This is a genomic window from Alistipes intestinihominis (assembly GCF_040095975.1).
GTDB classification, from domain to species: domain Bacteria; phylum Bacteroidota; class Bacteroidia; order Bacteroidales; family Rikenellaceae; genus Alistipes; species Alistipes senegalensis.
Window position 1 is genome coordinate 230,244 of sequence record NZ_JBBMFL010000004.1, and the last position, 45,050, is coordinate 275,293.

At 58.1% G+C, this 45,050-nt stretch carries 35 protein-coding genes, 1 tRNA gene and 1 pseudogene (1 of these 37 only partly in view); 15 read left to right on the plus strand and 22 right to left on the minus strand.

Annotation, left to right across the window (positions count from 1 at the left end):
* The 9 genes from WMO46_RS05485 to WMO46_RS05525 form a co-directional block, all read right to left on the minus strand.
* Positions 1-227 carry the 5' end (the start) of an energy transducer TonB gene (locus tag WMO46_RS05485; RefSeq protein WP_278965157.1) on the minus strand. It extends 514 nt beyond the left edge of the window, so 227 of the gene's 741 nt are visible here — the first part of the coding sequence; it begins with the start codon at positions 225-227; its stop codon lies beyond the left edge, outside the window.
* Positions 224-964, minus strand: a complete 741-nt coding sequence (locus tag WMO46_RS05490) for a shikimate dehydrogenase family protein (protein ID WP_278965155.1) — start codon at positions 962-964, stop codon at positions 224-226. Before WMO46_RS05490 ends, WMO46_RS05485 begins: the two co-directional genes overlap by 4 nt.
* Positions 965-967: 3 nt before the next feature.
* Positions 968-1,909: a polyprenyl-phosphate transporter gene (locus WMO46_RS05495; RefSeq protein WP_196016610.1), complete on the minus strand. Its 942-nt coding sequence runs from the start codon at positions 1,907-1,909 to the stop codon at positions 968-970.
* Between the two features lie 231 nt (positions 1,910-2,140).
* Positions 2,141-2,437, minus strand: a complete 297-nt coding sequence (locus tag WMO46_RS05500; RefSeq protein ID WP_019150350.1) for a DUF3276 family protein — start codon at positions 2,435-2,437, stop codon at positions 2,141-2,143.
* A 105-nt stretch (positions 2,438-2,542) separates the two neighbouring features.
* On the minus strand, positions 2,543-4,114 hold the full coding sequence (locus WMO46_RS05505; RefSeq protein ID WP_129649786.1) for a S41 family peptidase: 1,572 nt from the start codon (positions 4,112-4,114) through the stop codon (positions 2,543-2,545).
* Between the two features lie 37 nt (positions 4,115-4,151).
* A complete protein-coding gene (gene hisS / locus WMO46_RS05510; RefSeq protein ID WP_129649788.1) occupies positions 4,152-5,492 on the minus strand; it encodes a histidine--tRNA ligase in 1,341 nt (446 codons plus the stop codon).
* A 39-nt stretch (positions 5,493-5,531) separates the two neighbouring features.
* Positions 5,532-7,208, minus strand: a complete 1,677-nt coding sequence (gene ettA, locus WMO46_RS05515) for an energy-dependent translational throttle protein EttA (protein ID WP_129649790.1) — start codon at positions 7,206-7,208, stop codon at positions 5,532-5,534.
* Positions 7,209-7,373: 165 nt separating this feature from the next.
* Positions 7,374-7,952, minus strand: a complete 579-nt coding sequence (gene rbr / locus WMO46_RS05520; RefSeq protein WP_019150345.1) for a rubrerythrin — start codon at positions 7,950-7,952, stop codon at positions 7,374-7,376.
* Positions 7,953-8,063: 111 nt separating this feature from the next.
* Entirely contained in the window at positions 8,064-9,146 is a 1,083-nt protein-coding gene (locus tag WMO46_RS05525) for a CapA family protein (RefSeq protein ID WP_207209320.1), read from the minus strand.
* Between the two features lie 221 nt (positions 9,147-9,367).
* Here WMO46_RS05525 and WMO46_RS05530 point away from each other — a divergent pair.
* Positions 9,368-10,037: pseudogene (locus tag WMO46_RS05530) on the plus strand (NAD(P)-dependent oxidoreductase).
* Between the two features lie 103 nt (positions 10,038-10,140).
* Here WMO46_RS05530 and WMO46_RS05535 read toward each other — a convergent pair.
* Positions 10,141-10,443, minus strand: coding sequence for a DUF4491 family protein (locus WMO46_RS05535; RefSeq protein ID WP_026076437.1), 303 nt, complete (start codon positions 10,441-10,443; stop codon positions 10,141-10,143).
* A 204-nt stretch (positions 10,444-10,647) separates the two neighbouring features.
* On the minus strand, positions 10,648-12,003 hold the full coding sequence (locus tag WMO46_RS05540; RefSeq protein ID WP_195496788.1) for a DcaP family trimeric outer membrane transporter: 1,356 nt from the start codon (positions 12,001-12,003) through the stop codon (positions 10,648-10,650).
* A 260-nt stretch (positions 12,004-12,263) separates the two neighbouring features.
* Between WMO46_RS05540 and WMO46_RS05545 the strand changes: the two genes are divergently transcribed.
* The 7 genes from WMO46_RS05545 to WMO46_RS05575 all read left to right on the plus strand — a co-directional run bounded on the left by WMO46_RS05545 (position 12,264) and on the right by WMO46_RS05575 (position 21,154).
* Positions 12,264-13,421 (plus strand): metallophosphoesterase, encoded by a 1,158-nt coding sequence (locus tag WMO46_RS05545; protein WP_278817160.1) that lies wholly within the window; start codon positions 12,264-12,266, stop codon positions 13,419-13,421.
* Positions 13,412-14,488, plus strand: coding sequence for a dihydrofolate reductase family protein (locus tag WMO46_RS05550; protein WP_349093964.1), 1,077 nt, complete (start codon positions 13,412-13,414; stop codon positions 14,486-14,488). The genes WMO46_RS05545 and WMO46_RS05550 overlap by 10 nt, the downstream gene beginning before the upstream one ends.
* Before the next feature lie 209 nt (positions 14,489-14,697).
* On the plus strand, positions 14,698-15,951 hold the full coding sequence (locus WMO46_RS05555; RefSeq protein WP_278965777.1) for a carcinine hydrolase/isopenicillin-N N-acyltransferase family protein: 1,254 nt from the start codon (positions 14,698-14,700) through the stop codon (positions 15,949-15,951).
* A 354-nt stretch (positions 15,952-16,305) separates the two neighbouring features.
* Positions 16,306-17,757, plus strand: a complete 1,452-nt coding sequence (locus WMO46_RS05560; protein WP_278817163.1) for a TolC family protein — start codon at positions 16,306-16,308, stop codon at positions 17,755-17,757.
* A gap of 12 nt (positions 17,758-17,769) precedes the next feature.
* Entirely contained in the window at positions 17,770-18,759 is a 990-nt protein-coding gene (locus WMO46_RS05565) for an HlyD family secretion protein (RefSeq protein WP_019150337.1), read from the plus strand.
* Between the two features lie 3 nt (positions 18,760-18,762).
* Entirely contained in the window at positions 18,763-19,941 is a 1,179-nt protein-coding gene (locus WMO46_RS05570) for an ABC transporter permease (protein WP_278817164.1), read from the plus strand.
* 1 nt (position 19,942) lies between these two features.
* Positions 19,943-21,154, plus strand: coding sequence for an ABC transporter permease (locus tag WMO46_RS05575; protein WP_276714621.1), 1,212 nt, complete (start codon positions 19,943-19,945; stop codon positions 21,152-21,154).
* 143 nt (positions 21,155-21,297) lie between these two features.
* Here the strand turns inward: WMO46_RS05575 and WMO46_RS05580 are convergent, their stop codons facing one another.
* From WMO46_RS05580 to mazG, 6 genes are all read right to left on the minus strand, one after another.
* Positions 21,298-24,300: an outer membrane beta-barrel protein gene (locus tag WMO46_RS05580; RefSeq protein WP_349093965.1), complete on the minus strand. Its 3,003-nt coding sequence runs from the start codon at positions 24,298-24,300 to the stop codon at positions 21,298-21,300.
* A 231-nt stretch (positions 24,301-24,531) separates the two neighbouring features.
* Positions 24,532-24,999 (minus strand): DUF4890 domain-containing protein, encoded by a 468-nt coding sequence (locus WMO46_RS05585; RefSeq protein WP_196016619.1) that lies wholly within the window; start codon positions 24,997-24,999, stop codon positions 24,532-24,534.
* A gap of 148 nt (positions 25,000-25,147) precedes the next feature.
* On the minus strand, positions 25,148-25,909 hold the full coding sequence (locus WMO46_RS05590) for a LytR/AlgR family response regulator transcription factor (RefSeq protein ID WP_019150332.1): 762 nt from the start codon (positions 25,907-25,909) through the stop codon (positions 25,148-25,150).
* Positions 25,906-27,213: a histidine kinase gene (locus WMO46_RS05595; RefSeq protein WP_019150331.1), complete on the minus strand. Its 1,308-nt coding sequence runs from the start codon at positions 27,211-27,213 to the stop codon at positions 25,906-25,908. Before WMO46_RS05595 ends, WMO46_RS05590 begins: the two co-directional genes overlap by 4 nt.
* Before the next feature lie 10 nt (positions 27,214-27,223).
* Positions 27,224-27,757, minus strand: a complete 534-nt coding sequence (locus tag WMO46_RS05600; protein ID WP_196016621.1) for a gamma carbonic anhydrase family protein — start codon at positions 27,755-27,757, stop codon at positions 27,224-27,226.
* A 78-nt stretch (positions 27,758-27,835) separates the two neighbouring features.
* Entirely contained in the window at positions 27,836-28,612 is a 777-nt protein-coding gene (gene mazG / locus WMO46_RS05605) for a nucleoside triphosphate pyrophosphohydrolase (RefSeq protein WP_349093966.1), read from the minus strand.
* Between the two features lie 73 nt (positions 28,613-28,685).
* Between mazG and WMO46_RS05610 the strand changes: the two genes are divergently transcribed.
* Positions 28,686-30,845 (plus strand): beta-N-acetylhexosaminidase, encoded by a 2,160-nt coding sequence (locus WMO46_RS05610; RefSeq protein ID WP_349093967.1) that lies wholly within the window; start codon positions 28,686-28,688, stop codon positions 30,843-30,845.
* 141 nt (positions 30,846-30,986) lie between these two features.
* On the opposite strand, the gene WMO46_RS05615 is transcribed toward WMO46_RS05610, so the two are convergent.
* Together WMO46_RS05615 and pheT are read right to left on the minus strand one after the other, a co-directional pair.
* A complete protein-coding gene (locus WMO46_RS05615) occupies positions 30,987-31,589 on the minus strand; it encodes a hypothetical protein (RefSeq protein WP_349093968.1) in 603 nt (200 codons plus the stop codon).
* 218 nt (positions 31,590-31,807) lie between these two features.
* Entirely contained in the window at positions 31,808-34,273 is a 2,466-nt protein-coding gene (gene pheT / locus WMO46_RS05620) for a phenylalanine--tRNA ligase subunit beta (RefSeq protein ID WP_349093969.1), read from the minus strand.
* A 336-nt stretch (positions 34,274-34,609) separates the two neighbouring features.
* Here pheT and WMO46_RS05625 point away from each other — a divergent pair, with 336 nt between their 5' ends.
* A complete protein-coding gene (locus WMO46_RS05625) occupies positions 34,610-35,971 on the plus strand; it encodes a TrpB-like pyridoxal phosphate-dependent enzyme (protein ID WP_278817171.1) in 1,362 nt (453 codons plus the stop codon).
* A 47-nt stretch (positions 35,972-36,018) separates the two neighbouring features.
* Here the strand turns inward: WMO46_RS05625 and WMO46_RS05630 are convergent, their stop codons facing one another.
* From WMO46_RS05630 to lysA, 3 genes are all read right to left on the minus strand, one after another.
* A complete protein-coding gene (locus WMO46_RS05630; RefSeq protein ID WP_349093970.1) occupies positions 36,019-36,594 on the minus strand; it encodes a YdeI/OmpD-associated family protein in 576 nt (191 codons plus the stop codon).
* A 22-nt stretch (positions 36,595-36,616) separates the two neighbouring features.
* The gene (locus WMO46_RS05635; protein ID WP_195496779.1) at positions 36,617-37,519 is read right to left on the minus strand and encodes a DMT family transporter; all 903 of its coding nucleotides are present in this window, start codon (positions 37,517-37,519) and stop codon (positions 36,617-36,619) included.
* Between the two features lie 120 nt (positions 37,520-37,639).
* Positions 37,640-38,803, minus strand: a complete 1,164-nt coding sequence (lysA, locus tag WMO46_RS05640; RefSeq protein ID WP_019150322.1) for a diaminopimelate decarboxylase — start codon at positions 38,801-38,803, stop codon at positions 37,640-37,642.
* Positions 38,804-38,920: 117 nt separating this feature from the next.
* Between lysA and lepA the strand changes: the two genes are divergently transcribed.
* The 5 genes from lepA to WMO46_RS05665 all read left to right on the plus strand — a co-directional run bounded on the left by lepA (position 38,921) and on the right by WMO46_RS05665 (position 44,666).
* Entirely contained in the window at positions 38,921-40,711 is a 1,791-nt protein-coding gene (lepA, locus tag WMO46_RS05645; protein WP_129649818.1) for a translation elongation factor 4, read from the plus strand.
* A 5-nt stretch (positions 40,712-40,716) separates the two neighbouring features.
* A complete protein-coding gene (locus WMO46_RS05650; protein WP_129649820.1) occupies positions 40,717-42,624 on the plus strand; it encodes an AMP-dependent synthetase/ligase in 1,908 nt (635 codons plus the stop codon).
* A gap of 65 nt (positions 42,625-42,689) precedes the next feature.
* Positions 42,690-42,762 (plus strand) — tRNA-Gly (locus tag WMO46_RS05655).
* A 281-nt stretch (positions 42,763-43,043) separates the two neighbouring features.
* The gene (locus tag WMO46_RS05660; protein ID WP_129649822.1) at positions 43,044-44,285 is read left to right on the plus strand and encodes a site-specific integrase; all 1,242 of its coding nucleotides are present in this window, start codon (positions 43,044-43,046) and stop codon (positions 44,283-44,285) included.
* A 12-nt stretch (positions 44,286-44,297) separates the two neighbouring features.
* Positions 44,298-44,666 (plus strand): hypothetical protein, encoded by a 369-nt coding sequence (locus WMO46_RS05665; protein ID WP_129649824.1) that lies wholly within the window; start codon positions 44,298-44,300, stop codon positions 44,664-44,666.
* Positions 44,667-45,050 lie beyond the last annotated feature (384 nt).

The following is a 45,050-nucleotide window of genomic DNA, read 5'->3' on the forward strand; positions in this document are numbered from 1 at the left end:
CTGATGCCGCCCGTGCTGTCCACTTTGAACGCCACCGCTACTCGCATCGAGATCTCGGCGGCGGGAATCCGCCGCTCCACGGCGACCTTTTCGAACTCGCCCACGAGGCGGCGCATGAAATACTCCACGTCCGCACCGTTGAATTTGGGCGGCGTCAGCTCCTGCTGGGCGAAAGCCCCGGTCCAGAGAGCCGCAAACAGAGCGGCAAGCAACAATTTCATTTTCATCGTTCGTTCCAGATTCGCCATGCCGCTTCGGCCTGCCCGACGAACATCGTCCGGCCGTTCAGCACATGGGCCCCGCGCTGCTGCCCGTAGGCGAGGAACTGCGTCAGGGGCGGATTGTACACCAGGTCCAGCATATAGTGCTCCGGTGTGACGTAGCCGTAGGGGATGCGCGGGGCGTCATCGATGCGGGGATAGGTGCCGACGGGCGAGGCGTTGACGATCAACCGACTCTCCTCCACGACTTCGCACGGCAGGTTGTCATAGGTGTAATTGCCTTTCGATGCGTCGCGCGAAACCAGCGCGAAGGGAATGTCGCGTTCGGCGAGGGCGTACTGCACGGCCTGCGAAGCGCCTCCCGTGCCGAGAATCAGCGCCGACGAAGGCTGTTCGCCGCCCAGCAGTTCGTCCAGTGCGGCCCGCAGGCCGACGATGTCAGTATTGTAGCCCGTGAGGCTTCCGTCCGCCGCACGGCGGATGCAGTTGACGGCCCCGATGGCCTGCGCCTCGGGCGACACGGCATCCAGAAAGGCCATCACCTCGCGTTTGTAGGGAATCGTGACGTTCAGTCCGCAAAGCTCGGGCAGACGCTCCAACAGAGCGGGCAGCTCCCCGATCGAGGGCAGTTCGTAGAGGGCGTATTCGCAATCGCCCAATCCCTCCCGGGAAAATTTTTCCGTGAAGTAGGCCGCCGAGGCCGAATGGCCCAACGGACGACCGATCAATCCGAAACGCCGCATGGTCTATTCCTCCTGTTTTTTGACGATCATGCGGGCGACGAGCTCGATGCCGTAAATAACCAGAAATCCCACGATGCCGAGCAGAATGGCCTGCACAAGCAGCGAGGGTTGCCCCGTGAGCTGTTCGAAAGTTCCGGGGGCGATGTTGTTCTGCACGAGCGGCTGCGCGACACCGTGGCTGTCGAGATAGGTCTCCACGGTCTCCTTCCACGGCCACACCTTGTTGAGCGACCCGACCATGAAACCCATCAGCACGGCCACCGTAACGTCGTGCCAATGTTTGAGCAGCCACGACAGCAGATGCGAAAACGAGATGATGCCCGCAGCGGCTCCGATCACGAAAACCGCGATGACGGGAATATCGAACTCCCCGACGGCGTGCATGATATACTGGTATTTGCCCAGCAGCAGCAGGATGAAAGCTCCCGAGATGCCGGGGAGAATCATGGCGCAGATAGCAATGGCGCCCGAGAGCATCACGAACCACCAGTCGTCAGGCGTTTCGGCGGGCGTTGCGACGGTGATCCACCACGCCGCGGCGGCCCCGACGGCGAAAGCCAGCACGGTCCGCCAGTCCCAGCGGCCGATCTGTCTGGCGACGAGCAGCGCCGAAGCCACGATCAGTCCGAAGAAAAACGACCAGATGGCAATGGGGTGGTTCGTAAGCAAATAGGTCATCAGCCGCGCCAGCGAGAAGATCGCAACGGCGATGCCCAGCAGCACGGGCAGCAGGAAGCGGCCGTTGATATGGCGCCAGAACTCGGCCAGACGGAAGCGGAGCAGCAGCCTGAGAGCCGTGGCATCGACGCTGCGGATCGAATCGAGCAGCTCCTCGTAAATACCTGATATAAAAGCGATCGTGCCGCCCGAAACGCCGGGAACGACATCGGCCATACCCATGGCGCACCCTTTGAGCGCAAGTACGATGTACCGGGAAAATTTCATAAATCTGTCTGCGTGTTTTTGATTTAAGCGCAAAGATAGTGCAAGCCGAGCGCAAAAGCAAGTTTACGTGCATTTTGCCGAGGCGCAACCTGTCTAATAACAAAAAGCAGAACGGATGCAAAAACGAATCGCACCCGGTCTTTCCGACGAATAAAAATATTAAGGATATGAAAAATCTCCGGACGCCGATACGCGTCCGGGAATTTCATCATTCAGCAATCCGGTGCGGGATCATTTCTCCGGCTCGGGAATCCCTTTGGTGCGGCGGATGAATTCGACGACCTCGTTGAATCCCTCGGCGAATTTCGTGAAGTCCTCCTTGTACAGGAATATCTTGTGGCGGTCGTAGGTCGCCGAGCCGTCGGGCCCCGTGATCTTGCGGCTCTCGGTGATGGTCAGGAAATAATCGTCGCCGCGCGTGGCTCTGACATCGAAGAAATAGGTGCGACGGCCCGCTTTCACGGCCTTGGACAGAATCTGATCGGCGTAGTCCTCGCCTTCGCGGCGGACCTGAACTTGGGGTAGCATGGAGTCGGTTTTTGAGGGTTAGTCTTACACTTGATGCGAATTCGTCGGTTGTATAACGAATTTACACAAAAAATCGCAAACCTCCAAATACTTACAGTACTATTTTCAGGGTTCCAGCACGGGAGCTCCCAGTTCGTCCCACGCTTCGAGAATGGACAACGCCCGGGCGTAGGCCGGACTCAGGGCGGGATTGACGACCCGGAAATAGGCTCCGGTCCCGAACAGACGCTGTGCGGCGAGGGCTTTGAGCTGGGCCCGCATGACGGGTTCCGAAACGGCGAATCCCGCAGCGTCGAACTTCACGCCGCGCTCGCTGCCGAGCCGTGCGAGACCGTCGAGAACGGCGTCCGAGGGGGTGTATCCGGCGTCGAAGGCTTCGAAAGCGGGGTAGAGACGCGACAGACTGTCGCGCGAACGGTCGAGCCAGTCGCCGACGAAATCGGCCACGATGCCCCGGCGGATCAGCTCGGCGTAGTAATCCGAAAATCCCGTCGTGTCGGCCTCGACGAGCACATCCGGACGGATGCCGCCGCCCCCGTAAACCGTGCGACCCGTGCGCAGCGTGCGGTAGGCCGGAGCCCCGGCGTCAAGCGAGTCGCGCGTGGCATCGTCGTAGCGGCGCAGGTGGTCGAGGTAATATTCACGGCGTTTGCCCTGCTCGTAAGGACGCTGGATGACGCGCCCCGACGGGGTGTGATAACGGGCCACGGTGATGCGCACGGCCGAACCGTCGGGCAGCCCGATCTGCCGCTGCACCAGCCCCTTGCCGAAGCTCGGACGGCCCACGACGACACCCCGGTCCCAATCCTGCACGGCCCCTGCGACGATCTCCGACGCCGACGCCGAGGCTTCGTCGATCAGCACCGCGAGGCGTCCTTTGAGGTCCGTGCCGTCGCTTTGGGCGCGGAACGTCATCGCCGGCACGGCGCGTCCCTCGGTGGAGACGATCGCGGCGCCGCGCGGCAGGAAGAATCCCGCCATCTCTACGGCCTGTTCCAGCAGTCCGCCGCCGTTGCCCCGCAGGTCGAGAATCAGACTCCGCGGCTCGCCCAGCTTGCGGTAGGCGTCCGTGAATTCGTTCATCGTGGTGCGGCCGAAGCGGTTGACCTTGATATATCCGATGCCGTCGCCGGCCATGTAGGCGGCATCGACGGTATTCAGCGGAATTTTGTCGCGCACGATCACGAAATGCAGCCGTCCGGGGGTGCCGTGGCGGACAACGTCGATTTCGACCTTCGTGCCGCTCTTCCCGCGCAGGTATTTCGGCACGTCGGCGCGCCCCATGCCCACGGCATCGAGCGTGTCGATGCGCACGATGCGGTCGTTGGCGCGCACGCCGACCCGCTCGGCAGGTCCTCCGGCGATGGTGTTCACGACGATGACCGAGTCACGCAACACGTTGAACTCGACGCCTATGCCGCTGAACTCCCCGTCGAAACTCTCCTGCACGCCCTTCATCTCCTCGGCGCCGATGTAGGCCGAGTGGGGGTCCAGCTCTTCGAGCATGCCCGCAATGGCCCCCTCGACGACGGGTTTCATATCCACTTCATCGACATAAAGTCCCGAAAGGTAGCGGAAAACCTGTGCGAGTTTCTGAAACTGCTGCGCGTCATCCGCATTCTGCGCCGCGAGAGGCAGAACGCAGAGAACGGCGAGTATGACGAGTAATCGGCGCATGCTGCGATTCATTTGTCGGCCCGCGGAGGGGCCGGGATTATTTTACAAAATCGGCGACCCGGTCGAAAGGCACCTGCTGCTGTTCGCCCGTGCGCATATCCTTGACGGTCGCGGCCCGGGCTTCGAGCTCCTGCGATCCCACGATCACCACGTAGGGGATGCCGCGGCGGTTGGCATACTCCATCTGTTTCTTCATCTTGCCCGCCTCGGGGTAGATCTCCGATGCGATCCCCTCTCCGCGCAGCGTGCGCAGAATGGGCAGCACAGCGGCTTCCTCCTCGGCACCAAGATTCACGAACAGCACGCGGGTCGAACAGTTGACCTCTTCGGGGAAGAGGTTCAGCCCCGTCATCACGTCGTAGATGCGGTCCGCGCCGAACGAGATGCCCACGCCCGAGGTGTTGGGCATGCCGAAGATACCCGTCAGGTCATCGTAACGGCCTCCGCCGCAGATCGAACCGATGGCGAAATCGAGCGCCTTGACCTCGAAGATCGCGCCGGTGTAGTAGTTCAAACCGCGTGCCAGCGAAAGGTCCAGTTCGACCGTCAGGTCGATGCCCAGCCGCTCCACATAGCCCAGAACGGTTTCCATCTCCGCAATACCTTTCATGCCCGTTTCCGACACGGAAAGCACATCTTTCAGCTGATTGAGCTTTTGCGTATTATCGCCGCTAAGTTCGAGTATCGGTTGAAGTTTTCCGACGGCTTCCTGCCCCAATCCGCGCTCCATCAGTTCGGCCTTCACATTGTCCAGTCCGATCTTTTCCAGCTTGTCGATGGCGATGGTGATGTCCATCATCTTGTCGGCGTGGCCGATGGCCTCGGCGATACCGAAAAGAATCTTGCGGTTGTTCATCTTCAGCGCCACGCGGATGCCCAGCGCCTTGAAGACCCGCTCGACGATCTCCACCAGCTCGACTTCGCACAGCAGCGAGCGCGTGCCGATCACATCGACGTCGCACTGGTAGAATTCGCGGTAACGGCCCTTCTGGGGGCGGTCGGCGCGCCACACGGGCTGAATCTGATAGCGTTTGAAAGGGAACGTCAGTTCGCCCTGATGCTGCACGACGTAACGGGCGAAAGGCACCGTAAGGTCGTAGCGCAGCCCCTTTTCGCAGATTTTCGACGCGGAGCGAACCTCCTCGTCCGACAGTCCGGCGGCGTAGTCGCCCGAATTGAGGATCTTGAACAGGAGCTTGTCGCCCTCGTCGCCGTACTTGCCCAGCAGGGTCGAGAGGTTCTCCATCGAGGGGGTTTCGAGCGGTGCGAATCCGTAGGCGCGGAAGACGCGGCGGATCGTATCGAAAATATACTGGCGGCGCATCATCTCCGCCGGGGAGAAATCGCGCGTGCCCTTGGGAATAGACGGTTTTTGCATGCAAAAACAATTTTTAATATTTCATTCTTAATTTTTCAACTAATCGGCGATCAGTTTTTTATATTTCACCCGGTGGGGCTGCGTGTCGCCGCCCTGAGCCTTCTTCCACGCCTCATACTCCGAGTAGGAGCCCTCGTAGAAGACCACCTTCGAATCGCCCTCGAACGAAAGGATGTGCGTGGCGATACGGTCGAGGAACCAGCGGTCGTGCGAAATGACGACGGCGCATCCGGCGAAATTCTCAAGACCTTCCTCCAGCGCCCGCAGCGTGTTCACGTCGATGTCGTTGGTCGGCTCGTCCAGCAGCAGCACGTTGCCCTCCTCTTTCAGGGCGAGGGCCAGGTGGAGACGGTTGCGCTCGCCGCCCGACAGCATGCCGCACTTCTTCTCCTGATCGGCGCCCGAGAAGTTGAAACGGGCCACATAGGCGCGGGCGTTGACCTGCCGGTTGCCCAGCGTCATCAGATCCAGACCGCCCGAAATCACCTCGAAGACCGTCTTTTCAGGGTCGATCGACTTGTGCTGCTGGTCCACATAGGCCAGTTTCACCGTGGGACCCACGCGGAACGAACCGCTCGTGGGCTCTTCGAGGCCCATGATCATCCGGAAGAGGGTGGTTTTGCCCGTACCGTTGGGGCCGATGACGCCCACGATGCCGGCCGGGGGCAGCGAAAATTCCAACCCCTCGTACAGCACGCGGTCGCCGAAGGCTTTCGAAACGTCGTGCGCCTCGATCACCACGTCGCCCAGACGCGGACCGTTCGGGATGAATATTTCGAGTTTTTCCTCTTTCTGCTTCGTGTCCTCGTTCATCAGCTTGTCATAGGCCGACAGACGGGCCTTCGACTTGGCGTGGCGGCCCGAGGGCGACATGCGCACCCACTCCAGCTCGCGTTCGAGGGTCTTGCGGCGCTTCGACTCCTGCTTTTCCTCCATAGCCATGCGGGTGGTCTTCTGATCGAGCCAGCCCGAATAGTTGCCCTTCCAGGGAATGCCCTCGCCGCGGTCGAGTTCGAGAATCCATCCGGCGACGTTGTCGAGGAAATAGCGGTCGTGGGTCACGGCGATCACCGTACCCTTGTACTGTTGCAGGTGCTGTTCCAGCCAGTCGATCGACTCGGCGTCGAGGTGGTTGGTGGGCTCGTCGAGCAACAGTACGTCGGGCTGCTGCAACAGCAGGCGGCAAAGAGCCACGCGGCGGCGCTCACCGCCCGACAAGTGCGTCACCGGCTCATCGGGATCGGGACACCGCAGGGCGTCCATCGCACGCTCCAGCACGCTGTCCAGCTCCCAGCCGTTGCACTGGTCGATCTTCTCGTACAGCTCGCCCTGACGCTCGATCAACTTGGCCATCGCATCGTCGTCCATCGGCTCGCACAGCTTCATATTGATCTCCTCGTACTCCTTCAATAGAGCCACCGTCGCCGCGCAGCCCTCTTCGACGACCTCGCGGACCGTCTTGGCATCGTCGAGTTTGGGCTCCTGTTCGAGATAGCCCACCGTGTAGCCGGGCGAAAAGACCACTTCGCCCTCGAAATTCTTGTCGATGCCGGCGATGATCTTCATCAGGGTCGATTTACCCGAACCGTTCAGACCGATGATGCCGATCTTGGCGCCGTAGAAAAATGAAAGATAGATGTTGTTGAGCACCCGTTTCTGGTTGGTGAAGGTCTTGCTTACGCCGACCATCGAAAAGATGATTTTTTCGTCTGCCATATTTATCGTTATCGTCGTGTTTTTGCTTAATCGTACAAAGATACAACAATAAGCGTTAAAAATTAAGGTTCGGAACTAAAAATTGCCTCCGACCGTGCGGGCCGGGCGTAAAAAAGCCGCACTCCTCAGCGGAATGCGGCCGTTCGCCGGTATCGTATCTCCGGCCTAATAGTTCTCTTTCTTGGGCTCGAAATAAGCCTGCGGGTGCTTGCAAGCGGGGCAGAGTTTCGGAGCCTCCTCGGCCTCGATGACGAAACCGCAGTTGCGGCACTGCCACCAGATTTTGCCGTCGCGCTTGAAGAAATTGCCGTCCGTCAGGCGGCTCAGCAGTTTCAGGTAGCGGCGCTCGTGCTCGGCCTCCACCGTCGAAATCATCTTGAATGCGGTGGCTATTTCAGTGAATCCCTCCTCCTCGGCTACGCGGCCGAATTCGCGGTAGAGGACATCCCATTCTTCGTTCTCGCCCTTGGCGGCAGCCAGCAGATTTTCGGCCGTCGTGCCGATGGGGCCGGTGGGGTAGCTGGCCGTGATCTCCACGTCGCCGCCCTCGAGGAACTTGAAGAAACGCTCGGCGTGCTCCTTCTCCTGCTCGGCAGTCTCGGCGAAGACACCTGCGATCTGCTCGTAACCCTCTTTCTTGGCCTTGCTGGCGAAAAAGACGTAACGGCTGCGGGCCTGGCTCTCGCCGGCGAAGGCTTTCAGCAGATTCTGTTCGGTACGGGTACCTTTGATGCTCTTTTCCATAATCTATAATGTTTTAAGTGTGTGCGTTTTTACTGTTACAAAGATAACAATTTCCCGAAACAATCTCCAAGAAATAGCCATCGTTTCTTTCGATAGGACTATTCGGTTTACTTATAGGTCGTTTCCCGCCAGTGCGTCCACGTCGGCACGGAAGACGCCGTAGGCTGCGGGCAGCGACATCGTGTCGGCGGCCTCGGGCGGCAGGATGCGGTAGCCGGGCAGCGCGACCCACACGGGAGCGGTCTCAAGCCGGTAGTCCATGCGTCCGTCGGCATGGCGGACAGCTTCGACGGCAGCCACCAGTCCTCCGTCGGTGTAACGCCGCCGCTGGTTCGAAACCAGATTGCCCAGCGAGTAAAGCACCACATGCGACGAATCGGCCCTCCAGGGCTGCACGACGTGCGGATGGCTTCCGACCACCACGCCGACGCCGTTGCGACGCAAAAATGCAGCCAGACTCCGTTGTCCGGCGTTCTCCCGACGCTCGTACTCATTGCCCCAATGAAGGCAGGCGACGATGAAATCGACCCCGGAGGCCCGGGCTTCGGCCAGGTCCGCGGCCATGCGCACGGTGTCGATGAGATTGACGATCGTGCCCGCGGGAACGGGCATGCCGTTGGTGCCGTAGGTATAGTTGACGATCGCCAACCGCATGCCGCAACGGTTCAAGTAAAGCGGATTATTCTTCTTGTAGTCAGCGCTGTCCGCGAATACGCCCGTATGGAGTATTCCGCAGCGGTCCAGTTCGGCCACCGTCGTGCGGATGCCTTCGGCGCCTCCGTCGCAGCAATGGTTGTTGGCCAGCACGGCGACATCCACACCCGCATCGCGCAGGGCGTCGGCCAACGCCACCGGCGACCGGAACAGCGGGTAACCCGTGTAACGGCCGCGGCGGGTGAGGGTGGTTTCGAGATTCACGACCGTGAGGTCGGCCGCCCGCATCCGGGGCGCGAGAGCCGCGAAGACGGGCCGATAGTCGAACCGTTCTCCGCACCGCGCCGCCTCGACCTGCGGCATGTGCTGCATCACGTCTCCTCCGAACCACAGCTTCATCCGCTGGGGCGGCGGAACCTGCCCCGGCCCCGTCCAGCCCGCAGGCTGCGGCCAATCGCGCCGCGCGGGACCTCCCGCAGGCGTGCAGCAGACCGCGACGAAGACCACGGCGGCCAGAATATGTATCCGACGGACTCGCATGATAATTGCGGTGCAAAGTTACGCAATTTTTTTTGCTATTGTAACTTCTTGTTATTCACCAAAAGTGAGTTTTAGGTAACTTGGTAATTAACTTGTAACTTCTTGTATAACATAAAAATAGTTCACACCTTTGTGCTATCGAAAAGAAAGCAATAATTCGATGCGAAGTTAGTGAATAACCGAATAAAACAAGAATATCAACAACTAAAGATGTAAGACGTATGAAAAATGTAATTTTAATCGGAGCGAGCGGATTCGTAGGTTCCGCCATCTTGAACGAGGCACTGTATCGTGGTCACAAGGTTACAGCCATTTCACCCAACCCGGAAAAGATTACGGTGAGCAATCCCAATCTTACCGTTGTCAAAGGGGACGCCACCGACCCCCGACACGCTGGCTGAACTGGCAAAGGGCAAGGATGCCGTTATCAGCGCATACAATCCCGGATGGGGCAATCCCCGCCAGTATGAGGAGACGCTGGAGAACTATCCGAAAATCGTCGAGGGTACGAGACGTGCGGGTGTGAAGCGTCTGCTCATCGTGGGCGGTGCCGGAACGCTGTTCGTCGCTCCCGGTCTGCGCCTGGTGGACACGGGCAACCTGCCTGCCGAATGGCTGCCGGGCGTGAAATCGATGGGCGAGTTCTACCTCGATTACTTGATGAAAGAGAAGGATGTTGACTGGATTTTCTTCTCTCCCGCCGGGAATCTCGGCAACATGGGACAGAACGGTCCGGGCAAGCGGACGGGCAAGTTCCGTCTGGGCAAGGACGACATGCTTTTCGACGAAAAAGGCGAGAGCTTCATTTCCGTGGAGGACTATGCCTACGCCATGATTGACGAACTGGAGCAGGAGAACCACCACTACGAGAGATTCACCGCCGCTTATTAAAACAGCGGATTAACAACATGCAGACACGGAGGTGCAAGGCGAAGGAGTACGTTCCCGCCTTGCACCTCCGGCTGACATCCCGACGCAGCCGCAGGAGTGACCCCTATTTCCGGTTGGGATTTTTGGGGAACCAGCCTTTGGCCACGCGCTTGCGCTGTTCGAACAACTCGCCGATAGACCAAAGCGACGAGGCGCCCCACACGGCCAGCAATGTGGACCAGAGGAGATGCCGCACGGCGATCGAACCGATGACGGCGGCGACGCCCATCACAAGGAACAGCCACCAGATCTTCACACCGAACCAATATTCGCCTTTGATGACCAGCGGATGAAAAATGCCGATTATCAGGAAAGTGGCAACGCCGATGACGATGCCGGTGAGATTGTATTGCGCTAAAAATTCCATATTGCACCATTGTTTTGAATCGGGTCCGACACTCGGATCGCAGTCGGAGGAACGCCGGTAACTGTGCAGCCCGAAAGCGGGAAGGGCAGCCAGCCGGCGAAACACGTCCCAGTCGGTCCGGGAACAAAGATAGTAAAATAGGCGGTCAAAAAAAAGCGGCTCCCGAAAAGGAACCGCCTGTACGCAACGCCGTCAGGCCGGTGTTCAGAAATTATACTGCAACATCACGTTCACACGGTTGGCGTGTCCCTTGTCGTTGTTCATGTCCTTGCGCGAACCGTAGAGGTATTCGCCGGCCACCTTGCAGCGCGGGGTGAGCGAGTAGAAGACGTTGCCGAAGATATACTGTCCCTGCTTGTACTGATCGTCGGTGTAGTAGCCGTGGCTGCGCTGCACGCGGACCGTCGAGTAACCGCCCGAGATGAACAGCCGGCGGGTCAGGTTGATCTGCGCGGCGGCCTGCCAGCCCCACATCGGCATCATGCGCACGAGCGAGGGGTCCTCGGGATTGGGCGTGAAGTCGAGTCCCGAACCCGTCAGATCCTGAATATAAGGCGTGATGCCTTCGCCGTAGACGCCGTTCATGAAGAGGCGCAGGGGCTTGCAGACCTTGATCGTGCCGCTGAACTGCACGCCCCAGCCCAGCAGCGAGGTGTTGGAGTCCTTCGACACTTTATACATATAGGGATTGCGCAGCACGCCCGAAGCGCGGATGTGGCTGCTGCGGTCGGCGCCCCACGCATACTGGAAATACATCGGAACGTCGGGCACGCGCTGGTGCATGGGCTTGAAATTGTCGCCGTAGGTGGCGCTCACCTCGGGGAGCTCGGCGGCGATTCCGAACTTGAGGTGATTGTCCGCAAAGGCGTATTCGTAGCGAATCAGCGTGGCGAAGTTGAAGTTATAGGCGTTGGGGCCTTGGAAGTCGATGGTCGTGGGGGCCGCCGAGAGGTCGCAGAAGGTCGTCACGTCGCGTCCCAGCGTGAGGCCCAGGAACGACACGTAAGCCGAACGCACACGGGGCGTATAGCTGCCCTCGGCGCCTCCGCGGAAGTCGGCGTCCATGAAGATCACCACGCGGCCCAGCGCCCGGGTGTTGGTGATGGCCTTCATGAAGATCCGCGAGGTCGAAGCGTCCATCATCAATTTCTGTTTCGTGTTGTAATTGCCGTGGACGGGGATGTCGTAGGTCACGAAGTCGATGTTATCGACGATGCCGTCGAAATCGTATCCCGCACGGAGGCTGACGAAGCCGCCCAGCGAGAACGAGAAGCGGTTGTTCTTCGTGGCGAAGACGAACTGCGGTTTCTCGACCTGCTGGAAGCCGGGGCGGTGGGTGTCGATATAGTCCTGCGTGGCATTGTCCATGGACATCCGGTTGAGCGCCGCAGCCTGCCGCAATGCGGCGGGATCGTAGTTGTAGAGGGTGTCCACCTCGCGCACGGAGATCAGGTAGACCGTCGGCGAATATTCGCCGCGCATGGCCCTGCGTTCGAACCGCTGAGCCGACGCCGTACCCGCAAGCAGCAGAGCTACAATCAAAAGTCGAAAAGTTTTCATAAGCTGAATGAATTTGGTTTTTAATGTTTTTGCTCCTGTTCGGAGTGTCAATACCCAGCCGCCGTTTCCGCAACTTACATGCCAACCCGCCGGCGTAAGACGCCGGATTTAGGGGCGAACGGTTCGTCCGGCCGCTTTCTATCCGCTTCTGCGCCTCTTTGGCTCCGCCTCAGACACTTCCGCGCGCTAAAAATGCAAACACGTTTGCTCTTACCCTCGCTTATGCGTATCTTTGTCCCCGAATAAATATATTAAGGTATATGCTTTTTCTGTCGATGTTTCTCCTCGCCCTGACAGCCATTGTTGCGGATTTCATCCATTTCCGGCGCAACCGGCACCGGCATGTTCCGCGGCGCAAGGCCCTGATCGCATGGGCCGCCGCGACGGATGCCCTGCCGCTCGTTTCGTCGGTCATCAACGTCCTCAGCCCCGACAACGGCACGGGACTGATGTATCTTTATATGTGGCTGTTCTGGGGATGGATCGTCACCGTACTGCCGCGCCTGGCGTTTTACGTCTTCAATTTCCTGCACCTGCGCCGCACGGGTTATGCCGTCGCCGCGGGCCTCACGCTTTTCTTCCTCTGGGGTGCGACATGGGGCCGCACGTCGATCCGCGTGAGCGAAGTCGAAATCCGCTCCGACCGCATTCCCGAGGCGTTCGACGACTACCGGTTCGTGCAGATCAGCGACATCCACGTGGGCACGATCGTCCGGCCCGAACACGACCTCGCACGCCTCGCGGAGTGTATCAACTCCCTGCATCCCGACGCGGTGTTTTTCACGGGCGACCTCGTGAACATCCGCGCCGAGGAGCTCGACGAATGCACGCGAAGGCTTCTGCGGCAGATCGAAGGTCCCGTCTGGTCGGTGACGGGCAACCATGACGTAGGCACCTATATCAAGGATTCGGTGCGCTTTCCGGCCGCCGTTCAGGCCCGCGAGGTGGTCGCCCGCCAGCGTTCGATGGGGTGGCGCGTGCTGGAAGACACGACCGTCTACCTGCGGCGCGGCGCAGACAGCATCTCGCTCACGGGGATTTCGTTCGACCCCGCGCTGCGTGACCGCCGCCACGACCGCAATCTTCCGGCTCCGGCGCTCGGACGGGCTTATGCGGGCGTTCCCGATTCGCTCTTCAACATCACGCTGGTCCACCTGCCGCAGCTCTGGGGGCAGATTCTCGAAACGGGTCACGGCGATCTGACCCTCTCGGGACACGTCCATTCGATGCAGTTCAAAATCCGCCCGTGGGGGCGCGGATGGTCGCCCGCATCCTGGATCTACGAACATTGGAGCGGACGCTACGATTCGGACGGACGCACACTTTATGTCAACGACGGCACGGGATATGTTGCATACCCCATGCGACTGGGCGCATGGCCCGAAGTCACCCTCTTTACCTTGAAGCGATGCGAGTAACATTATCCTTTGCCACGACAGCCGACGGTTATCTGGACGACAACACGCCGGAACGGCTCATTCTGTCCACTCCCGGGGACTGGAAGGCGGTGCTGCAACTGCGGGCCGCGCACGACGCCATCCTCGTCGGGGCCGAAACGCTGCGGCGCGACAATCCGGCGCTGCTCCTGCGCGACCCCGCGGCCCGCGCACGCCGGGCAGCTTCGGGGCTGCGGCCCGACCTGACGAAAGTGACCGTCACGCGCTCGGGACGAATCTCCCCGAAGCTGCGGTTCTTCACCGAAGGGGACGCCGACCGTTACGTATTTTCGCCGATGGAAATTCCGGAACTGAACGGAGTTGCGGAGGTTATCTCGACCGACGGTTCAATTACGGCCGCCGGAATCGTCACCGAGCTGGAGAAACGCGGCGTCGGCAATTTGCTGGTCGAAGGCGGCGCGCAGATGCTCGGCATGTTCCTCGCCGAAGGGATGGCCGACGAAGTGCGCCGGGCAGTCAATCCGCGGCTGACGCTCGGACCCGAAAGGGGAGGAGCGCGGTTCGTGTTCACGCCTCCGCCGGGCGCCGAATGCCGGCACGAGGAGGTGGACGGCATGGAGGTCACGACCTGCGTGCTGCGGCCCGACACCTCGGCCGAAGACCTCGGCTATCTGGCTCAGGCGGTCGCCGCAGGGCGTCTGTGTACGCCGAGCGCCACTTCCTACTGTGTGGGAGCCGTGGTCGTACTGCCCGACGGACGCACGTTCACGGGGCACACCCACGAAACTTCGCCCACGCACCACGCCGAGCAGGAGGCCGTCCGCAAGGCCCTCGACGCCGGCGCCGAGCTACGCGGCGCCACGATCTACTCCTCGATGGAACCGTGCTCCCGGCGCAGCAGCGAGCCCGAAAGCTGTACGCAGCTGATCCTGCGCCACGGCTTCGCCCGCGTGGTCTTCGCGCTGTACGAACCCGACCGTTTCGTCTGCTGCCGCGGGGCGCAGACCCTGCGCGAAGCGGGCATCGAGGTGCGGGCGTATCCCTCGCTGGCGGGCGGAGTCCGCGAGGCCAACGCCCACCTGCAATGACAATTCGGCTCATTTTGTGTCCATAAAGGCCTATAAATGTCCTAAATGACATATGGACTGTCGAATATATCGGAAGAACATCTATATTTGCTCGAAAAAACAGACACGGATATTTGGCATTGGGACGAATTTGTTAAATTTGTCAGTTGTTGTCCGTTATTGGGTTTTCCGTATGTGTCAATTTTAACTTATTTAACTTATGTAAAATTATGAAACGCAACTTTAAACCATCTGTATCGTCATTTCTTGCAATGGCTGCCGTTTTGTTTTTTGTCGCCTGCTCCAAGGAGACTGACATTCCATCAGACAGGAATATGGAGCCTAAAAAGGCTGTCCACATCACCGATGAGGCCAAACTGGCCATGATTAATTCCGTAAAGAATCTGGACGGACAGGGCCGTCTGTACATGGTTGACTATACTGTGGACTACAAATTGGATGAGATCATTGCAGCAGATTGCAAGGGTCTCAATGGGCTTTTCAGAACTATACCACAACTTCTTTTCGACGAGATTCAAACAACGCCTTCGAATGTGAAATTCGGGGCAGGGTGTAGTGCTTTCGCTGTTACAGAGAAAGATGGGATTGATTTCTATATGGGTCGTAATTATGATTTCCGTCATGCAGACGATAAAGGTTACTATCCTATAGCCGCCATTCTTGTCCGCACTTCGCCTGAAGGTGGCAAAAAATCCATTTCTATGGTGGACGGTTATAATCTGGGATTTGGCCAGGGTTTTTATGAGGATCCGGATATGGATATGTCTATGCTTATGGGATTGCCTTATGCGGTTTTGGACGGAATCAATGAAGACGGCTTTGCAATCGGCGTTCTTGCTCTCAGGGAGGCTCCTACCATTCAGTCAGAGGCTGGCAAGCACAGAATCGGCACCACTGTAGCAATGAGACTATTGCTTGACAGGGTTTCTACAGTGAGGGAGGCCATCGATACATTGAAAAAATACAATCTGGATACGAGTATTGACGGTACAGTCCATCCGGAATATGGCGAAGATCCTATAGGAAACAAGTGTGCCACTTATCATTATTATATGGCTGATGCAACCGGGGATTTTGCCATTGTTGAATACACTTACGGCCAAAATCCTTCTACTTTTGAAAATCCTGTAAATATGGAATCTCTCAGGAGCGAGAATGATTTCCGTTATGTCACTAATTTCTATTACTCAGACAATATGGCAAGACGCCCTGAAGGCAAGATGTATTCAACGCACGGATTGGACCGTTACAATACTTTGAAAAACACTATAGTCAATGCCTCTCCTGCGTATAGATTAAGTAGAGATAACGCTATGAAACTGCTTGAATACGTCTCTCAGCCGCCAACAGAGGATTTCACTTCGCAGACACAGTGGTCTTCCCTCTACAACTGCAGCCAGCGTACACTTGATCTGGCCATTCTCCGGGAATATGGCAACGAATACCATTTCTCGGTTGAATAGAACAAGGAACACATCCATTTTATTGGATTGAAAAAAAGAAGAACCTCCTGCAACCTGTTGTATATCGGAATCAGAGGGACAGTTAGATATATTCACTCCTGTTGTTCCTGAGCTGCTGTCCGAAAGGCGTAGGGACATAGCCTGCAAGCCCGGGATAGGTATAGTAACTTGTGGATCAGCTGCCATTGAAGGACAGGTACGGGCTGAATTTCTATTTCACGGTCCTTAGATTCAGTCCGGCATTGTCCATCTTGCCTTTGGCGATGAGCACTGACGGATCGCATCCGAATGCTCAACTATATGCAAATCACAGTATTACCCCCCCCCAAAAAAAACATAAAAACGAACAAAGCTATGAGAAAAGCAGTCAAGATCGCCTTCGTGGCGGCGGCGATGGTTCCGGCGCTCGCACTGGCGCAGGGAGAGCGCCGGATGCTCTCGCTCGACGAAGCGATCTCCGTCACCCTCACGGAGAATCCCGCGATGAAGGCCGCCGCCTACGAGGAGCGCGCAGCCCAGCAGGAACGCCGCGCGGCCATCGGCCTCCGCATGCCGCAGATAAACGTCACGGGCGCCTATGCCTACATGGCCAAGGACATCGGGTTCGATTTCAACGACATGAAAGGTCCGGTCAAGGACCTGACGGGCAAAATCCTCGGGCTGATCATCGACCCGACATTGCTATACAATGACATCCAGGGATTGCTGAACCCGATGATGAACGCCGACTGGTTCCTCAAAGTGCAGGACCGGAGTCTGGGCTTCGTGGGCGGCGAGGTGACGCTCCCGATCTGGATGGGCGGCAAAATCAACGCCGCGAACCGGGCCGCGAAGATCAACGAGAAGAGCGCCGCGGAACAGGGCAACCAAACCCGCAACGCATTGATCTCGGAACTGGTGGAGCGCTACTTCGGACTGGCTCTCGCCACGCAGGTCGTGGAGGTGCGCCGTCAGGTGGTCGAAGGCGTGCGCAAACACCTGGAGGATGCCGTTGCGCTCGAAAAGAACGGCATGATCGCCCAAAGCGAACGGCTCTACGTCGCTTTCAAGATGGCCGAAGCCGAACGCGAGCTGGCCAATGCCGAATTGCAGGCCGCGACCATCGCCAGCGCCCTTTCGAACACGCTGGGACGCGAAAACGAGTGGCAGCCCGTAACGTCGATGTTCATCCTTTCGAAAGTCGAGGAACTGGACTATTATCAGGACCTCGCGCAGATCCGCAACCCGCTGCTGAGCCAAGTATCGCTCAAACGCCAGTTGGCCGAGGAGGGCGTGCGCGTCCAGCGCGCCGACTTCCTGCCGCAGGTGGCGGCCATCGGCGGCGGCTCGTTCTACAACTATCAGGTCGCAGGGCTCGTGCCCCGCTGGGCCGTGGGCGTGGGGGTCAACATCAAGATCTTCGACGGTCTGAACCGCGAATACAAATATTCGGCGGCCAAACAGACGGCGCGCCGCGTGAGCGAGTTGCAGAACAAGGCCGGCAAGGATATTTCGGTGCTGGTGGAGAAGCTCTACAACCAGATGATGAACTACCGCAACCAGATGACCTCGATCGACGCCTCGCTGGCATTCGCCGAAGAGTACCTGCGGATGAAGAACGCCGCGTTCCTCGAAGGCATGAGCTCCTCGTCGGACCTGATCGACGCCGAGCTGAATCTTGCGGGAGTCCGCACCGAACGCCTGCAAGCGGCCTACAACTACGATCTGCTGCTGGCTCAGCTGCTCGAAGCCGCGGGCATCAGCGACGAATTTCCGGCCTACGCGCGCCGCAATGACGCGCAGCCCGTTTTCTTTGACAAAAAATAAAAAACATACGCTATGAAACGAAGCAACGTAATCGGAATTCTGGCTGCCGCGGCGGTCATCGTTCTCTCGGTCGTACTGATCAGCTGGTACCTCACCAAACGTACCCCGACGCTGATTCAGGGAACGGTGGAGTGCACCACCTACAAAGCCTCGTCGAAGGTCCCGGGACGCATCGACGACATGAAGGTCGAGGAGGGCGACCGCGTGGAGAAAGGGCAGCTGCTCTACACGCTCTCGACGCCCGAACTGGATGCCAAACTCCAACAGGCCGAGGCCGTGAAGAGCGCCGCAGCGGCGCTGGACGCCGCCGCCGTAGCCGGTGCGCGCATCCAGCAGATCGAAGCCGCGCTGAACATGTGGGAGAAGGCTCAGGCAGGGCTGGAACTGGCACGCAAGACCTTCGAGCGTGTGCAGAACCTCTACAACGACGGAGTGGTGCCCGCTCAGAAGCTCGACGAAGCCTCGGCCAACTACAAGGCCATGGAGGCGACGGCGCAGGCCGCCAAAGCGCAGTATGACCTGGCCTCGGACGGAGCCCGCAAGGAGGACAAGGAGGCCGCAGCGGCGCGTGTCCGTCAGGCCGAAGGCGCCGTCAGCGAGGTCGAGTCGTACCTCAGCGACGCGATGGTCTACTCGCCCGTCACGGGAGAGATCTCGACGATCATCGCCGAACAGGGCGAGCTGGTCGGCAGCGGCTATCCCGTGGTGGCGATCCTCGACATGAGCGACATGTGGGTGACTTTCAACATCAAGGAGACGCTGATGCCCGGTATCCGGATGGGAATGCGCATGAACGGATACGTGCCGGCGCTGGATGCCGACGTGGAGTTCGAGGTGACGTATATCTCCCCGCAGGCCGATTTCGCCACGTGGGCCGCGACCCGCACGCAGGGAGGATTCGACATCCGCACCTTCGCCGTGAAGGTCAAGCCCGTTTCGCCGGTCTCGCACATGCGTCCGGGAATGAGCGTATTGGTGGACTGGGACAAAATCGAACGATAGGCGATGCCCGGATTCCTGAGCCATACCGGAGCCGTCATGCGGCGCGAAATGCACAGGCTGACCCATCAGCCGATGTATTTCGTGCTGATGGTCGTGCTGCCCGTGGTGTCGTTCGCGTTCTTCGCCCTGCTGTTCAACAAGGGCGCGATACGCAACATCCCGATCGCCGTGCTGGACGAAGACCATACGACGCTCTCACGCAAGGTCGCACAGATGATCGACGATACGCCTACGGCGATGGTCGCATACGACATTCAGTCGATGGACGAGGGCGAGCGGCTGATGCGCGAAGGAAAGATCATAGCCATCGTGCAGATCCCGGCCTTCTTCGAAAAGAACATCCTGAGCAACAGCCAGACCCATCTGGAGAATTACATATCGGGAACCAACATTTCGGTCAACGGACTGCTGTCGAAGGACATTCAGACCGCCGTGACGACCTTCACGGCCGGCGTCCAGCTCCAGGTGCTGATGAAGCAGGGGCTCACCCAGCGGCAGGCCATGGCCCAGCTGATGCCCGTGCGTTTCGACCGCCACGTGCTGTTCAATCCCCACATCAACTACGGGTACTATCTCTCGCCGAGCTTCATGCCCATGATGCTGATGATCTTCGTGGTGATGGTGACCATCTTCTCCATCGGCACCGAACTCAAACACGCGACCGCCCGCGAATGGATGGCCGCGGGCAACGGCTCCGTCTGGGCGGCCCTGCTGGGCAAGGTGCTGCCCATCACGGCCATCATGTTCCTGATCTCGCTGGTGATGCTTCTGATCAATTTCAAGATCGTGGGAACGCCCCTGAACGGCAGTCTCACGGTCATTCTCATCGGCACGCTGCTGTTCATCCTCAGCTATCAGTCGATCTCGGTGCTGATCGTCTCGTTGCTGGCCAATCTGCGGCTGTCGCTCTCGATCGGCGGTGGATATTCGGTGCTGGCGTTCACTTTCTCGGGACTCACGTTCCCGATCATGGCCATGTGGGAGCCGATGCAGTGGGTGAGCAAGATCTTCCCGTTCACGTTCTACACCGACATCTTCGTCGATCAGATGCTTCGCGGAGCGCCGTGGGTCTACTCGCTGCCCGATCTGGGATATATGATGCTCTTCATTGTCTTACCGCTCCTCTGCCTGCCGCGTCTGAAAAAGGTATGCACGGAGGAAAAATTCTGGGGGAGGTTATAGTATGAGTCGATTCACACACCAGATGGCCTCCTATTGGAAGCAGTTGGGGGCGGTCATCCGCAACGAGTTCCAGACGATCTTCAAGGACGGCGGCGCCATGCTGATCCTGATCTTCGCACTCATCATCTACGCCACGGCCTATTCGCTGGCCTACGGTTCGCAGGTGCTGCGCAACGTGCCGATCGGCGTGGTGGACGAATCCCGCACGCCGACCAGCCGCAGTCTGATCGACACCTTCAACGCCGGGCCCAACACCTACGTCGCCTACACGCCGACCTCGATGGAGGAGGCCCGGGAGTTGTTTTACGCCCGCAAGATCTACGGCGTGGTCTACATCCCCGCGGACTACGAAAAGAAGCTCTACGGCGGCGAGCAGGCCAATGTGGCGATCTACTGCGACGCCAGCTATTTCCTGATGTACCGGCAGGTGTTCCAGGAGGTCGTGACCTCGATCGGCAAGACGGGGGCGATGGTCGAATTCCAGCGCCTGATCGCCAAGGGAGCCAACATTCCGCAGGCGCAGGCCACGACCCAGCCCGTGATCTACCAGTCGCACAACCTCTTCAACCCCTATCTGGGTTACGGAACGTTCGTCATGCCGGCGATCATCATGGTCATCATCCAGCAGACGATGCTCATCGGCATCGGCATGATCGGCGGCACGTGGCGCGAATTCGGACTCTACCACAAACTCTGCCCCGCAGGACGGCGGCGGATGTCAACGCTGCCGATCGTCCTGGGACGCGGGCTGGTCTACGCACTGATCTACGCCGTGACCTGCACCTACATCCTCGGGCTTCACTACCGGCTGTTCCACTTCCCGATGAACGGCACGACGGGAGCCGTGATGCTCTTCATGGGGGTCTATCTGGCGGCCTGCATCGCTATGGGAATCGCCGTTTCGACGTTGTTCCGCTACCGCGAAAACTCGCTGCTGCTGTTGCTGTGGACTTCGATTCCGATACTGATGCTCAGCGGCGTGTCCTATCCGCAGCAGGGCATTCCCGACTGGCTTTTCAACCTCGGACAGCTGTTCCCGAGCAGCCACGGCGTCAACGGCTTCATCCGCATTCAGACGATGGGGGCTACGATCCCCGAGGTCTTCGCCGAGATCAAGTGGCTCGTCATCCTCACGGTCGTCTACGGCGGGCTGGCCTGCATCGGCATTCATCAGGTGATCCGCCGCGAACACAGAGCCAAGAACTCCGTTTAAGAGCAACGGAGATCACACCGCCGCCCGCGCAAGACGCGGATTTTAGGAGGCGACGGACAAGTACACGCGAACGATCCGGTTCTGCGCCTATCCTCAAACAAAAACGTCAGGCAGAAACCTGACGTTTTTGTTATTTGCCATTGCTAAAATCCTCCGGGGCCTCCACCGTGGAAACCTCCCGGGGGAGGACCACCGGGACCGCCGGGACCCATGCGGCGCTGGCTGCCGGACTGTTGCTCCACGCCGTAATCTTTGAGGTTGCGCGAACCTTTCTTGCCGAAGCGGCGCAGGTTGTAGGTGAACTGCACCATGTAGTAACGTCCGATGACGCTGTTGGTGGAATTCTGCGTATAGCCCGAACCCGTCGTGCGCGAGAAAGCCCGGTTCTGGTTGAGAAGGTCGTTGACGCCGATCATCACCTCGCCGCGCTTGTTTCTGAAGACCTTTTTGCCCAGCCATGCGTTGCAGAGCAGATAATCTTCCGAGTAATCGTTCGTGAAACCGATATACTGCGAGTAGGCCGCGCTCGCCGTGAAGGTGAAGCCCAGCGGGAAGACCACTTTCAGGTTGCCCTGCGCCGTGTGGTTGAAATAGCGGTTCTTCGAATTGTCCGAGTTCAGCGAGTTCGTGGCCTCGTTGTAGGTGCCGTTCCACGAGAGGGTGAAATCGACGTTCTCCGAAATGTTGCTGCCCAGCACGGCCCGGAAGTCGTAGCCCATGTTCTTGGTGTCGTTGCGCTCGCCGCCTTTGATCATGCCCGTCGCCGAGTCCACCGTACCGCCCAGCATGCTGGGGGTCTTGGTGTAGATGACGCCCGCCATGACGTTGAAGTTCGATTTGAGGAACCCGATCGGCAGTCCGTAGCTCAAGTGGGTCCGCAACTGCCAGTAACCGTCGAGGTTGGTGGTCGTCGAGTAGAAGTTGGGCGAATAGGATTCTCCGTCGATGATGATCTCACCGGGCCGCTGCACCAGGTGCGAAGCCGTGTAATCCAGCGTCGTATTCATCGAGAACATCCACATGAAAGTCCGGCCCTTCTCGACGTTGGAGTTGGTGTAGTGGAAATTCACCCGGTGCGAATAGGTCGGTTTCAGATTCGGATTACCGTGGGTGATATTCTGGGCGTCGGAAACGTCGTAAACGCTCTGCAAATCGGTGATCGACGGGCTGTCGGTGTAGGAGGAAACGAAGAGCCTCAGCGAGTTTTCGCGGTTGATGTTCAACTGACCCATCATGAAATAGGTCACGTTGTTGTAGGCATGTTTGATCTTCTCGGCATCGTCGCGCACGATCTGTCCGTCGAGGGCCGAACGCTGGTAGTAGACGTTGGCGATGAACGTGTTGCGCTCCTTCGAAAAACGGAAGCCGGGGCCCACGCTCTGCGTCAGATAGCCGCTTTCATAGGAGTTCGACAGCGAGCGGTCGGGGGTAAGCCCGGCGATCGAGAAGTCGTCGCCCGTGATGTAGGAACGCTTGTCGCGCTCCTGCGAGTTGTAGGACACTCGGTACTGGAAGCTCACCTGCGCGTACTTGGCCACGGGTTCGGTATAGGTGAGGCTGCCTCGCAGGCTGTACGACGACGAAGGCGCCAAATTGCGCAGGTAGCGCAGTTCGGTGTAATTCGTCGGGTCCCAAGCTCCGGTCTCCGGGTCGATCGGCGGTTTTACGAGTTGACTACCCTGCTGATTGGAGTAGGAGTTCGAATTGTTCGTGTTGTCCGAGTAGCTGAACGAACCGTCGAGGGTGATCGTGCGGCCGTTCTTGCCCAGTTTGGCCCGGTAGACGGCGCTCGTCCCGACATTGTAGCCGTGGCGCAAAGCATCGCTGAAATTATCCGTATAACTATAACCGCTGCCGCCAGCAGCCGGATTTTCCAGATTTGGGGCTCCGAACTGCCATCCGGTCGTGCGGCTCCACGGGTCGTTGGACTGGTAGCTGAAACGCGGACGGATCATCAGGTTCTGATTCTCGGAGATTTTCCACTCCAGACGGGCGTTGAACCGGTGGTTGTAGCCCTTCGTGTCGGAGTAGCCGCTGGTTGTCAGCGTATCGAGACTCATCGGGGCCTCGTACCACTTTTCCACCGTCGAACGGTTCTCGGTATTGGTGTTGTTGAAGAAATAGCTGCCCTGGAAGGTCACCTGGTCGCGCTTGCCCCACGAGTCGGAGTAGTTGATGCCGATGGCGTTGACCGTCGCCACGCCGCTCTGCGGACGCATCATGTACTGGCCCACGCTGCCGCGGCGTCCGCCGCCTCCGCTGCCCGAAACGCCCAGAATGTCCTCGAACGAGAAATTCTGTTGGTTGACGTTGTTGAACAGCCCGATGAGCGAAATGCGGCTGTCGCCGCTGAATATGTTGGCATTACCGCCGGCGATGTATTTGAATTTGTCCTCGGTCTCGGTGTCGGCATCGTATCCGAATCCGGCATAGAGCTTGCCGAACTGCCCCTGCCGCATGCCCGGACGGGTGACGATGTTGAGCGCCTTGTAGCCCTCGCCGTCGTCCATGCCCGAAAATTCGGCCGCGTCGGAGAGTTTGTTATAGACCTCCACGCGATCGACAGCCTCGGCCGGAAGCGATTTGATGGCCGTAGTGACATCCTCGCCGAAGAACTCTTTGCCATCGACGAAGATCTTCTTGACCGTTTCGCCCTGCGCCTCGACCGTACCGTCGGTAACGGTGATGCCGGGCATTTTTTTCAGCAGTCCTTCGACATCGGCGTCGGCGACGACCTTGAACGCTCCGGCGTTATAGCTCACCGTATCGCCTTTCTGCGAGGTGCGCAGCGCCTTGGCCTCCTTGACGACCGTCTCGATCTGCACGCCCGGTTTGAGTTTCAGCACGCCGAGGTTGAGTTTCGGGGTCGAAACCCGGAACGTCGTGTCAAGGTTGTTGTAGCCGATGAACGACACCGAAAGTTTGTATTCGCCGTAAGCGAGCGACGGCATGGAAACCGCGCCTTTGAATGCCGAGGTGAAGCCCTGTTGCTTCTCCGGGGTCTTGACGGGTGACACGATCAGCACGGCCCCGGCGACGCTTTCCCCGGTGTCGGCATTGACGACCGTAGCCGTCACGCTGCCCCTCTGGGCGAAAGCCGCTGCCGCGCAGAACGTCAGCAGGGTAGTCAGTAGTATTCTTTTCATGTTTGCCTGTATGTGTATATCTCTTTTTCGTAGAAGCGCAGACCGGATTGAAAGAGTCCATTCATTCCGCCGCCCCTAAATCCCGGCTCTTAGCCGGGTTAGCCGGATTAGCCGGGCAAAAATAGTATTTTTGCAGCAAATTCACGCCTGCCGCACGGGCGAATCGGCAAAAAAAGGGTGCCAGTCGACCGGACCGGCACCCCGACTGCTACAAGCCTGAGAATCCTAACCTCACTCCTTTCCCTTTTTGTCCTTCGCCGGACGCGGCTTGTCGCAGTTATCCTTGCATTCGGCGTTTTTCTTACCGTCCTTGCCGCCCTTGTGCATCGCCTGCGGACCGTGACCGCGCTGGCCCGACATACGCATCTGCTGCTGTTGCTGCATCTGCGACCACTGCATGAACTGCTCGGTCGTCAGAATCGACTTCATCTTTTCGGCTTCGGCCTTGCGGGCGGCCTCCATCTTCTCGCGCTGGGCGATCATCTCCTTGATCTGCGCGAGGTTGATCGCATAGACCTGCTTGGCCTGCGCCTCGTTGAGCTTCAGCTGCTCGGTCATCCTGTCGGTCTTGCGCTGAGCCATCTGCTCGGCCGTCGGACGCTCCTTCGGGGCATCGGGTTTATTCTGCTGCTGTGCGAAAACGCTCGTTCCTGCCATCAGGCAGAGGGCCGTGACGGCCGCAAAAATCTTCTTTTTCATAACTTTCGAAATTAGGTTGTACATCACTATATAAAAAATGGCTCGTTTCCGGAAATCCCTTTTCCGGGGTCTGGTACAAAGGTAAAGCCAAAATGAAAAACCCGGAGCGGAACTCCGGGTGAAACGACAGAACGGCGCGGTCAACCGCCTATTCGACAGGGTGAACCGACTTCAGCCACTCCTTGAATTCGGGGGCCCGGGCCTTGGATATGACGATCCGCTCGGGCGTTTCGACCGTAAGGTGCAGCGTGAGGCGGCTCCCGAACCACACGGCGATCTCCTTCACCGCGCGGCGTGCGATGATGAACTGGCGGTTGGCCCGGAAGAAATCGGCCTCGGGCAGCAGGGCCTGCAACGCTTCGAGGGTCTTATCCAGCGGGTAGGCCGTGCCGTCGTAGCCGTAGGCCGTGACCTTCTCGTTGAACGTATAGCAGAAGGCGATCTGTTCGCGCCGGAGGGGGATGATCCGGTCGCGCACATGCACCAGGAAGACATCCTCGTGGCGGCGGACGGCCATCGTGCGGACACGCGAACCGTAGTCGCTGCGCTCGGTGGAGGTCAGGCGGCGCAGTTTGGCAAGGGCGCGGCGAACGTCGTCCGTATTGAGCGGTTTGAGCAGATAGTCGATGCTGTTGACCTTGAACGCTTCGAGGGCGTACCGGTCGTAGGCCGTGGTGAAGATGACCGGAGCGGTGATCTCCACGGCATCGAAAATGCGGAACGAATCGCCGTCGGCCAGGTGGATGTCCATGAACAGCAGGTCGGGCTGGGGGTTCGCACGCAGCCATTCGATGCTCTCGGCGACGCTTTCTAGCGTCGCCACGATCTCCATCGAGGGCTCCTCCTGACGGAGTATCGCCGCGAGGTTGCGCGCGGCGGCGGTTTCGTCTTCGATAATCAGGGCTTTCATCCGGCAGTGGGGTTTTGCAGCGGCATGCGCACGGTGAAGGTCCGGCCGTCGTCGTCGATCTCGATACTGCGGCCCGTGATCAGATGCCAGCGGTTGCGCAGGTTCTCCAATCCGATGCCGGTCGAGGGTTCGGGTTCGAGCTTCGGAACCTTGGGATTCGAGACCACCAGCCGGTCGCCCTCGGTGCGCACCGAGATGTGGAACGGATTGCTGCGGGTGATCGAATTGTGTTTGACGGCGTTGTCGATCAGCGGTTGCAGCGAGAAGGCCGGGAGTTTCCACCCGAGGTACTTCTCATCGACATCGACATCGAAAAAGAGCTTGTCGGCATAGCGTATCTTGAAGAGGTAGCTGTACGCTTCGAGGAATTTCAGCTCCTCGTCGAGCGTCATCAACATGCTCTGGCCGTTCTGGATGATGTAGCGGAACGTGTACGAAAGCTGGTCGATGTAGGTCAACGCCTTCTCGTCGTGCTTTTCGCGCACGAGCATCGCCAGCGAGTTGAGCGAGTTGAAGAAGAAATGGGGGTTGATCTGCCCGACGAGCATGTTGTAGCGCGTGGTGAGATTTTCGTTTTTGAGACGTTCGTTCTCCACGACGACGGCCTGCCGCTGCGAGATCAGCACGTAGATACGCCCGTAAAGCATCGACACCACCACGGCGAACGAACATTTCAGCAGCAGCATGTAGTCGAACATCCGTCCGCCCATAAAATTCATCTGGATACGGCCCGTGTGCCACTCGGTGACCGGAGCCACGCAGTAGAGCGCCACGGCGGCCGCGCAGCACCACAGGCAACGCCGCACGAAGCGGGCCATCGAGTAGTTGCGGCGCACGGAGGTCAGGATCGAGAGCATGACGAACGACACGACGAGGTAATAGAACAGTTGCAGCAGCAGTTCCGTACTCTTCGAAGGACCGTTGTAGAGTTTGCCGTAATCGAACTCCTCGCCGTTGTGGCTACGGACCTCCGCCAGCATCGGATGGGCATTTTCGGAACGCGGCAGCACCAGATCGGCCACGATGCGGTCGCCGGGAGCGATGCCCAGCCAGCGCATGCGCCGCGAAGGGACGTAAACGCTGTCGCCGTTCTCGTAGACGAGGTAGCCGTACCCGTCGGGATGCACCGCGAGCACACCTTCGTCGGTCCGCTCCACGATCCGTTCGCCGGCAGGCCGGGGCTGGTTGTCGCTGTTCAGGTCCACGAGCATCAGCAGCACGTAGGAGAAATTGACCACCAGGCTGATCGCCACGGCGACCAGCAGATTCAGAATCAGATCGGCGTATTTGGGCTGCAATTTCATGGGGTTGCCGTTATTCGTCCTCCTTATACCACGATGCGTAAAGCATATAGTCGCGGGCCGTGCGGCGGATGATCTCCTCGCGCTGTTCTTCGGTCACCTCCTTGACCTTTTTGGCCGGAACGCCCGCATAGACCGAGTTGGGTTCCAGCTGCGCATTGGAGAGCACCAGCGCGTTGGCCGCGATGATGCAGCCCGAGGGGATATGGGCGTTGTCCAGCAGGGTGGCGCCCATGCCAATCAGGCAGTTGTCCCCGATGACCGCGCCGTGGATGATGGCGTTGTGGCCCACCGAAACGTCGTTGCCGATGATCGTCTGCGAAGGGTGCTTCGCCTTGTCGTAGATGGTGTGGAGCACCACGCCGTCCTGGATGTTCGTGCGGTCGCCGATGACGATCCGGTTCACATCGCCGCGCAGTACGGCGTTGTACCAGATCGAACAGTCGCGGCCGATGGTCACGTCGCCCAGAATGACGGCCGTTTCGGCCAGAAAGGTGTTTTCACCGATTACGGGCTCATGCCCGCGGACTTTTTTTATCAGTGCCATATATTTCCTTAATTTTTACAAGTATCGCCGCCGACAGCCAAAGCACACTAAACCGGCCGTCGCCCCTAAATCAGGCGTTTACACCTGTTTGGCCTCCTGCCACAGTCGCTCCATGTCGTCGAGCGACATTTCGTGAAGCGTATGGCCCTTTGCGGCAGCCTGTTCCTCCATGTAATTGAAGCGCCGCATGAACTTCTTGTTCGTGCGCTCCAGCGCCGATTCGGGGTCCACGCCGTAGAGGCGGCAGGCGTTGACGAGCGAGAACAGCAGGTCGCCGAACTCTCCTTCGAGGTCGGTTTTATTCCCCGACTTCATCTCGGCCTCGACCTCGCCCAGCTCCTCGCGGACCTTGTCCCAGATATCCTCCTTCTTCTCCCAGTCGAAACCCGCTCCCGCGGCCTTCTCGCCGACACGGTAGGCTTTGACCATCGCCGGGAGCGACCGCGGAACACCGCCCAGCGTGCCGCTCTTGCGCTTCTTCTTGCGGAGTTTCAGCGCCTCCCAGTTCTCGATGACCTCGGAGGGCGTGTTGGCGTGAATGTCGCCGTAGACGTGCGGATGACGGTAGATCAGTTTGTCGCACAGGGCATTGGCCACGTCTCCGAAATCGAACGCACCCTCTTCTTCGCCCAGCTTCGAATAGAACACCACGTGCAGGAGCAGGTCGCCCAGCTCCTCCTTGATACCCTCCATATTGTGATCGGTGATGGCGTCGGCCAGTTCGTAGGTCTCCTCGATGGTGTTGCTGCGCAATGAATCGAAAGTCTGCTCGCGGTCCCAGGGACATTCGCGGCGCAGCGTGTTCATCACCTCCAAAAGACGGGCCGTGGCCGCCAAACGTTTGTCTTTTTCCATTAATGTCGTTCAATTAATTGGAACAAAGGTAACAAAAAAGTAACTTTGTTGCATACAAATTTCACGATTCGCCATGAAACTACGATTTCCGCTGCTCCTCGCGGCACTTCTCTGGGGACTCCTTTTCGCTTCGGCGCAGCCCGCACCGAAAAAGACTACGCCCCGCGCCGGACACTTCACGTTCGGCCCCGGAACGACCGTCGCCGCCGACAGCGGATTGCAGCCGCTGGCCCGCTATGCCGCCGAATACCTCGGCTGCGAGGTCCGCAACGGCGTGGCGGGAAACGGAGCCGTCGTGCTGACGCTCGACGCGGCGGACGGCGGCAATCCCGAGGCGTACCGCCTCGACATCACGCCCGAATACATCCGCATCGGCGGCTCGACCTACGGCGGAGTCTTCAACGGCGTGCAGCAGCTGTTCCGGCTCCTGCCGCCCGAGATCTATGCCCGGAAAGGCGTCGCCGCGGGAACGCAGGTCGCCTGCACGGAGATCGAAGACGAGCCGCGTTTCGCCTACCGCGGAATGATGCTCGACGTGGCCCGCACGTGGATCGACAAAGCTAAAATGAAACGTTATATAGACCTGTTTTCCTATCATAATATCAATAAATTACACCTGCATCTTTCGGACGACGAAGGATGGCGCATCGAGATCAAGTCGCACCCCGAGCTGACGGAGATCGGCGGATTCCGCGGCGGCGATTCGCCCGTAAGGCCCGTATACGGCAAATGGTCAGAGAAATACGGCGGTTACTTCACGCAGGAGGAGATGCGCGGACTGATCCGCTACGCCGCCGAGCGGAATATCGAGATCATTCCCGAGATCGACCTCCCGGGACACAGCCGCAACATCGCCTCGGTGCATCCCGAAATCCGCTGCAACTACCCGCCCGACACGGTATCGACCAACGGATACGATTACCGTTCGGCGTGGTGCGTGGCCCGCGAAGCGAATTACGCGCTGTTGGAGGATATTTTGGGCGAGTTGTGCGAGCTGTTCCCCTCGGAGTATATCCATGTGGGCGGCGACGAGGTCGAAATGACCCAATGGACCCGTTGCCCCGACTGCCGGACGCTGATGGCGCGCCTCGGGACGGACGATCCGCGCCGGTTGCAGGACCTCTTCATGGAGCGGACGGCGGCGATCCTCGCGGCGCACGGCAAGCGGCCCGCGGTGTGGAACGAAGCGGTGCGCACGGGAGCCTTCACGAAAGCGTGCCGCGTGCACGGCTGGGAGAGCGTGAAAGCCTGCCTCGACGCCACGGCGAAAGGGTACCGGACGGTGGTGATGCCGGGCGAATATTTCTATTTCGACATGCGCCAGACCCCCCGCGAGGACGGCCACGACTGGGCGGCGATCTTCGATGCCAAAAAGGTCTACGGATTCGATTTCAGCGGATTCACCCCCGAGCAGATGCGCCGCGTCGAGGGGTTGCAGGGGGCGTTCTTCAGCGAAGCCTACGTTTCGCACGAGCCCGAGAAGCCCGACTACCTCGACTATATGCTCTTCCCGCGCGTCTGCGCCCTGGCGCGCATCGCGTGGAGCGGCAACGGCGAGGGCTGGGACGCCTATTACAAAGAGCTGAAAAGGGAACATTACGACCGCATGGCGGCGATGGGGATTCGTTTCCGCCTCTTCCCGCCGCGTCTGAGCTACAAGGAGGGGGCGTTCACAGCTTCGGCGGACGACTGTTCGGAGATTTTCTACCTCACGGACGGCTCTGCGGAGGAGCATCCCTACACGGGTCCGGTCCGCACCGCGCAACCGCACCGATACCGTTTCTTCACCCGCTACAAGACGGCCCGGAGCCCCTATGCGGCCGACAAATCCTACTGGCGGACCGTCACGCCCGCCGTGGCGATCACGACCTCGATGAGCGAAAGCGAGAAATTTCCCTATTCGAATGCCGAAGGTTACCGCGGGCTGTCGCGGACGCGCCGCGCCTGCCGGCAGCAGGACTGGATTCTCTACACGTTCGAACAGCCGGTGAAGTGCCGCGAGATGTACTTGCAGACGGGAAACCGCCAGCTGCCGAAGACCATCGTGACGACGGGTTACGCCGAAATCTCCTACGACGGCACCCGGTTCGAACCCGCCGGAGAGCTGCTGATGGGCAGCATCGTGCTGCATCCCGAACGCGCGGTGAAAGCCGTGCGGATCGTCTCGACCTGCGACGACAACGGCACGCCCTACGTCACGATTCAGCCTCCGGTCGTAAAACCACGACTCTGAAAATCCGAGTTGAGGCAAAATTTCCTCAACTCAATACAGTAAAAGAGAGTTGTCGGGAACCAAATAGATGCTCAATAGCCACTATACGAAGCGCTCGCTCCATTCGGATCAGAACATGAAAAACAAACCGATCCATAGGTGTTAGATGCAGCCAATGCAACCGAGACCGAGGTGTTCGACCACGGACTTACCGACAGCAGAATTCATATTGGTGACACCAAAAGAGTTGGTCTTGCATTTGTATGTACAAACCAGAGCAGCATTACATCTGCACCTAAATTCGAATCCTAACATGCCATCCGGTAGCCACAAGAATGCCTCTGCCTCATCATCCGGGCCATTCCCATTTACAGAAAACGATCCCCCAGGATATTGAACTTTGCCAGCGGCAACCGAAACGGCTGGGGATTGAAATGTTGGCAAATCTATCTGAACCGGAACACCTTCGTCATTCAACTTCCGGATTTCCTCGTTTGTCCGCCGGATGTCATCGATAGCTCGTTCGTAAAATTCGTCAGGAATACCTAATTTTCTCGCATCTTCCAAGGATATATCCAAGTAAACGAGTTTGTTTTCATCCACTTTGACATATTTGATCAAAATACGATTGGCATCTCTTTCATTCTGAACATTGGAGCGTGTTTGTCCTTCCAGAAGACCATTTTCGGATTCCCGAACCTGCGAACAAGAAATACTGATCAATATTACAAATAGGATTTCCAAATAGAGAATTAGTCTTTTCATAATTTTGATTTTTTGTTTATCAAATGTAAACAAATTCTCTACAATATCGATAGATTCTAAAGTACAATTACCAATCATCGGACAAGATTTGCGCAGATTGTACGATTTTATTGTACCACAGCAATATTCGGACGCCCGAAGTACAAACAGAGTCGGTCCGAATCAAAAGCCGCCTGACTCGTTGCGGGTCAGGCGGCCGTTCGATTGTTCAGCCCGCGTCAGGCCCGAACCTGAGCGCCGCAGCGCTGTTCGAACTGGCGGGTGAGATTCGACATCACGCGCTCGATGGTCTTGTCGTCGAGCGTGCGGGTCTTGTCTTCGAGGATGAAGCTCAAAGCACAGGATTTCTTGCCCTCGGGAAGTTTGTCGCCCTCATAAACGTCGAACAGCGAAACGCTCTTCAGCAATTTGCGTTCGGCGGCGAAGGCCGCGTCGCGCAGCGCCGCAAAGGTCACCTGTTTATCCACCAGCAGGGCCAGGTCGCGTTTCACTTCGGGGAACTTCGAAAGCTCCTCGGCCGCGATCTTCTGCTTCTTCGTGGATTTCACGAGGGCGTCGAAATTCATCTCCAGGTAGTAGACCTCCTGCTTGACATCGGTCAGACGGCGGATTTTCGCAGCGACGGAGCCGATTTGCAGCAGCTCCTTGCCGTTGAGCGACATCGAAAGTCCTTCGCTGAAAAGATCGCTTTCGAGCGGCTCGGTTTTCAGGGCGTAGATGTCGATGCCGAAGCGGCGCAGGAGCTTTTCGGCGACGGCCCGCAGGGTGAAGAACGACGCCTTTTCGGGCTTCGCGTTCCACGACTGAGGGGTCGAAACTCCCGTGACGGCGATGGCGAGCTGATACTCCTCGGAGTAGGCCGCAAGGCGGTTCTCCTCCGAACGCTTCGCCTCGTCGTAGAAATAGCAGTTGCCGAACTCATAGAGGCACAGGTCGCCGTTGCGGCGGTTGGCATTCAGCGCAACGGCCTCCAGCATGTTGAACAGCAGGGTCTGGCGCATGACGTTCAGATCGGCGCTCAGCGGATTGAGGATGCGCACGCAGCGGTCGGCGGGGCAGGAGGTCAGCCCCTCGTAATACACGGCTTTCGTCAGCGAGTTGGACATGATCTCGGTAAACCCGTTGGCCGTCAGGAAATCGGCGGCGAGGTTCATCAGCTTGTTGCGGTCGGGTTTCGGCGCGTAGGAGAGCGTCGAACGAACCTGCCGGGGAACCTCGACGTTGTTATAGCCGTAGATGCGGAGGATGTCCTCGATCAGGTCTGCTTCGCGCTGCACATCCACCCGGTAGGGCGGAACGGCGACCGTGAGCACGCCCTCCTTCTCTACGAGGACCTTCACCTCCAGCGCCGCGATGATCGTGCGGACGGTCTCTTCGGGAATCTCCTTACCGATCAGCGCATTGACGCGCGCCAGCGAGATGTCGAAGACGAAATCGGCGATCGGCGCAGGGTAGATGTCCGTGATGTCGCTCGAAATCGTTCCTCCGGCCAGCTCTTTCATCAGCAGGGCGGCGCGCTTGGCGGCGTAGACCTGCATGTTGGGATCGACGCCGCGTTCGAAGCGGAACGAAGAGTCGGTGTTCAGGCCGAAGCGCTTGGCCGTCTTGCGCACCCACACGGGGTTGAAATAGGCGCTCTCGATAAACACGTCGGTCGTGGTGTCGCTCACGCCCGAATCCAGTCCGCCGAAGACGCCGGCGATGCACATCGGACGTTCGGCGGAGCAGATCATCAGGTCCTTGTCCGTCAACTTGCGCTCCACGCCGTCCAGCGTCACGAACGGCGTGCCTTCGGCGCAGGTGCGGACCACGACTTCGCGGCCTTCGATCTTCGCGGCGTCGAAGGCGTGCAGGGGCTGGCCCAGTTCGAACAGCACGAAATTGGTGATGTCCACGAGGTTGTTCTTGGGGTTGATGCCCGCGGCGCGCAGACAGTTCTGCATCCAGTCGGGCGAGGGGCCGATCTTGCACCCCGTGACCGTGACGCCCGTATAGCGGAGTGCGGCCTCGGCGTTTTCGACGCGGATTTTCACATTCAGATCGTGGTTGTCGGGGGCGAAAGCCGAAACATCGGGCAGCTTCACCGAAACGCGCTCGCCGCGGCTTTGCAGGTAGGCCGCCAGATCGCGGGCCACACCGATGTGCGACGCGGCATCCACGCGGTTGGGCGTAAGGCCGATTTCGATCAGGTAGTCGTCCTCGATATGCAGGTACTCCTTGGCCGTCATGCCCACGGGAGCGTCGGCCGGAAGCTCCATGATGCCGTCGTGCGAGGCTCCGATGCCCAATTCGTCTTCGGCGCAAAGCATGCCCAGCGACTCCACGCCGCGGATTTTCGAACGCTTGATCTTGAACTCCTCGTCGCCGCCGTCGGGGTAGAGCACCGCGCCGACCGTCGCGCAAAGGACTTTCAGACCCGCGCGGCAGTTGGGGGCGCCGCAGACGATCTGCAACGGTTCGGCGGCGCCGACATCGACCGTGGTCAGGTGCAGGTGGTCCGAATCGGGATGGTCCGTGCAGGTCACGACCTCGCCGACGACGACGCCTGCAAGGCCGCCTTTCACGGTCTCGATCTTCTCGAAGCCCTCGACCTCGAGGCCGATGTCGGTCAGTATTTCGGCCACTTTTTCGGCCGGGAGATCGGTGTCGATATAACGTTTGAGCCAGTTATACGAAATATTCATATCGTTGAGTTTTGAATTTGCGGATAATCATGCAAAAGTATAAATTTTTCCGCAAAATACGGTAAAAAATCCGACATATATAGGTACTGAAAATAATTCGTAAAAAATTTGCTTTTTACGAACCGACCGCATATATTTGCAGACGCAAACCCAAGGCGATGATTCATAATTTCAACATAAAGGCATGGTGGTGGCGCCCGCAGGCTCTCGTGAACAATGAGTGCGGAACCCCGCGTGTATGAATTGAAACCGAAAAATACACAAGCCCGTTGTTTACGAAAAGTAAGCAGCGGGCTTTTTCGTTAAGCACATCAAATTCAAAAACCTATAACGACAATGAAAACCAAGAAATTCTGCCTCTCCGAAAACCAGATGCCCACGCAATGGTACAACATCGTGGCCGACATGCCCACCAAACCGCTGCCGCCGCTGCACCCCGCAACGAAACAGCCCGTCACCAAAGAGCAGATGTCGGCGATCTTCGCCGAGGAGCTGATCGACCAGGAGATGTCCACCGAACGCTACATCGACATTCCCGAAGAGGTGCAGGAGATCTACAAGATATGGCGTCCCACACCGCTCGTGCGCGCAACGGGGCTGGAAAAGGCCCTCGGAACGCCGGCGAAGATCTATTTCAAGAACGAGAGCGTGTCGCCCGCGGGTTCGCACAAGCCCAACACCGCCGTGCCGCAAGCCTACTACAACTACAAGCAGGGCATCAAGCACCTGACGACCGAGACCGGCGCCGGACAGTGGGGCGCTTCGATCGCCTTCGCGGCCAAACACTTCGGCATCGACCTGCAAGTGTTCATGGTCAAGGTCAGCTACGACCAGAAACCCTACCGCCGTCTGATGATGAACACCTGGGGCGCGGAGTGCGTGGCGTCGCCCTCGACGCTGACCAATTCGGGGCGCGCAGCGCTGGAACGCGACCCGCACTGCTCGGGAAGCCTCGGACTGGCGATCTCGGAGGCCGTGGAAATGGCCCTGCGCCGTCCGGAGGATACGCGCTACTGCCTGGGCAGCGTCCTGAACCACGTGGTGCTGCACCAGACGGTTATCGGACAGGAGGCCGTGAAGCAGATGGAGATGGCCGATGCCGAGCCCGACATGGTGATCGGATGCTTCGGCGGCGGCAGCAACTTCGCCGGCATCGGTTTCCCGTTCCTGCAAAAGAACCTCACCGAAGGGAAGAAAATCCGCGTGATCGCCGTGGAGCCCGAAGGATGCCCGAAACTCACACGCGGCGAATTCCAGTACGACTTCGGCGACGTGGCCGGATTCACGCCCCTGCTGCCGATGTACACGCTGGGGCATGATTTCCAGCCCTCGGATATCCACGCCGGAGGTCTGCGCTACCACGGAGCGGGTTCGATCGTCAGCCAGCTGATGAAAGACGGGCTGATCGAAGCGCAGGCTATGCCGCAGGTCGAAACCCTCGCAGCGGGCGTTCTCTTCGCCCAGACCGAAGGCATCATCCCGGCTCCGGAATCGACGCACGCCATCGCCGCGACGATCCGCGAGGCGCTGAAAGCCAAGGAGGAGGGAGTGTCGAAGACCATTCTGTTCAACCTCTCGGGCAACGGCGTGATCGACCTCTACGCCTACGAACAGTATCTGGCCGGAGCGCTGAAAGACTTCTCGCCGAGCGACGAGGAGATCGCAAAGACGGTCAACCAGTTGGAGCACCTGATCTAAAACGACGCTTCAGGAAGAAAAGACGGGCTGTCGAAGCCCGTCTTTTTTTATTTCAAATAGTATTTCTCGATTCCGCCGAATCCGGTTATCATTCTGTTCTCCCTGGTTTTGGCGATGAAGTGGTTCAACCGCTTTCCGAACTCTTCGGGACGCATCCTCGCAGCATCGACGTACGCAATCCGGATACGTTTGTAGGTTTCGGGGAACTGCCGGTAGTTTTTCCACACGGTTTCATCTTCTCTCAGCTTGTCGATTATATCTTCGGGAAAGACGAAAGGTTCGGATAAGACGGCCCGTATCTTCTTCTCGAACACGGGGTGGATCATTCCATTCGCCGACAACCATTTGAGTCTCTCCTTGTTGGCCTGCGAATAGGTGCTCTTAGGATTTCTGGGCGAGAACCGCTGAATCTTATGCGCTTTGTCGAGGGACTTCACCGTGCTGTCGATCCATTCGAAACAAAGGGCCTCCTCGACCGCATCGTTGTACAGAACGCTTTTTTCGCCCGACGACTTGCAGGGAAACACGAACCAGACGCCGGGAGCCGTGTCGAAATTGCCGGCCAGCCATTTCCGCCACTCCTCCCGACTCTCAAAATACCGTATTTCAAGTTCCGTTGCCATAATAATGCTATAAAACCGGCCCTTAGGCTTTGGAGCCCAACCAGAGGAAGATCATGCCGACGAGGATGAAGGCCAGATCGACGGCCTTCGAACGCAAGTTGCGCTCGCGGAACAGCACCGCGCCGCAGAGGAACGACACCACGACCGAACCGCGGCGGATCATCGAGACGACGGAGATCATCGCATCCGGATCGCGCAGGGAGTAGAGGTAGGCGAAATCGGCCAGCGTGAGGAATACCGAGATCAGCGGAATGGACCAGCTCCAATGGAACGGGGTGGTGCGGCCGCGCCGGGGCCACCAGACGACGGCGACCACCACGGCCATCATCGCCAGCTGGTAGAGGTTATACCAGCTCTGCACGAAGACCGGATCGAGGCGTGTCATGATGTATTTGTCGTAAAGGCCGCTAATGGCGCCTGTAACGGCCGCCAGAGCGACGAACAGAATCCAAATGTTATGGGTGAAGACGACCCCTTCGCGGCGGCTCGAACGGCTCAGCAGAAAGAGCGACACGAGAGCCAGCACAACGCCGGTCCACTGGTAGGCGTTGAGCCGCTCGCCGAAGATCAGCAGCGCGCCGACGAGCACCATCACCGGGCGCGTGGCGTTGATCGGGCCGACGATGGTGATGGGCAGATGCTTCATGCCGAAGTAGCCGAAAATCCACGAGGTGAGGACGATGCACGATTTCAGAATGACCAGCCGGTGCGCCTCCCACGACCCGGGGGCCGTGGCCAGCACGGTATGGTCGAACCAGCCGAGGCCAAACTCCGCCGAGAGGATCGCAGGCAGGAAAATCAGCGTCGAGAAGAGCGTGTTGAGCAACAGCACGGGGAGCACGGCATTGTCGGTGAGGGCCTTTTTCTTGGCCGCGTCGTAGAAGCCGAGCAATGCCGCCGAAGTGAATGCCAGAGTGAGCCACATGGTGGAATTAAAAATGAAAAATTAAGAATTAAAAATTACACATACATTGTAAAAAAATTCGGGACCCCGAAAAACACGATTCAGTTGGTCCCGAAATTTTTCACTTCTCATTTTTAATTTCTACAACTCGTCGCTGTAAACGGCTCCGGGGAGATCGTGGAGGTTGTAGCGCGAGGCCATCGACATGCCGTAGGCCCCGGCGGATTTGATCGTCAGCAGGTCGCCGCGGCGCGTCTTGCGCAGGCTGACGTTCTCGTCGAAAACGTCCGTCGATTCGCAGGCCGTGCCCACGACCGTATATTTTTCGCTGGGAGCCTCCTCCTCGCGGGCCGTGATGTTCTCGATATTGTGGTACGAGCCGTACATCGCCGGGCGGACCAGCTCGGTCATCGAAGCATCGACGATCACCAGTTTGCGGCCCGTGGCGGTGGTCTTGTTGAACAGCACCGTCGTGATCAGCTCGCCGCATTCGGCGACGATCGAACGCCCGAACTCGAAGTGAACCTCGCGGTCGCCGATGCGCAGGTGGTTGTGGACGATCGAGAACAACGACGCGAAATTGGGGATCGGCTCGTTCTCGGGAACGTCGTAGTTGACGCCCAAACCGCCGCCCACATCGACGAAGCGGAACTTGCAGCCCAGCTTTTCTAGATTCTCGACGATGACGTTGACCTTGTTGCACATGTTCTCGAAGACGTGCAGCTCGCGGATCTGCGATCCGATGTGCAGGTGCAGGCCGATGATGTTGATATTCTTGAACGCCCGGATCTCCGCGGCGTGTTCGAGCACCTCTTCGTAGGAGATGCCGAACTTGCTGTCGGCCTGGCCCGTGTCGATGCAATGGTTGGTCTTGGGGTCGATGTCGGGGTTGATGCGCAGCGCAATATCGGTCACCTTGCCCATCTCGGCCGAGAAAGCGTCAACGAGTTCCAGTTCCTGAATCGACTCGCAGTTGATGGCGAGGATATTCTGCTCGATGGCGTATTTCAGCTCCTTGTCGCGTTTGCCCACGCCGGCGTAGACGATGCCCTTGGGATCGAAACCCGCCTCGACGGCCTTGCGGAGCTCGTTGCCCGAAGCGCAGTCGATGCCCAGTCCGTATTCGCGGATGATGGCCAGCAGGTGGTCGTCGTAGTTGGCCTTGATGGCGTAATGTACCTTATAACCGTATTTTTTCGACTCGTAGACGACGCTTTCGAGAGTCTGGCGCAGCAGCGCCGTGTCATAAAGGTAAAACGGGGTTTCATAGCCCCGGAGCTTGGATGCGATTTGTCTGCTTAACATCTTAAACCTAACTTGTTGAAGTTGCAAATATAAGCAATTTGCGTCATTCCGGCAAATCGGGGGCTTCCTATATATTCAAAAATTTGTGTATATTTGCGACAGATTTTACCCTTATCTATGAAAAACATCCGCAATTTCTGCATCATAGCCCATATCGACCACGGCAAATCGACGCTCGCCGACCGGCTGCTGGAAAAGACCAACACGCTGAACCAGCGCGAAATGCAATCGCAGGTGCTCGATGACATGGACCTCGAACGCGAAAAGGGCATCACCATCAAGAGCCACGCCATCCAAATGGAATACACGGCCCGCGACGGACAACGATACACGCTCAACCTGATCGACACCCCGGGGCACGTGGACTTCTCCTACGAGGTGTCGCGCGCCATCGCCTCGTGCGAAGGGGCGCTGCTGGTGGTCGATGCCACGCAGGGCATTCAGGCGCAGACCATCTCGAACCTCTATCTGGCCGTGGGACACGATCTGGAGATCATCCCCGTGCTGAACAAGATCGACATGGACTCGGCGATGATCGACGAGGTAAAAGACCAGGTGATCGACCTCATAGGATGCAAGGACGAAGATATTCTGCTCGCGTCGGGAAAGACGGGAGCGGGCGTCGAAGAGGTGCTGGAAGCCATCGTGGCCCGCATTCCCGCTCCGAAAGGCGACGAAAACGCGCCGTTGCAGGCGCTGATCTTCGACTCGGTGTTCAACCCCTTCCGCGGCATCATCGCCTATTTCCGCGTCTTCAACGGCACGCTCCGCAAGGGCGACCACGTGAAGTTCTTCAACACGGGCAGCGAATACGACGCCGACGAGATAGGCGTGCTGAAACTCAAAATGCAACCCCGGCAGGAGATCAAGGCCGGAGACGTGGGGTATATCTGCTCGGGCATCAAGACCTCGGAGGACGTGAAGGTCGGCGACACGATCACCTCGGTCGCAAATCCCGCCCAAGAGGCCATCGCCGGATTCGAGGACGTGAAGCCGATGGTCTTCGCAGGCGTCTACCCGGTGGAGGCCGACCAGTACGAGGACCTGCGCGCGTCGCTCGAAAAATTGCAGCTCAACGACGCCTCGCTGACGTTCGAGCCCGAAAGCTCGCTGGCGTTGGGATTCGGATTCCGCTGCGGATTCCTCGGGTTGCTGCACATGGAGATCATCCAGGAGCGGCTGTACCGCGAATTCGACATGGATGTCATCACGACCGTGCCCAACGTGTCGTACCGCATCACCACGACGCAGGGCGACGTGGTGGAGGTGCACAACCCCTCGGGGCTGCCCGAAGTGACGAAGATCGCCAAGATCGAGGAGCCCTACATCCAGGCGCAGATCATCACCAAGTCGGAGTTCCTGGGCAACGTCATCAAGCTGTGCATCGACAAGCGCGGCGTGATGAAAAACCAGACCTTCATCACGCAGGACCGCGTGGAGGTCAATTTCGACATGCCGCTGTCGGAGATCGTCTTCGATTTCTACGACAAACTCAAAAGCATCTCGAAAGGGTATGCCTCGTTCGACTACCACCGCACGGGATTCCAGCTCTCGAAGCTGGTCAAACTCGACATTCTGCTCAACGGCGAGCCGGTCGATGCCCTCTCGTCGCTGACCTATACGGACCACGCCTACGATTTCGGACGCAAGATGTGCGAGAAACTCAAGGAGCTGATTCCCCGCCAGCAGTTCGACATCGCCATACAGGCGGCCATCGGCGCCAAGATCATCGCCCGCGAAACGGTCAAGGCCGTGCGCAAGGACGTGACGGCGAAGTGTTACGGCGGCGACATCTCGCGCAAGCGCAAGCTGCTCGAAAAACAGAAGAAGGGCAAGAAGCGCATGCGCCAGATCGGCAACGTCGAAGTTCCCCAGTCGGCTTTCCTCGCCGTGTTAAAAATGGACTAAGCGTCATGAAAAAGACCATCATCGACCTCTTCGAAGCCTCCGTCGAGAAGTACGGAGCCAAAACTTTCCTGCTCGAGAAACGGCACCGCAAATTCGAGCCCACGACCTATGCCGAAACCAAAGAGCAGGCGCTCGAAGTCGGTGCGGGCCTCGCTTCGGCGGGGATTCGCCCGGGCGACAAGGTCGCCATCCTGGCCGAAGGCAGCAACGCGTGGATCATCTCCGAACTGGGACTGTTCTACGCCGGGGCGATCAGCGTGCCGCTGTCGGTGAAGCTCGAAGAGTCGAACGACCTGCTGTTCCGCATGCGGCACGCCGAGGTCAAGGCCGTTTTCGTGTCGAAATACCAGCTGCCGAAGATCCGCCGCATCCGCGCCGAACTGCCGCAGATGGAGCATGTGATCGTTCTCGGACACATTCCGCTGGAATCCGGAGAGACGGCTTACGGTACGCTGAAACGCCTGGGCCGCGACTATCTGGCCAAAAACCGGGAGGAGTTCTTGAAAACAGGCCAGGCGATCCGGAACGACGATTATGCGACGATCACCTACACGTCGGGCACGACGGCCGACCCCAAGGGCGTGGTGCTGACGCACCGCAACTACACGGCCAACGTCGAACAGTCGCTGTCGCGCATCGACATCCCGTCGCATTACCGGACGCTCATCATCCTGCCTCTGGACCACTGTTTCGCGCATGTCGTGGGATTTTACATCATGATCGCCTGCGGCGCCTCGGTGGCCACGGTTCAGATCGGGGCGACACCGATGGAGACGCTCAAAAACATTCCGCAGAACATCCGCGAGGTGCAGCCGCACTTCCTGCTGTCGGTGCCCGCGCTGGCCAAGAATTTCCGCAAGGGGATCGAAAGCTCCATCCGGGCCAAAGGCAAATTCTCCGAGCGGCTCTTCCGCCTCGCGCTTCGCACGGCATACGCCTACAACGGCGACGGATACAGCCGCGGCCGCGGCTGGCGCATCGTGCTGAAACCTTTCGTGGCGCTGTTCGACGCCGTGCTGTTCCGCAAGGTCCGCGAGGCGTTCGGCGGCAGCATGAAATTCTTCGTCGGAGGCGGGGCGCTGCTCGATTCCGAGTTGCAGCGCTTCTACTACGCCATCGGCATCCCGATGTTCCAGGGATACGGGCTTTCGGAAGCCACGCCCGTCATCTCGACCAATTCGCCCAAGCATCATTGGCACCGTTTCGGCTCGTCGGGCAAGATACTCATTCCGCTCGACCTGAAGATCCTCGACGAAGCGGGCCAGGAGGTTCCCCGCGGACAAAAGGGCGAGATCGTCATCCGCGGCGAGAACGTCATGGCCGGGTACTGGAAGAATCCCACAGCCACAGCCGAAACGGTGCGCGACGGATGGCTGCACACGGGAGACATGGGGTATGTCTCGGAGGATGATTTCCTCTATGTGCTGGGACGCTTCAAAAGCCTGCTGATCTCCTCGGACGGGGAAAAGTACAGCCCCGAAGGCATGGAGGAGGCGATCGTGGACAAGTCGCCCTACATCGACCAGATCATCATCCACAACAATCAGAGTCCCTTCACGGGGGCGATCGTGGTTCCCAACCGCGAGGCTTTGCGGCGCGAGTTGGAGGCCCGCAGAGTTCCGGAAGGGGAACGTGCCGCCGCTGCCGCCGAGATTCTCGGTGCCGAGATCGACCGTTACCGGGCCGGCGGGGTCTATGCCGGGGAGTTCCCCGAACGGTGGCTACCGGCGGGACTGGCCATTGTAGACGAAGCGTTCACAGAGCAGAACGGACTGGTGAACAGCACGATGAAGGTCGTGCGCGGCAAGGTCGAGGAGCACTTCCGCTGCCGGATCGACTACCTCTACACCCCCGAAGGCCGCGGGCTGAAAAATCCCGAGAACCTCGCGTCGCTGAAAAAAATCGTGGACTGAACGCAATTTTCGGGGCTCGAAAACTTGACAAATAAAAAAAACGGAGTAACTTTGTACTCCGTAATGCGGAAATAGCTCAGTCGGTAGAGCATCAGCTTCCCAAGCTGAGGGTCGCGGGTTCGAATCCCGTTTTCCGCTCACGAGATCCTTCACAGAAGGACCTTTTTTGTTGGACAATATTGCGCAGCACGAAGCGAACGATTCTGTATATCAATGATATGCGGAATCGTTTCGTTTTTGTGGCGTAGCAAAAGACAGCAAGCAAAAGCACCTTCTCGGTGTGCCGAATCGTGGTACACGGGTGCGAGCGGTAGAAATGTACCACACTTTTTCGGCAGTGCGTTGAATTACATCGGTTTGCGCCGAACGTTCCGGGCTTTTCAATCGTTTGATTGTCAAACTCAAAATGTATTCGGACGATGGAAAGAAAACGATTCAGCGTAACTTACTTTCTGCGTAAGGCACGCACCAACAAGGCAGGCTTAACCCCTATTCTGGCCCGCATTACAACCAACGGTATCTCCAAAGAGATCTACATCCAGTGTTCGGTTCCTGCCGACAAATGGAATCAATCCAAAGAGCGGGCAACTGGCAAAGACAAGCTATGTCAGCAAGTCAATTCTTATTTAGACGATTACCGCGCAAGGATTCTCGCTGTGCGGCAGGAGTTGATTTCCAAAGGCTACGAGGGTAATTGTATTCAGATTAAGGAGCGGTTGCAGAATCCCACCACGCTTTCGATTATGTTTCTTGCAGAATTAGAAAAATACTGCGAGAAACGACAGGCAGAGGTCGGCGTGCGGATTACTCAACTAACAGCAAACAAATATCATAGGGTACTGCGATATCTGAAAGAATATGTCGCCGCACATTACAAGAAAGATGATATTTTGCTTTCGGCTGTCGGTTACGAGTTTCTCGACGGCTTCAATACTTTCCTGCAAACAGCCCACAACTGCAAGCACAACGGAGCCGTGAATCTGCTCGATTGCGTGAAGAACTTTACCCGCTATTGTCTACGTAACGAGTGGATAGAGAAAGACCCGTTTCGGAACTATAAGCTCAAAGAGGAGCACAACAAAGAGAAAGACCATCTCACGCGTGAAGAGTTGGAGACATTGGTGCAAAAGAGACTGCCGAACGAGCGGCTGGATCGGATTCGGGATGTCTTCGCTTTTTGTTGCCTGACCGGTTTGGCATTCACGGATGCGGAACATTTGAGACGGGAACATATCCGTACGGACGACAACGGAACAACGTGGATTTATAAGCCGCGAGAGAAGACGGCCGTCATGAGTCGTATTCCGCTATTGCCGTACCCGTTGGCACTGCTGAAGAAATACGAACGGGATGCGGAGTTACGAGCGACAGGGAAACTGCTGCCGGTTCCGAGTAATCAAAAGATGAATGCCTACCTAAAAGAGATCGCCGACATTTGCAACATCCCGAAGAACCTGACCACACATGTAGCAAGACATACTTTCGCTTGTTTGGCCGTAGAGTATGGAATGCCGATCGACGTGCTGGCAAAGATTCTCGGACACTCGAATACCAATATGACGCGGCACTATGCCAAATTCTCGGAACAGCTCATCGGTAAAGAAATGCGGAAGATGAACGAGCAGATGTTTTCGGGGGATGTATTACTATTGAATCAATAAGCGGTAATTCCGATGAAAAGAGAATATCTTACAATAGACGGGCATGGGCAGTTATCTATGCCTATTGGCTGCGATAGAATTTGGATGACAGAGATAGAGTTGGCGGAATTGTTCGGGATTCTTGTTCCGACGATTCGGACGGCGATTAAAGCGCTTTACAAAAGCGGCATCGTGCGGGAATCGGAGACAAAGCGATGTATTCGCCTACCGAACGGAAACGGGGCCGACGCCTATAACCTCGAAACGATCTTTGCGCTGGCATTTCGGCTGAATAGCCGCCATGCGGCAATCATTCGACAATGGTTGTTGCAAAAGACGACAGTACGAACTCGGACAATTTTGCCGATTGTGGTTTCAACCACCTTGAATAGCTGTTGTTAAAAGTAACGACGGGCAGGAATTACCTGCCCGTTATTGTTGTACGTTTGCATATTTATATGTTTATATGCAAATCGGTTGGTACGTACCAATGTTGCAATGTACTAACCAATCTGCGGATATATATTTCATCCGATATTCGAATATTCAATCGGTATGATAACACGACAATGAATCAACAAATCAATCGATAAAACAGGTTTTATATTTTGTTAGCATCGGCTAACAGCAAGGTGTGTATCGAGTTACTCGATACCTTTTGAGTTACTCAAAAGCCTTGCCCTGGCGGGGAGCAATCGCCCTTCGAAGTCGGACGATGCTGGGATCGACATGCCGGGGAGTGCCGGCGGAGTGGAATCGTGGCTGAAAAGAATCGGAATTTGAGCC

What these genes read in the sequence shown, in the direction of transcription:
- WMO46_RS05490 (WP_278965155.1), bottom strand. Translation starts at nt 964, where the DNA reads ATGCGGCGTTTCGGATTGATCGGTCGTCCGTTGGGCCATTCGGCCTCG.
- WMO46_RS05495 (WP_196016610.1), bottom strand. Translation starts at nt 1,909, where the DNA reads ATGAAATTTTCCCGGTACATCGTACTTGCGCTCAAAGGGTGCGCCATG.
- WMO46_RS05500 (WP_019150350.1), bottom strand. Translation starts at nt 2,437, where the DNA reads ATGCTACCCCAAGTTCAGGTCCGCCGCGAAGGCGAGGACTACGCCGAT.
- WMO46_RS05505 (WP_129649786.1), bottom strand. Translation starts at nt 4,114, where the DNA reads ATGCGCCGATTACTCGTCATACTCGCCGTTCTCTGCGTTCTGCCTCTC.
- hisS (WP_129649788.1), bottom strand. Translation starts at nt 5,492, where the DNA reads ATGCAAAAACCGTCTATTCCCAAGGGCACGCGCGATTTCTCCCCGGCG.
- ettA (WP_129649790.1), bottom strand. Translation starts at nt 7,208, where the DNA reads ATGGCAGACGAAAAAATCATCTTTTCGATGGTCGGCGTAAGCAAGACC.
- rbr (WP_019150345.1), bottom strand. Translation starts at nt 7,952, where the DNA reads ATGGAAAAGAGCATCAAAGGTACCCGTACCGAACAGAATCTGCTGAAA.
- WMO46_RS05525 (WP_207209320.1), bottom strand. Translation starts at nt 9,146, where the DNA reads ATGCGAGTCCGTCGGATACATATTCTGGCCGCCGTGGTCTTCGTCGCG.
- WMO46_RS05535 (WP_026076437.1), bottom strand. Translation starts at nt 10,443, where the DNA reads ATGGAATTTTTAGCGCAATACAATCTCACCGGCATCGTCATCGGCGTT.
- WMO46_RS05540 (WP_195496788.1), bottom strand. Translation starts at nt 12,003, where the DNA reads ATGAAAACTTTTCGACTTTTGATTGTAGCTCTGCTGCTTGCGGGTACG.
- WMO46_RS05545 (WP_278817160.1), top strand. Translation starts at nt 12,264, where the DNA reads ATGCTTTTTCTGTCGATGTTTCTCCTCGCCCTGACAGCCATTGTTGCG.
- WMO46_RS05550 (WP_349093964.1), top strand. Translation starts at nt 13,412, where the DNA reads ATGCGAGTAACATTATCCTTTGCCACGACAGCCGACGGTTATCTGGAC.
- WMO46_RS05555 (WP_278965777.1), top strand. Translation starts at nt 14,698, where the DNA reads ATGAAACGCAACTTTAAACCATCTGTATCGTCATTTCTTGCAATGGCT.
- WMO46_RS05560 (WP_278817163.1), top strand. Translation starts at nt 16,306, where the DNA reads ATGAGAAAAGCAGTCAAGATCGCCTTCGTGGCGGCGGCGATGGTTCCG.
- WMO46_RS05565 (WP_019150337.1), top strand. Translation starts at nt 17,770, where the DNA reads ATGAAACGAAGCAACGTAATCGGAATTCTGGCTGCCGCGGCGGTCATC.
- WMO46_RS05570 (WP_278817164.1), top strand. Translation starts at nt 18,763, where the DNA reads ATGCCCGGATTCCTGAGCCATACCGGAGCCGTCATGCGGCGCGAAATG.
- WMO46_RS05575 (WP_276714621.1), top strand. Translation starts at nt 19,943, where the DNA reads ATGAGTCGATTCACACACCAGATGGCCTCCTATTGGAAGCAGTTGGGG.
- WMO46_RS05580 (WP_349093965.1), bottom strand. Translation starts at nt 24,300, where the DNA reads ATGAAAAGAATACTACTGACTACCCTGCTGACGTTCTGCGCGGCAGCG.
- WMO46_RS05585 (WP_196016619.1), bottom strand. Translation starts at nt 24,999, where the DNA reads ATGAAAAAGAAGATTTTTGCGGCCGTCACGGCCCTCTGCCTGATGGCA.
- WMO46_RS05590 (WP_019150332.1), bottom strand. Translation starts at nt 25,909, where the DNA reads ATGAAAGCCCTGATTATCGAAGACGAAACCGCCGCCGCGCGCAACCTC.
- WMO46_RS05595 (WP_019150331.1), bottom strand. Translation starts at nt 27,213, where the DNA reads ATGAAATTGCAGCCCAAATACGCCGATCTGATTCTGAATCTGCTGGTC.
- WMO46_RS05600 (WP_196016621.1), bottom strand. Translation starts at nt 27,757, where the DNA reads ATGGCACTGATAAAAAAAGTCCGCGGGCATGAGCCCGTAATCGGTGAA.
- mazG (WP_349093966.1), bottom strand. Translation starts at nt 28,612, where the DNA reads ATGGAAAAAGACAAACGTTTGGCGGCCACGGCCCGTCTTTTGGAGGTG.
- WMO46_RS05610 (WP_349093967.1), top strand. Translation starts at nt 28,686, where the DNA reads ATGAAACTACGATTTCCGCTGCTCCTCGCGGCACTTCTCTGGGGACTC.
- WMO46_RS05615 (WP_349093968.1), bottom strand. Translation starts at nt 31,589, where the DNA reads ATGAAAAGACTAATTCTCTATTTGGAAATCCTATTTGTAATATTGATC.
- pheT (WP_349093969.1), bottom strand. Translation starts at nt 34,273, where the DNA reads ATGAATATTTCGTATAACTGGCTCAAACGTTATATCGACACCGATCTC.
- WMO46_RS05625 (WP_278817171.1), top strand. Translation starts at nt 34,610, where the DNA reads ATGAAAACCAAGAAATTCTGCCTCTCCGAAAACCAGATGCCCACGCAA.
- WMO46_RS05630 (WP_349093970.1), bottom strand. Translation starts at nt 36,594, where the DNA reads ATGGCAACGGAACTTGAAATACGGTATTTTGAGAGTCGGGAGGAGTGG.
- WMO46_RS05635 (WP_195496779.1), bottom strand. Translation starts at nt 37,519, where the DNA reads ATGTGGCTCACTCTGGCATTCACTTCGGCGGCATTGCTCGGCTTCTAC.
- lysA (WP_019150322.1), bottom strand. Translation starts at nt 38,803, where the DNA reads ATGTTAAGCAGACAAATCGCATCCAAGCTCCGGGGCTATGAAACCCCG.
- lepA (WP_129649818.1), top strand. Translation starts at nt 38,921, where the DNA reads ATGAAAAACATCCGCAATTTCTGCATCATAGCCCATATCGACCACGGC.
- WMO46_RS05650 (WP_129649820.1), top strand. Translation starts at nt 40,717, where the DNA reads ATGAAAAAGACCATCATCGACCTCTTCGAAGCCTCCGTCGAGAAGTAC.
- WMO46_RS05660 (WP_129649822.1), top strand. Translation starts at nt 43,044, where the DNA reads ATGGAAAGAAAACGATTCAGCGTAACTTACTTTCTGCGTAAGGCACGC.
- WMO46_RS05665 (WP_129649824.1), top strand. Translation starts at nt 44,298, where the DNA reads ATGAAAAGAGAATATCTTACAATAGACGGGCATGGGCAGTTATCTATG.